This window comes from Nonomuraea sp. MTCD27 (genome assembly GCF_041950495.1).
Classification (GTDB): domain Bacteria; phylum Actinomycetota; class Actinomycetes; order Streptosporangiales; family Streptosporangiaceae; genus Nonomuraea.
Genome location: NZ_JBGNUW010000017.1, coordinates 222706 through 279213 on the forward strand (window position 1 = coordinate 222706; position 56508 = coordinate 279213).

The 56508-nt window shown below is 71.0% G+C and carries 50 protein-coding genes (1 of these 50 only partly in view); 24 read left to right on the forward strand and 26 right to left on the reverse strand.

Annotation, left to right across the window (positions count from 1 at the left end; genetic code table 11):
• On the reverse strand, positions 1-118 hold the beginning of the coding sequence (gene hemG / locus ACBJ59_RS41400) for a protoporphyrinogen oxidase (RefSeq protein WP_375115579.1). 1286 nt of this gene lie to the left of the window's left edge; the window shows 118 of its 1404 coding nt (coding positions 1-118); it begins with the start codon at positions 116-118; its stop codon lies beyond the left edge, outside the window.
• A 107-nt stretch (positions 119-225) separates the two neighbouring features.
• Here hemG and ACBJ59_RS41405 point away from each other — a divergent pair, with 107 nt between their 5' ends.
• Entirely contained in the window at positions 226-1206 is a 981-nt protein-coding gene (locus ACBJ59_RS41405) for a DUF4349 domain-containing protein (protein WP_375115580.1), read from the forward strand.
• A gap of 12 nt (positions 1207-1218) precedes the next feature.
• Here ACBJ59_RS41405 and hemE read toward each other — a convergent pair whose 3' ends face one another.
• Positions 1219-2280 carry a uroporphyrinogen decarboxylase gene (gene hemE, locus ACBJ59_RS41410; protein ID WP_375115581.1) on the reverse strand — a complete coding sequence of 354 codons (1062 nt, stop codon included), beginning with the start codon at positions 2278-2280 and terminating at the stop codon, positions 1219-1221.
• A gap of 565 nt (positions 2281-2845) precedes the next feature.
• Between hemE and ACBJ59_RS41415 the strand changes: the two genes are divergently transcribed.
• The 5 genes from ACBJ59_RS41415 to ACBJ59_RS41435 all read left to right on the forward strand — a co-directional run bounded on the left by ACBJ59_RS41415 (position 2846) and on the right by ACBJ59_RS41435 (position 8051).
• The gene (locus ACBJ59_RS41415) at positions 2846-3442 is read left to right on the forward strand and encodes a DUF3000 domain-containing protein (RefSeq protein WP_375115582.1); all 597 of its coding nucleotides are present in this window, start codon (positions 2846-2848) and stop codon (positions 3440-3442) included.
• 45 nt (positions 3443-3487) lie between these two features.
• A complete protein-coding gene (locus tag ACBJ59_RS41420) occupies positions 3488-4714 on the forward strand; it encodes an HRDC domain-containing protein (protein WP_375115583.1) in 1227 nt (408 codons plus the stop codon).
• 126 nt (positions 4715-4840) lie between these two features.
• Positions 4841-5986: a Gfo/Idh/MocA family oxidoreductase gene (locus ACBJ59_RS41425; protein WP_364114954.1), complete on the forward strand. Its 1146-nt coding sequence runs from the start codon at positions 4841-4843 to the stop codon at positions 5984-5986.
• The gene (locus ACBJ59_RS41430; protein WP_375115584.1) at positions 5983-7149 is read left to right on the forward strand and encodes a dihydrodipicolinate synthase family protein; all 1167 of its coding nucleotides are present in this window, start codon (positions 5983-5985) and stop codon (positions 7147-7149) included. Before ACBJ59_RS41425 ends, ACBJ59_RS41430 begins: the two co-directional genes overlap by 4 nt.
• The gene (locus ACBJ59_RS41435; protein ID WP_375115585.1) at positions 7146-8051 is read left to right on the forward strand and encodes a sugar phosphate isomerase/epimerase family protein; all 906 of its coding nucleotides are present in this window, start codon (positions 7146-7148) and stop codon (positions 8049-8051) included. The genes ACBJ59_RS41430 and ACBJ59_RS41435 overlap by 4 nt, the downstream gene beginning before the upstream one ends.
• A 73-nt stretch (positions 8052-8124) precedes the next feature.
• On the opposite strand, the gene ACBJ59_RS41440 is transcribed toward ACBJ59_RS41435, so the two are convergent.
• The 7 genes from ACBJ59_RS41440 to ACBJ59_RS41470 all read right to left on the reverse strand — a co-directional run bounded on the left by ACBJ59_RS41440 (position 8125) and on the right by ACBJ59_RS41470 (position 16285).
• On the reverse strand, positions 8125-8742 hold the full coding sequence (locus ACBJ59_RS41440) for a class I SAM-dependent methyltransferase (protein ID WP_375115586.1): 618 nt from the start codon (positions 8740-8742) through the stop codon (positions 8125-8127).
• A 29-nt stretch (positions 8743-8771) separates the two neighbouring features.
• Entirely contained in the window at positions 8772-11345 is a 2574-nt protein-coding gene (locus ACBJ59_RS41445; protein ID WP_375115587.1) for a PEP/pyruvate-binding domain-containing protein, read from the reverse strand.
• Between the two features lie 74 nt (positions 11346-11419).
• Complete coding sequence (locus tag ACBJ59_RS41450; protein ID WP_375115588.1) at positions 11420-12340, reverse strand: alkaline phosphatase family protein; 921 nt, start codon at positions 12338-12340, stop codon at positions 11420-11422.
• 16 nt (positions 12341-12356) lie between these two features.
• Positions 12357-13130 carry a sugar phosphate isomerase/epimerase family protein gene (locus tag ACBJ59_RS41455; RefSeq protein ID WP_375115589.1) on the reverse strand — a complete coding sequence of 258 codons (774 nt, stop codon included), beginning with the start codon at positions 13128-13130 and terminating at the stop codon, positions 12357-12359.
• Complete coding sequence (locus ACBJ59_RS41460) at positions 13127-14119, reverse strand: LacI family DNA-binding transcriptional regulator (protein WP_364114940.1); 993 nt, start codon at positions 14117-14119, stop codon at positions 13127-13129. Before ACBJ59_RS41460 ends, ACBJ59_RS41455 begins: the two co-directional genes overlap by 4 nt.
• 272 nt (positions 14120-14391) lie before the next feature.
• Positions 14392-15462, reverse strand: coding sequence for a hypothetical protein (locus ACBJ59_RS41465; RefSeq protein WP_375115590.1), 1071 nt, complete (start codon positions 15460-15462; stop codon positions 14392-14394).
• Positions 15463-15670: 208 nt separating this feature from the next.
• Positions 15671-16285, reverse strand: coding sequence for a TetR/AcrR family transcriptional regulator (locus ACBJ59_RS41470; RefSeq protein WP_375115591.1), 615 nt, complete (start codon positions 16283-16285; stop codon positions 15671-15673).
• A gap of 84 nt (positions 16286-16369) precedes the next feature.
• Between ACBJ59_RS41470 and ACBJ59_RS41475 the strand changes: the two genes are divergently transcribed.
• Positions 16370-17101, forward strand: a complete 732-nt coding sequence (locus ACBJ59_RS41475; RefSeq protein ID WP_375115592.1) for an SDR family NAD(P)-dependent oxidoreductase — start codon at positions 16370-16372, stop codon at positions 17099-17101.
• A gap of 6 nt (positions 17102-17107) precedes the next feature.
• Here ACBJ59_RS41475 and ACBJ59_RS41480 read toward each other — a convergent pair whose 3' ends face one another.
• Complete coding sequence (locus tag ACBJ59_RS41480) at positions 17108-18628, reverse strand: LCP family protein (RefSeq protein WP_375115593.1); 1521 nt, start codon at positions 18626-18628, stop codon at positions 17108-17110.
• Between the two features lie 68 nt (positions 18629-18696).
• Positions 18697-18837: a hypothetical protein gene (locus tag ACBJ59_RS41485; RefSeq protein ID WP_375115594.1), complete on the reverse strand. Its 141-nt coding sequence runs from the start codon at positions 18835-18837 to the stop codon at positions 18697-18699.
• Here ACBJ59_RS41485 and ACBJ59_RS41490 point away from each other — a divergent pair.
• The 4 genes from ACBJ59_RS41490 (at position 18836) to ACBJ59_RS41505 (ending at position 23354) form a co-directional block, all read left to right on the forward strand.
• Positions 18836-19564, forward strand: a complete 729-nt coding sequence (locus ACBJ59_RS41490; protein ID WP_375115595.1) for a hypothetical protein — start codon at positions 18836-18838, stop codon at positions 19562-19564. The two genes, ACBJ59_RS41485 and ACBJ59_RS41490, sit on opposite strands and share 2 nt — an antisense overlap.
• Positions 19565-19625: 61 nt before the next feature.
• The gene (locus ACBJ59_RS41495) at positions 19626-20789 is read left to right on the forward strand and encodes an acetyl-CoA C-acyltransferase (protein ID WP_364115158.1); all 1164 of its coding nucleotides are present in this window, start codon (positions 19626-19628) and stop codon (positions 20787-20789) included.
• Positions 20786-22876, forward strand: a complete 2091-nt coding sequence (locus ACBJ59_RS41500) for a 3-hydroxyacyl-CoA dehydrogenase NAD-binding domain-containing protein (protein WP_375115596.1) — start codon at positions 20786-20788, stop codon at positions 22874-22876. Before ACBJ59_RS41495 ends, ACBJ59_RS41500 begins: the two co-directional genes overlap by 4 nt.
• A gap of 88 nt (positions 22877-22964) precedes the next feature.
• The gene (locus tag ACBJ59_RS41505) at positions 22965-23354 is read left to right on the forward strand and encodes an SSI family serine proteinase inhibitor (protein ID WP_375115597.1); all 390 of its coding nucleotides are present in this window, start codon (positions 22965-22967) and stop codon (positions 23352-23354) included.
• Positions 23355-23384: 30 nt separating this feature from the next.
• Here ACBJ59_RS41505 and ACBJ59_RS41510 read toward each other — a convergent pair whose 3' ends face one another.
• Positions 23385-24872, reverse strand: a complete 1488-nt coding sequence (locus tag ACBJ59_RS41510; RefSeq protein WP_375115598.1) for an amino acid permease — start codon at positions 24870-24872, stop codon at positions 23385-23387.
• Positions 24873-24974: 102 nt separating this feature from the next.
• Here ACBJ59_RS41510 and ACBJ59_RS41515 point away from each other — a divergent pair, with 102 nt between their 5' ends.
• Entirely contained in the window at positions 24975-25610 is a 636-nt protein-coding gene (locus tag ACBJ59_RS41515; protein WP_375115599.1) for a DedA family protein, read from the forward strand.
• Here ACBJ59_RS41515 and dxs read toward each other — a convergent pair.
• On the reverse strand, positions 25558-27450 hold the full coding sequence (gene dxs / locus ACBJ59_RS41520; protein ID WP_375115671.1) for a 1-deoxy-D-xylulose-5-phosphate synthase: 1893 nt from the start codon (positions 27448-27450) through the stop codon (positions 25558-25560). The genes ACBJ59_RS41515 and dxs overlap by 53 nt on opposite strands.
• Before the next feature lie 132 nt (positions 27451-27582).
• On the opposite strand from dxs, the gene ACBJ59_RS41525 reads away from it, so the two are divergent.
• Genes ACBJ59_RS41525 through ACBJ59_RS41535 form a run of 3 tightly spaced genes read left to right on the forward strand, consistent with a single transcriptional unit; the run spans position 27583 to position 30117 of the window.
• Positions 27583-28470, forward strand: coding sequence for a neutral zinc metallopeptidase (locus ACBJ59_RS41525; protein ID WP_375115600.1), 888 nt, complete (start codon positions 27583-27585; stop codon positions 28468-28470).
• Positions 28471-28524: 54 nt separating this feature from the next.
• The gene (locus ACBJ59_RS41530) at positions 28525-29337 is read left to right on the forward strand and encodes a neutral zinc metallopeptidase (protein WP_364114918.1); all 813 of its coding nucleotides are present in this window, start codon (positions 28525-28527) and stop codon (positions 29335-29337) included.
• Between the two features lie 30 nt (positions 29338-29367).
• On the forward strand, positions 29368-30117 hold the full coding sequence (locus tag ACBJ59_RS41535) for a neutral zinc metallopeptidase (RefSeq protein ID WP_375115601.1): 750 nt from the start codon (positions 29368-29370) through the stop codon (positions 30115-30117).
• A gap of 5 nt (positions 30118-30122) precedes the next feature.
• On the opposite strand, the gene ACBJ59_RS41540 is transcribed toward ACBJ59_RS41535, so the two are convergent.
• The 4 genes from ACBJ59_RS41540 to ACBJ59_RS41555 are packed head-to-tail and all read right to left on the reverse strand — an operon-like array spanning position 30123 to position 34557.
• Positions 30123-31328: an ROK family protein gene (locus tag ACBJ59_RS41540; RefSeq protein ID WP_375115602.1), complete on the reverse strand. Its 1206-nt coding sequence runs from the start codon at positions 31326-31328 to the stop codon at positions 30123-30125.
• 35 nt (positions 31329-31363) lie between these two features.
• Positions 31364-32626: a sugar ABC transporter permease gene (locus tag ACBJ59_RS41545; RefSeq protein ID WP_375115603.1), complete on the reverse strand. Its 1263-nt coding sequence runs from the start codon at positions 32624-32626 to the stop codon at positions 31364-31366.
• Complete coding sequence (locus tag ACBJ59_RS41550; protein ID WP_375115604.1) at positions 32623-33387, reverse strand: ATP-binding cassette domain-containing protein; 765 nt, start codon at positions 33385-33387, stop codon at positions 32623-32625. Before ACBJ59_RS41550 ends, ACBJ59_RS41545 begins: the two co-directional genes overlap by 4 nt.
• A gap of 57 nt (positions 33388-33444) precedes the next feature.
• Positions 33445-34557 (reverse strand): sugar ABC transporter substrate-binding protein, encoded by a 1113-nt coding sequence (locus ACBJ59_RS41555; RefSeq protein WP_375115605.1) that lies wholly within the window; start codon positions 34555-34557, stop codon positions 33445-33447.
• Positions 34558-34966: 409 nt separating this feature from the next.
• Between ACBJ59_RS41555 and ACBJ59_RS41560 the strand changes: the two genes are divergently transcribed.
• The 3 genes from ACBJ59_RS41560 (at position 34967) to ACBJ59_RS41570 (ending at position 40035) form a co-directional block, all read left to right on the forward strand.
• Complete coding sequence (locus ACBJ59_RS41560; RefSeq protein ID WP_375115606.1) at positions 34967-36016, forward strand: hypothetical protein; 1050 nt, start codon at positions 34967-34969, stop codon at positions 36014-36016.
• Positions 36013-36927: an aldo/keto reductase gene (locus ACBJ59_RS41565; RefSeq protein ID WP_375115607.1), complete on the forward strand. Its 915-nt coding sequence runs from the start codon at positions 36013-36015 to the stop codon at positions 36925-36927. Before ACBJ59_RS41560 ends, ACBJ59_RS41565 begins: the two co-directional genes overlap by 4 nt.
• A gap of 237 nt (positions 36928-37164) precedes the next feature.
• The gene (locus tag ACBJ59_RS41570) at positions 37165-40035 is read left to right on the forward strand and encodes a LamG-like jellyroll fold domain-containing protein (protein ID WP_375115608.1); all 2871 of its coding nucleotides are present in this window, start codon (positions 37165-37167) and stop codon (positions 40033-40035) included.
• Between the two features lie 47 nt (positions 40036-40082).
• Here the strand turns inward: ACBJ59_RS41570 and ACBJ59_RS41575 are convergent, their stop codons facing one another.
• Positions 40083-40784 (reverse strand): sulfite exporter TauE/SafE family protein, encoded by a 702-nt coding sequence (locus ACBJ59_RS41575; protein ID WP_375115609.1) that lies wholly within the window; start codon positions 40782-40784, stop codon positions 40083-40085.
• Between the two features lie 137 nt (positions 40785-40921).
• Between ACBJ59_RS41575 and ACBJ59_RS41580 the strand changes: the two genes are divergently transcribed.
• From ACBJ59_RS41580 to ACBJ59_RS41590, 3 genes are all read left to right on the forward strand, one after another.
• A complete protein-coding gene (locus tag ACBJ59_RS41580; protein WP_375115610.1) occupies positions 40922-41257 on the forward strand; it encodes a hypothetical protein in 336 nt (111 codons plus the stop codon).
• Positions 41223-41552, forward strand: coding sequence for a type II toxin-antitoxin system PemK/MazF family toxin (locus ACBJ59_RS41585; RefSeq protein WP_375115611.1), 330 nt, complete (start codon positions 41223-41225; stop codon positions 41550-41552). The genes ACBJ59_RS41580 and ACBJ59_RS41585 overlap by 35 nt, the downstream gene beginning before the upstream one ends.
• A gap of 85 nt (positions 41553-41637) precedes the next feature.
• Entirely contained in the window at positions 41638-42399 is a 762-nt protein-coding gene (locus tag ACBJ59_RS41590; RefSeq protein ID WP_375115612.1) for a neutral zinc metallopeptidase, read from the forward strand.
• Positions 42400-42560: 161 nt separating this feature from the next.
• On the opposite strand, the gene acnA is transcribed toward ACBJ59_RS41590, so the two are convergent.
• Together acnA and ACBJ59_RS41600 are read right to left on the reverse strand one after the other, a co-directional pair.
• Positions 42561-45290: an aconitate hydratase AcnA gene (gene acnA / locus ACBJ59_RS41595; protein WP_375115613.1), complete on the reverse strand. Its 2730-nt coding sequence runs from the start codon at positions 45288-45290 to the stop codon at positions 42561-42563.
• Positions 45291-45433: 143 nt separating this feature from the next.
• The gene (locus ACBJ59_RS41600) at positions 45434-46162 is read right to left on the reverse strand and encodes a metal-dependent hydrolase (protein WP_375115614.1); all 729 of its coding nucleotides are present in this window, start codon (positions 46160-46162) and stop codon (positions 45434-45436) included.
• Positions 46163-46470: 308 nt separating this feature from the next.
• On the opposite strand from ACBJ59_RS41600, the gene ACBJ59_RS41605 reads away from it, so the two are divergent.
• The 3 genes from ACBJ59_RS41605 to ACBJ59_RS41615 all read left to right on the forward strand — a co-directional run bounded on the left by ACBJ59_RS41605 (position 46471) and on the right by ACBJ59_RS41615 (position 48501).
• Entirely contained in the window at positions 46471-47217 is a 747-nt protein-coding gene (locus ACBJ59_RS41605; protein WP_375115615.1) for a PadR family transcriptional regulator, read from the forward strand.
• A 26-nt stretch (positions 47218-47243) separates the two neighbouring features.
• A complete protein-coding gene (locus ACBJ59_RS41610) occupies positions 47244-47732 on the forward strand; it encodes a DUF1707 domain-containing protein (RefSeq protein ID WP_375115616.1) in 489 nt (162 codons plus the stop codon).
• Between the two features lie 88 nt (positions 47733-47820).
• Positions 47821-48501 (forward strand): DUF6879 family protein, encoded by a 681-nt coding sequence (locus ACBJ59_RS41615; RefSeq protein ID WP_375115617.1) that lies wholly within the window; start codon positions 47821-47823, stop codon positions 48499-48501.
• Here the strand turns inward: ACBJ59_RS41615 and ACBJ59_RS41620 are convergent.
• From ACBJ59_RS41620 to ACBJ59_RS41645, 6 genes are all read right to left on the reverse strand, one after another.
• Complete coding sequence (locus ACBJ59_RS41620) at positions 48491-50845, reverse strand: glycoside hydrolase family 2 protein (protein ID WP_375115618.1); 2355 nt, start codon at positions 50843-50845, stop codon at positions 48491-48493. The genes ACBJ59_RS41615 and ACBJ59_RS41620 overlap by 11 nt on opposite strands.
• 10 nt (positions 50846-50855) lie before the next feature.
• On the reverse strand, positions 50856-51731 hold the full coding sequence (locus tag ACBJ59_RS41625) for an ATP-binding cassette domain-containing protein (RefSeq protein ID WP_375115619.1): 876 nt from the start codon (positions 51729-51731) through the stop codon (positions 50856-50858).
• Positions 51731-52672 carry an ABC transporter ATP-binding protein gene (locus tag ACBJ59_RS41630; protein ID WP_375115620.1) on the reverse strand — a complete coding sequence of 314 codons (942 nt, stop codon included), beginning with the start codon at positions 52670-52672 and terminating at the stop codon, positions 51731-51733. The genes ACBJ59_RS41625 and ACBJ59_RS41630 overlap by 1 nt, the downstream gene beginning before the upstream one ends.
• Positions 52669-53553 (reverse strand): ABC transporter permease, encoded by an 885-nt coding sequence (locus tag ACBJ59_RS41635; RefSeq protein WP_375115621.1) that lies wholly within the window; start codon positions 53551-53553, stop codon positions 52669-52671. The genes ACBJ59_RS41630 and ACBJ59_RS41635 overlap by 4 nt, the downstream gene beginning before the upstream one ends.
• Before the next feature lie 64 nt (positions 53554-53617).
• Positions 53618-54613 (reverse strand): ABC transporter permease, encoded by a 996-nt coding sequence (locus tag ACBJ59_RS41640; protein WP_375115622.1) that lies wholly within the window; start codon positions 54611-54613, stop codon positions 53618-53620.
• A gap of 78 nt (positions 54614-54691) precedes the next feature.
• Positions 54692-56449 (reverse strand): ABC transporter substrate-binding protein, encoded by a 1758-nt coding sequence (locus tag ACBJ59_RS41645; protein ID WP_375115623.1) that lies wholly within the window; start codon positions 56447-56449, stop codon positions 54692-54694.
• Positions 56450-56508 lie beyond the last annotated feature (59 nt).

Genomic DNA, 56508 nt, shown 5'->3' on the forward strand with positions numbered 1-56508 from the left:
AGCCCTCGAGGACCGTCACCTTGACCCGCTCGCCCGCGCCCTGGCGGAGATACCACGCGGCGGCGAGGCCGGAGATCCCCGCGCCGACGACGACCACGTGCGCCCGTTTCCCTTCCACGCCTCCTGACGCTACCGCCTCAGCGGGTCGGGCAGCAGTTCGGGGCATGTGACCGGACCGTGATTCATCCCATCAAACCGGCACGATCCTGAGGCCGTCATATGGACATGACCAGATTCCGGTACGGCATCGCGCTCTCGGGGGCCTGCGCGGCCTTGTTACTCACCGGCTGCGGCGGGGGCGGGTCCCTCAACTCCAGCACCTCCGATTCGGCCGGCGCACCGGCCGCCGAGTCCGGCGGCGCCGCCCGTGAGGAGAGCGTCCAGAGGGAGCAGTTGTCGCGGGGCAAGGACGGCATCGTCGCGAACGTCAAGGTCACCCAGCAGGAGCGGCAGGTCATCTACACCGGGACCATGACCGTACGCGCCAAGCAGGTGAGCACGGCCGTGCAGCAGGCCAAGCAGATCGTCACCGCGGCCGGCGGCTACCTGTCGCGGGAGGAGACCAACTCGGCCAGCGACACCCGGGACACCGCCACGCTGGTCTTCAAGATCCCGCCCCCGAAATACTCGGAGATGCTGGGGCGGCTCGGCAAGGATCTGGGCAAGCAGCTGTCGATGAACCAGGGCACCCAGGACGTCACCCTGAAGGTGGCCGACGTGGAGAGCCGGCTGAGGTCGGCGCAGCAGTCCCTGGAGTCGCTGCGCGCGCTGCTGAAGAAGGCCGACACGATCGGGCAGGTGCTGGAGGTCGAGCGGGAGATCTCGGCCCGGGAGTCCGATCTGGAGTCGTTGCAGGCGCAGCAGAAGGAGCTGGCCACGCAGGTCGCCATGGCCACGCTGACGCTGCGGCTGGTGGGGCCCGTCGCCGTGGTCGAGGACCCGGCCGAGGAGCCGGCCGGTTTCTTCGGCGGCCTGAAGTCCGGCTGGCAGGCTTTGGTCACGTTCACGAAGGTGGCGCTCACCGTGATCGGGGCGCTGCTGCCGTGGCTGGTCTTCTCCTCGCCGCTGATCGTGCTGTTCGTCTGGCTCGTACGGCGGAACCGCCGCAGGCGCCCGCCCCGTCCGACGCCGCCCCCTCCGCCCGGTCCGACGCCGCACGGTCCGCCTCCGGCGCAGCCCGGCACGCAACCGGCCACGACCGCCTAGTCGCGCGGCCGCTCAGCTCGCGCGGCCGTGCTCGTGGACCAGGTCGGTCAGGCGCTTGAGCTGGTCGGGGTCCGTCGAGGGGAGCACGCCGTGCCCCAGGTTGAACACGTGACCCTCGGCCGCCTCGCCCCGGCGCAGCACCTCGCGGGCCTTGCGCTCGACGACCTCCCACGGCGCCAGCAGGATCGCCGGGTCCAGGTTGCCCTGCAGCGCCCTGCCCGGGCCGACCCGGCGGGCCGCCTCGTCGAGCGGGACCCGCCAGTCCACGCCCACCACGTCGGCGCCGGCCTCGCCGAGCACCCCGAGCAGCTCGCCGGTGCCCACGCCGAAGTGGATGCGGGGCACGCCCGCGACGGCCTCGAAGATGCGGCGGGTGTGGGGCAGGATGAACTCGCGGTAGTCGTCCGGCGCCACCGCCCCCACCCACGAGTCGAAGAGCTGCACCGCCGAGGCCCCGGCCGCGATCTGGATGCGCAGGTGCTCAAGGACGATGTCCGACAGCCGCTCCATCAGCGAGTGCCACAGCTCGGGGGCGCCGTACATCATGGCCTTGGTGCGGTCGTGGTTCTTCGACGGCCCGCCCTCGATCAGATAGGAGCCGAGCGTGAACGGCGCCCCGGCGAAGCCGATCAACGGGATGCCGCCGAGCTCGCCGGTCAGCGCCCTGATGGCCTCGGTGACGTAGGGCACGTCGCCGGGCTCCAGCGGGCGCAGCGCGTCGAGGCCCTTGGCGTCGCGGATGGGGTCGGCCACGACCGGGCCGACGCCCGGCTTGATGTCGAGGTCGATGCCGATGGCCTTGAGCGGGACCACGATGTCACTGAAGAAGACGGCCGCGTCGACGCCGTAGCGGCGGACCGGCTGCATGGTGATCTCGACGATCAGGTCGGGCGTCGCGCACGCGGTGAGCATCGGCACACCCTCGCGGACCTTCAGGTATTCCGGCAGTGACCGCCCGGCCTGTCGCATGTACCAGACAGGGGTGTGCGGGACGGGCTGGCGGCGGCAGGCACGCAGGAACGCTGAGTCGGCGAGGTTCACCACACCAGGGTGCCATGCAGGGGGGCCGGTCATGACACCGGTGCGAGGTGTCGGAAAAAGATGCATTGGATACCCCAAATCATGATCAGATAGCCAGATGAAGGTTTACCGGTCTGCTCGGCATCGGCAGCGCACACGGGTCGAACACACCCCATGCCCGCCCAGAGAGCCGGTCTCGACTGGGCCAAATGTTCCCCAAGCCACCGCGCGGCATCGATTCAGCGACCACTTTCGGGACACGCCGAGCGCGTTGCGGGGAATTGTCAGCGGCTCGTGCCAACGTCGGAGCCACGACCCGAAGAAAGGCCCCGGTTCGATGACTCGTGCGATGACCGCGTTGTGGAGTTCCCCAGAGCGCCGCAGTGAGCACTGCCCTTCCTGCGCCGGTGAGCGGCCGTTCGAGCAGCCGCCGTGCCTCGACGGTCACGAACCGGGCGAGTGCCCCGAGTGGGCCTGCGCCGACTGCGGCCACGCGATCCTGCTCGGCGCCGCGGAGTCCACCCGCCCGGTTCGCCAGCTGGTTACGGCAGCGGCTTGATCACGAAGGATGAGCACCCCCGTGGTCCCCTTCCGCCCGTCTTCGACCTACGCTTCGGCTATGACACTCGGTGACCAGCCACCGCCGCCCGCCGCGTTCACCCGCGCGGCGGAGAGCCTGCGGCGGACCGAGGTCAGGCCGGAGATCGAGCTCGAGGACCTGCCCGCGCCGCAGCGGCTGGCCCCCTACGCGGCCGCCATCGGCGCGTCGGTCTACCGCGACGACGACGAGCTCGCGGTCGGCCGGCTGATCCTGCTCTACGACCCCGAGGGCCAGCGGGGCTGGGAGGGCCCGTTCCGGCTGGTGGCCTACGTCCGGGCCGACATGGAGCCGGAGATCACCTCCGACCCGCTGCTCGGGCCCGTCGCCTGGAGCTGGCTGACCGAGGCTCTGGAGGCGCATCAGGCCGACTACTCCGCCGCTGGCGGTACGGTGACAAGAGCCGTGTCCGAGGGCTTCGGCAACAAGGCCGACGACCCGGTCACGACCGAGCTCGAACTGCGGGCCTCATGGTCACCCGCGCAGGAGGATCTCTCCGGCCATGTCGCCGCCTGGTGCGACCTGATGTGCCTGGCGGCGGGCATGCCGCCGCTCCCGCCCGACGTGGCCGCCCTGCCCCGCAGACGTGATGATCCGGAGAGTGACCGAACGAAGTGAGGGCACCAGTCAAGACAGCACCAGCGTCATGAGGTCGGTGAACTCATGACAGAAGAACGCACTGTGGAGCCGCTGCTCGAGCCACGCGAGGGCATCCCTCCGGTCGTCGCCGACGCCGCAGGTCTGGCCGAGGTGGTGGACAGGTTCGCCGCGGGCAGCGGCCCCGTCGCGGTGGACGCCGAGCGCGCGTCCGGCTACCGCTATGGCAACCGCGCCTACCTCGTGCAGCTGCGCCGGGCGGGGGCGGGCACCGCGCTGATCGACCCGATCGGGTGCCCCGACCTGTCCGGGCTCGACCGGGCCGTGTCCGGGGCGGAGATCGTGCTGCACGCGGCCTCCCAGGATCTGCCGTGCCTGATGGAGGTCGGGTTCAAGCCGCGCGAGATGTTCGACACCGAGCTGGCCGGCCGGCTGCTCGGCTACGAGCGGGTGGGGCTCGGCACGATGGTCGAGACCGTGCTCGGGCTGCGGCTGGAGAAGGGCCACTCGGCGGCCGACTGGTCCACCAGGCCGCTGCCGGAAGACTGGCTGCGCTACGCCGCGCTCGACGTGGAGGTCCTGGTCGAGCTGCGTGACGTGCTCCACCAGGAGCTGACCGACAGCGGGAAGCTGGAGTGGGCGCGCGAGGAGTTCGCGGCCGTGCTCAACACGCCGCCGCCCGCGCCCAGGTCCGACCCCTGGCGGCGCACCTCGGGCATCCACAAAGTACGCAACGTGCGCGCCCTGGCCATCGTGCGCGAGCTGTGGACCATGCGCGACCGGATCGCCCGCGAGGCCGACCTCGCGCCCGGCCGGGTGCTGCCCGACGCGGCGATCGTCACCGCCGCGCTGGAGGGACCCCGCACCAAGAAGGCATTGACCGAAATTTCGGCATTCACTGGCAGAAGTGCGCGCAGGCACATGAGCGACTGGCTCGCCGCGGTGGCCAAGGCCCGTGGCCTGCCCGACGGCCAGCTGCCCCAGCCCAGCACGCCCGGCGACGGCCCGCCGCCGCCCAACCGCTGGGCCGACCGCGATCCGGCCGCCGCCAAGCGCCTGGCCGCGGCCCGCGCCGTGGTGGCCGCGCTGGCCGACGAGCACCACATGCCGACGGAGAACCTGCTGCAGCCCGACGCCGTACGCAGGCTCACCTGGGAGCCGCCCGCGGAGATCACCGACGAGAGCGTGACCGCCCGGCTGCGCGAGCTCGGGGCCCGCGAGTGGCAGCTCTCCCTGGCCGCCCATCCCATCGCCAAGGCCCTGGCCAGGCTGGAGATGCGCGGCGAGCTCTAGGCTCGCACCGGGTGCACTCACCCGCGGTCGAGGCCCACCTGAGGTTCGCGCTACTTGACGCCCTCGGTGGCCCGGCCGTACGGTTCGGGAAAGCGCTTTCCCCATGTTTTGCCTGAAGGGATCCTCATGAGCGTGCGCACCATCGGCGTCGTGATGAACGGCGTCACCGGACGGATGGGCTACCGCCAGCATCTGGTCCGTTCCGTCCTGGCCATCAACGAGCAGGGCGGTGTGACGCTCTCGGACGGCTCCAGGATCAACCTCAAGCCAGTGCTGGTCGGACGCAATGCCGACAAACTTGCAGATATCGCCGCTAAGCATGGAATTTCGGATTTCACCACGGACCTCGACGCGGCCCTCGCCGACGACGACAACCTGATCTACTTCGACGCCCAGGTCACCAGCGCCCGGGTGAAGGCCGTGCTGAAGGCCATCGAGGCCGGCAAGCACATCTACGCCGAGAAGCCGACGGCCGAGTCGACGCAGGAGGCCATCGCGCTGGCCGAGGCCGCCACGGCCAAGGGCGTCAAGAACGGCGTCGTGCAGGACAAGCTCTTCCTCCCCGGCCTGCTCAAGCTGAAGCGGCTGATCGACGGCGGCTTCTTCGGCCGAATCCTGTCGGTGCGCGGCGAGTTCGGCTACTGGGTGTTCGAGGGCGACTGGCAGGAGGCGCAGCGCCCGTCCTGGAACTACCGGGCCGAGGACGGCGGCGGCATCGTGCTCGACATGTTCCCGCACTGGCACTACGTGATGGAGAACCTGTTCGGCCGGGTCCAGTCCGTCTACGCCCAGGCTGTGACGCACATCCCGGCACGCGTCGACGAGCAGGGGAACACGTACCAGGCCACCGCCGACGACGCCGCGTACGGGATCTTCGAGCTGGAGGGCGGCATCGTCGCCCAGATCAACTCCTCCTGGACCGTCCGCGTGAACCGGGACGAGCTGGTGGAGTTCCAGGTGGACGGCACCCACGGCAGCGCCGTGGCGGGCCTGCGCAACTGCCGCGTCCAGCACCGCTCGGCCACCCCCAAGCCCGTCTGGAACCCGGACCTGCCCGCCACGGCGCGCTTCCGCGACGGCTGGCAGGAGGTGCCGGACAACGCGGAGTTCGACAACGGGTTCAAGATCCAGTGGGAGGCGTTCATCCGGCACGTGGTGGAGGACGCACCCTTCCCGAACGACTTCGCCTCGGGCGCGCGCGGCGTCCAGCTCGCCGAGCTGGGGCTGCGCTCGAACGCCGAGGGCCGCAGGATCGAGGTGCCCGGGCTGTGAGGATCGACCTTCCCGGCATCGGCGCCTACACCCTGAGCGAGCCGACGACCTGGCCGGTCGTCGGGACCCCGGCGTCGAGCCGCATCGTGTACGCCGCCGCCCACGTCGTGGCCGACCCGCTGGGCGACAACACGCCCGGCTCCCCCGCCGCCGTCGACTGGGACGCCACGCTGCGCTTCCGCCGCCACCTGTGGTCGCACGGCCTGCGCGTCGCCGACGCCATGGACACCGCCCAGCGCAACATGGGCCTGGACTGGGCGGCCACCAAGGAGCTCATCCGGCGCAGCGCCGCGGAGGCCCGCTCGTACGGCGACCCGGCGACGCTGGTGGCCTGCGGCGCGGGCACCGACCACGCGCCCGGGGCCGGCGACCTGAACACGATCACCGCCGCGTACGCCGAGCAGATCGAGACCGTGCAGTCCGCCGGCGCCGGCGTGATCGTCATGGCCTCCCGCCAGCTCGCCCGGGTGGCCACGGGCCCCGCCGACTACCACCAGGTGTACGGCAAACTGTTCGGCCTGGCCGACCGCCCGGTCATCCTGCACTGGCTGGGCGAGATGTTCGACCCGAACCTGGCCGGCTACTGGGGCTCGCGCGACGTGGCGGCGGCCACGGAGTCGTTCCTGGAGCTGATCCACGCCCACGCCGCGATGGTGGACGGCGTGAAGGTGTCGCTGCTGGACGAGGAGCACGAGATCGGGCTGCGCGCGGCGCTGCCCGAGGGCGTCAGGCTGTACACGGGCGACGACTTCAACTACCCGTCGCTGATCAGGTCGGGCTCGCACGCGCTGCTGGGCATCTTCGACGCCATCGCCCCGGCGGCCGCGGCGGCGCTCCAGGTGCTGGACGCGGCCGAGGCGGCACGTGACGAGGCGGACCGGGAACGGCTGCTGGCCTCGTACGACGAGATCCTCGCCCCGACCGTGCCGCTGTCGCGCAAGATCTTCGAGACGCCCACGTACAACTACAAGACCGGCATCGTCTTCCTGGCCTGGCTGAACGGTCACCAGGACGCGTTCGCCATGGTGAACGGCGCCCAGTCGGCCCGCTCGCTGCTCCACCTGTCGGAGGTGTTCCGCCTGACCGACCGGGCCGGGCTGCTGGCCGACCAGGAGCTGGCCGTGCGCCGCATGAAGTCCCTGCTGGCGGTGAACGGGCTGTGAGCGAGGGAACCACGGGACGCGGCAGCCTCTCGCTGAACCAGTGGACGACCCGGCGCTGGTCGCTGGCCGAGGCCGTGGACGGGTGCGTGCGGCACGGCCTGGAGTCGATCGGGCTGTGGCGGGAGAAGGTCGCCGAGCAGGGGCTCGCCGAGAGCGTCAAGCTGGTGCGGTCGGCCGGGCTGCGGGTGTCGTCGCTGTGCCGGGGCGGCTTCCTGACGGCGGGCGGGCTGCCCGGCGAGGAGGGCCGTACGGCCTTCGCCAGGGCGCTGGAGGACAACCGGCGGGCCATCGACGAGGCGGCCGAGCTGGCGGCGGCCTGCCTGGTGATGGTGGTGGGCGGCCTGCCCGGCGTGCGGCCGGGAGAGGCGCTGCCCGCCGCGGGGCCGGCCGGCGGCTTCACGCGCGACCTGGCCGGGGCCCGGGAGCGGGTGGCCGAGGCGCTGGCGGAGCTGGCGCCCTATGCCGGTGAGCGGGGGGTGAAGCTGGCCCTGGAGCCGCTGCACCCGATCTACTGCCCGGACCGCGCGGTGCTGTCCACGCTGGCGCAGGCGCTGGAGCTGAGCCTGGCCCACCCGGAGGAGCAGGTCGGCGTGGTGGTCGACACGTTCCACGTGTGGTGGGACCCGCGGTTGTTCGAGGACATCGCGCGGGCCGGGAGCCGGATCGCCGGCTACCAGGTGTGCGACTACCTGCACCCGCTGCCGGAGGACGTGCTGCTGGGGCGGGGCATGATGGGCGACGGCGTGATCGACTTCCGGCCGATCACGCGGGCCGTCCAGGCGGCCGGGTACACCGGTGACGTCGAGGTGGAGATCTTCAACGCCGACGTCTGGGCCGCCGACCCCGACGAGGTCGTGGCCACGATGAAAGCCCGCTACGAGGACGTGGTGCTGCCGGCGTGACCCCGGACGGAGCGGCGTGCGGTCGCGCCGCCGCTCCCTCCCGCACGCGAGCCGCCGCTCCCTTCCCTCACTCTCACTGGTCCGGCCGGTCCCAGACCAGCAGGTAGCGGCGCAGCAGCAGGCGGCGGTAGCGGCAGCCGGGCAGCTCCTCGCGGGCCAGCCGCCCGGTCTCGGCCCACGACAGGACGGGCGGCGTGCCGGGCACGGCCTGGCCCGGCCCGCTCTTGGGGCCGTGCCGCAGTTGCAGCAGGCGGGAGACGACCTGGGCGGTGCCGCTGATGACCCAGTCGCTGGGCGAGCGGTTCAACGCCAGGCCGACGACCACCAGCCGCCCGCCCGGCGCCAGCAGCCGGGCCAGGGCCCGCGCGGACTGCCGGAACTCGGCGTGGTGGGTGACGGCGACGGCGCTGATGAAGTCGTACTTGCCCTCGGGGAGCAGGCCGTGCGGGTCGTCGAGGTAGTCCGCCGTCACGAAGGAGACGTTGTCCAGGTGACCGTGGCGCTCGCAGGCCAGGGCGACCGCCTCCGGTGACCGGTCGGCGGCGGTCACGTCCGGTACGCGGGCGGCCAGCTTGCTCGCCAGCAGCCCGTCGCCGCAGCCGATGTCGAGCGCCCGCCCGCAGCCCCGGGGCACGAGCTTCATGACCAGGCTCTGGTAGTGAACGTTGTGGTTCCAGTAGGGCTCGGACATTTGATCACCATAGCGCCGGCGGCGTTGCGCTATGACGGGATCGTCACCGTTCCGGCCGCGCCGTTCACCGTGATCTCCTGGCCCGAGGAGATGCGGTCGACGGCGTGGGGCACGCCGACGACTGCCGGGATGCCGTACTCCCTGGCCACCACCGCGCCGTGCGACATCGCGCCGCCCATCTCCATCACCAGCCCGCCGGCGGTCAGGAACAGCGGCGTCCAGCCGGGGTCGGTCGAGGGGCAGACGAGGATCTCGCCCGGTTCCAGGTGCGCGCCGACGGGGTCGAGCACGACCCGGGCGATGCCCGTGACCGTGCCGGCCGAGGCCGCCGTGCCCGTCAGGGCGCCGTCCGCGGCCGGCTGCGCGAGGGCCTCGGGCTCGGTGCCGTCGGAGAGCAGCACCCGGGGCACGTGCCTGCGGCGCCGCTCCTGCTCGTACGCCGCCCGCCGCCCGGCCACCAGCTCCCGCAGGTCTCCCCCGCCCAGCGCGGCCCGGGTCTCCCGCAGGTCCAGGAAGAACACGTCCCCGGCCGAGTCCAGCACGCCGAGGCCCACCAGGTGCTCGCCGACCGCGAGCAGGCTGCGCCGGACCGCCGCGATCGTCTTGACCAGGTAGAACTTGGGCAGCTCGCGCAGCCCGGCGTACCGGCGCGTACGCCCGAGCCCGAAGCGCACGACGGCGGCCCGCCACCGTCCCCTCCCCCGCGCCCTCGACGCCACGCGGGCGATCGCGGTGCGCGCCTCCCGCGCGCCCCTGGCGAACAGCGCGTCGGGCGCGAGGTCGGCCGCGCCGTCCATGCGCAGGTAGTTGGCCAGCACGCCGAGGATGTGCGCGGGCTCCTCGGACCACCTCGGCACGCCGACGTCGATCTCGGCGACGCCACGGTGGCCGTACTTGTCCAGGAACGCGGTGATCTCGCGCTGGGCGACCGGCGGGAGCCCGCCCTCCTGGTAGAGGCGCACCAGCTCGGCCACCGTCCGCTCCTTGAACGGCGCCGGCTCGACGCGGGTGGCCAGCTCCCACAGCTCCAGGTCCATCTCCGTGGTCGGGTTGTGCGGCACGCTGCGCAGGACGTCGCTCATCTCGTTCACCGGCACGCCGGAGAGCTTCGACGCCAGCGCGAACAGCGCGTAGCCGGTGACCGCGGTCGGCATGATCGAGATGATCAGCGGGAAGGTGCCGGCGAGCACGCGCTCGGCGTGGTCGAGGCGCTGTGCCGGGGTGGCGGTGGCGGGCACCCGCAGCCGCCGGTCGAGCTCCTCGCCGAGCCGGACGGTGTCCGCGACCGCCTTGGCCGGCCTGGTCAGGGCCGTCAGGACGCGGGCGGGAACGCGGACGCGGCGGGCGAAGCGCCCGAGGCCGCGCAGGAAGGGGCGCAGGGAGGTGTGCGCCAGCGTGAGGCGCGGGTCCTCGAACAGCCCCTCCATGATGGTCACGGCACGCGCCTCGCCGAGCGTCAGCATGCGCGGGAGGATGGCGCGGCCGGGACGGCTGCGTACGACGGTCGTGAGGTCGAGCCAGATTCGCTCCCCCGAGGCGGTGAGGAAGGGCGCGCCGTCGAGGGGGTCGGCGGGGGCATGCCCGGCCAGGCCCGCCCCGCCCGCGCTGATCACCCGGAACACCGACTGCCCCATCGGTGTGAGCGGCCCCATGACGCCCTGCACGACGTTGACCGAGAAGTACACCCGCAGCCCCGGCCTGGGCCGCTCGGGCAGCGGGTAGAGCGTGGTGATCGGCCTGGACTGGGTGAGCCAGAGGGTGCCGTCGCGGTCGACGGCCCACTCGGTGTCCTGCGGGGCGCCGTAATGGTCCTCGACGCGGGCGCCCAGCGCGGCCAGCCGGCGCACCTCGTCGTCGGTCAGGCAGAGACCGTCGTGGGAGGTCTCTACGCGTTCGGTGCCGCCGCCGGGCAGGGAGCGGATGGCCAGCAGCTTGTCGCCGGCGTGCCGTTCGAGGATCTCCCCGTCGAAGACGCGGAAGCGGTCGGGGTTCACGGCGCCGGAGACGACGGCCTCGCCGAGCCCGGGGCTGGCGTCGATCACGGCCTCGCGCCGCCGCCCGGTCACCGGGTTGGCGGTGAACATCACGCCCGCCACCTGCGCCTCCACCATCTCCTGGACGACCACCGCCAGCCGCACCGAGGCGTGGTCGATGCCGTTGGACTCGCGGTAGGCCACGGCCCGGTCGGTCCAGAGCGAGGCCCAGCAGCGGCGTACGGCCTCCACCACCGCCTGCGCGCCCACCACGTTGAGGAAGGTGTCCTGCTGGCCGGCGAAGCTGGCGAACGGCAGGTCCTCCGCCGTGGCGGAGGACCTGACCGCGACGGGCACGTCGTCGCCGAGCGCGGCGTACGACTTCACGATCTCCTCCCGGACGGCCTCCGGCACCGGAGCCTGCAGTAAGTGCCGCCTGGCCCGCTCGGCCAGCCCCTCGCCGCCGGTCTCCAGGCCCTGCGCGACCTGGCGGTACGCCTCCGTGGTGAGCACCCAGCCGGGCGGCACGGGCAGCCCGGCCCGGGTCAGCTCGCCGAGGTTGGCGGCCTTGCCACCCACCTCGGCCAGCATGCCCGCGTCGATCTCGGTGAAGTCCAGGGCCGTCTTCATCGAATGCTCTCCTGCCGTTCAGCGTCCTGTCACCAGTTTCACGCTTCCCGGGCAGAAATTCAACACTTGATGAATCAAGGTTCCAGGGGAACGCCGTCCAGGTCCCACGCGGGGTCGAGGGCGACGCCCAGCACGGCCAGGGCCGTCGGTCCCACGTCCACCAGCCGGGGGGCGCCGAGCGAGCGGCCGCCCAGGTCCTCGCCGAGCCGGTTCACGATCACGAACACCGTGCGCTCCTCGTCCGTGGTGCCGCCGTGCCCGCCCTCGTCCACGTGGCCGTGGTCGGTCGTGACCAGCACGGTCCAGCGCTCCCCGGGGTACGCGGGCCGGGCGCGGATCGCGTCGAGCAGGCGGCCCAGGTAGGCGTCCTGGGCCTTGAGGGCGGCGGCGTACTCGGGGCAGTGGGGGCCGAGGTCGTGGGCCACCTCGTCGGTGTCGCCCAGGTAGACGAACACGGCGTCCGGGTCGTCCTCGGACAGGTGGCGCTCGGCGGCGTCGGCGACCTGGGCGTCGGCCTCGGCCCAGCCGACGGCGTACCCGTCGAGGACGAACCTGCGGTCGATCGACGGGCCGAAGGCGCCGTGCTCGGCGAGGGCCGCCCACGAGAAGAACGCCGAGGTGGTCAGGTGGGGGCGAGCGGTCTTGGCCCGAGTCAAGAAGTCCGGAAATTTCGCGAACTGGGCGCTCGCGAAGCCGTTGTCGACGACGCCGTGCTTGTCGGGCCAGGCGCCGGTGGCGATGGAGGACCAGCCGGGGCCCGAGTCGGTACGCGACCTGATCACCCGGCCGCCGTCGCCGGGCTCGGGGGTCTTGGGGACGACCTCTCCAGGGGATTCCGTGCGCGGGGTGCCGGCCTCGCCGTAGGGGAGCTTGCTGGTGCCGTACGCACCGGAGGACATCAACCCGGCCAGCACGGGGGCGTCCAGGGCGATCAACCGGTCGAACCGCAGGCCGTCCATGCCGACGACGAGCACCTTGCTGCTAAATGCGGACATCCCCCCATCTAAGCGGTTAAGGGGCGAAACGCCGCACCCACTCCCCCGCACCCGGCAGGATCTCCTCGACCGGTGCCACCTGCGGATACCACGTACGCTCCCACTCCAGCGACACCCAGCCGTCGTAACCCGCGCCGCGCAGCAGCTCCCCCGCCTCGTCCAGCGGCACCGACCCCGTCCACATGGGCACCGGCGTGGTGTCCTGAGCCGAGACGGCGTCCTTGATCTGCACGTAGGACAGGTGAGGGCCCAGCGCGGCCAGCGAGCGCGCCGGCGGCTCGCCGTGGCGCCACGGGTGCAGCAGGTCCCAGATCGCGCCGGTGGTCTCGGGGCAGCCCGCCGCGTCGAGCAGCGCGGCCACGGCGGCGCAGGTCGCCATGCTGTCGTGCGTCTCGACGAGCACGCGGCGGCCGAGGTCGCCGGCCGTACCGGAGACCGCCTTGAGCCTGCGGGCGCCCACGGTCACGTCGTCGCCGCGCGGGAACACCCGCACGCCGGGCGCGCCGAGGTCGGCGGCGAGCCGCAGGTCGGCGAGGAGCGCCTCGACGACCGGCCCGTCCGGCCCCGGCTCGCAGATGCCGACATATCCGGCGAGAGCCGCGATCTCCAGCCCCGCGCTCTCGACCCGCTCCCGCACGGCCCGCCGCTCTGCCGCGCCGAGCCCGGCGTGCACGCTGGTGTCCGGATGCAGGCGCAGCTCCAGCCCCTGGCAGCCCTGCTCCACCGCGATCTCGATCGTCCTGTCCAGGCCCTCGCCGGGCATCCCCAGCGTGCTGACCGCCAGCTTCACGCCATCCTCCGCACGCTCTCCCGCAGGACGACCTCGCCGGCGACCTGCTCGACCACCACGGGCTCGTCCTCGTTCAGCGCCAGCTCCAGCGCCCGCGCCCCCATGTCCTTCAACGGCAGCCGCACGGTCGTCAGCGCGGGCACGTGATCACGCAGAGTGACGATGTCGTCGAACCCGGCCACCGACACGTCCTCGGGCACCCTGATCCCGCGCTCGCGGCAGGCCGCCAGCGCCCCCACCGCCATCACGTCGTTGACCGCGAACACGCACGTCGCGTCCCCGACCTGCTGGGCCGCGGCATAACCACCGTCGCGGTCGAACGGCCCGTGGATCACCTGCGGGGCCGGCAGCCCCAGCTCGTCGAGCGCGCCGGCGAAACCGGCGCACCGGTCGGCCGCCGTCACCAGGTGCGGCGGCCCGGCCAGCACCGCGAAGCGCGTGTGCCCCAGCCCGGCCAGCGCCCGGGCCAGCTCCGCCGCCCCTTCCCTGTTGGCCGGCGCGACGGTGTCCACGCCGAGGAGATCCTGCCCCACGCAGGCCGCCCGGCCGCCGCCCGCCTGGTATCGGGCCAGCTCGTCGCGCAGGCGGCCGGTGACGGCCGGGTCGGCGACCCGCGAGCCGACCAGCAGCACGGCCCGGACGCGCTGGGCGTTCAGGGTGGCGACGTAGGCGATCTCCTGCTCGGGGTCGCGATGCGTGGTGCCCACCATGACCAGCAGCCCCTCGGTCGCCGCCGCCCGCATCGCCCCGTCGGCCAGGGCCGCGAAGTAGGGGTCGGTCAGGTCGTGCACGACGATGCCGATGACGTTGCTCGCCCCGCGGGCCAGCGTCTGGGCGGCGATGTTGGCACGGTAGCCGAGCTCGTCCGCGGCCTGCTCGACGCGTGCCCGCAGGGCCGCGCCCACCTGGCGGGTGCTGCCGTTGAGCACCCGCGAGGCGGTCGCGAGCGAGACGCCCGCCTGCTTGGCGACGTCTTCCAGCGTGACCACGTTGACCTCCCCGGAAAGCGGTTTCCCAGTCTGCCAGACCGGCACCTGGATCCGCATCCTGCCACGCCCGGCCTCAGGCCGCACGCTCACCGGGCCCGGCCCCGGGGAAGGCCGGACGACGCCCCCGCCACCCCGCCCGGGCCGGAAGCCTCCCCTGGACGGGGACGCCTCCCGCCGGGAGCCGGGGTGCGGGGGCCGGGCGGTCAGGCCCAGGGGTGGGTCAGACCCGGGAGCGGGTCAGGCCCAGGGCGGGCAAGGCCCGGGGCCGGAGGTCAGGACCAGGGGAACAGGATGTCGAGCAGGCCCTTGCGCTGCTCCTGCGTCGGCGTCGGGGCGGGCGCCTGGGTCGTGGCCGGCGGCTGCGTGGTGGGGCTCTGGTTGTTCGACTCCGGCTGCTTGGTCGCCGGCGCGTCGTCGTTGTCCTGCCCCGTGGTGTCCGCGGTGTCGTCCATCGTGTCGTTCTGCGGCGCCCGGGTCGGCCTGCTGGTGGTCTTCGAGGTCGGCTCCCCGGCGCGGGTGGGCGTCGGGCGGGCCGAGGGCTCGCGCGTCGGCCGGGCCCGCTGCTGCGTGGGCGTCGGCATTACGGTCTCGGACTCGGTCGGCTCGCCGGTGGCCGAATCGGTGGGTTCGGGGCTGACCTCCTCCTCGACCGGCGTCTCCTCTGGCACGGCGGAGTCGGAGGGCGAGGTCACCTCACCCGCGCTGGCGCACCGGGCGCCCGCGCAGGGGTCGTCGGAGGACGTACCGGTGAGCATCCAGCCGGCGCCCACGCCGACGAGCACCACCGCGACGGCCGCCACCAGCAGCACCCTGGTACGGCGGCGCACCTCGCCCTCGCCCCCCGAGCCCCCCGAGCCCCCGTCATGGGAGTCGTCGGTCCACCCCGAGCCGAGGAACCCGCGCCTGGGCGGGTCGTCGTCGCGGTCGTCGTCCCGCGCCGGGTCGTAGCCGCGGTCCAGCGGGAGGTAGGGGCTGTCGTCCTCCACGGGGTGCGGCCCGCTGGCGCCGCCGAAGTCGTGCGGCCCGCTGGCGCCCCCGAAGTCGTGCGGCCCGCTCAGACCGCCCAGGTCGTGGGGTCCGCTGGGACCGCCCAGGTCATGCGACCCGGCCGCCCCGCCCAGCACGTCGTGCGGGCCCCCGAGCACGTCGTGCGAATCGGCGGCCAGGAGACCGCGTGGGGCGGGGTCCAGCACGTCATGCACGCCCTCGCCGAGCGGCGGCTCACCGGCAGGCGTGCCCTTGTCGAGCGGGAGGATGTAGGTCTCGTTGCCGACGACCTGGATGGCGGGTTGCTCGTCGGTGTCCTCGGTGCTCCACCGCGGGGACAGCACATCACCCGTCAACTCCGGGTTTAACGACCTACCCTGCCCATCCTCGTATGGCCTGTCGTTCTCGTCGCGCGCCACGATGGAACCTCTCTAGTACGAATTCGGACCGCGCCCCTTCCTACCATCTCTTGTCGGAAAATTTCACATGTTTCGCTAAAACTACTCTCTGTAACATATGCCCCAATGCTATCGTCTCGTCACACCCCGGGTACAGTCCTGAAGATCAATCGCCGGTGATCCCGGAGAGCAGTTCGTCGAGCGCCGCCTTCACCCGCTCGACCCCCACCCCGCCGTCCCTGAGCCGGTGGACGAGCAGTGGCGCGGCGAGCGGCGCCAGGAGGGCGTCGGCCAGGCAGAAGGCGTCGGCCTCCGGGCGCAACCGGCCGATCAGCATGGCGAGGTGCCCGTGATAGGCCTCGTACGCGCCGCCGAAGCGGGCCAGCGGCCCCGCCGTCTCCGCCATGAGCAGAAGATCGAGCTGCTCGACCGTCCGGTCCGTGAGCGCCCGCAGGAACGCCCTGGCCCGCTCCCCCGGCTGCGCGCCGGGCCCCAGCGGCGGCGGGCCCTCGATGAACGCCGCCTGGAACTCCCGCTCCCGCGCGTCGATCAGCGCGTACGCCAGCCCCGAGCGGTCCCCGAAACGCCGGTAGAGCGTGCCGACGCCGACCCCCGCCGCCGCGGCCACGTCCGCCATGGACAGGCCCTGCACCCCTTGCGTGGCGACGATGCCCTCGGCCGCGGCGAGGATCTTGGCCCGGTTGCGGGCGGCGTCGGTGCGCTCCCGCCGCCCCGCCCCCTTGGTCGTCGCGGTCTCCGGCTCGGTGGGCTCGCGTCTCACGAGTCCCATCCTCGCACCGCTTGCATCCGGAATGGGTTCCGCTTACAGTCGAAAGCGGAATTAATTCCGGATAAGGAGGCGCTCATGGCACGGAGAGTCGCCCTGGTGACAGGGGGCAGCAGGGGGATCGGAGCGGCCGTCGCGCGGCGGCTGGCGGGTGACGGGTTCGACGTGGCGATCACGTACCGGAGCGCGGGCGGGCGGGCCGCCACCGTGGTCAAGGAGATCGAGGCGGCCGGCGGGCGCGCGCTCGGCCTGCGCACCGAGGCCGCCGACCCGCGGGCGCTGGTGGAGGCGGTGGAGCGGACGGCCGGCGAGCTGGGCCGCCTTGACGTGCTGGTGAGCAATGCGGGCATCGCGCCGTACGGGGCGCTGGAGGAGGTGACCGTCGATCAGGTGGACGAGCTGCTCGCCGTGCACGCGCGGGCGTCGTTCGTGCTGGCGCAGGCGGCGGCGCGGCACATGAGCGCGGGCGCCGCCATCGTGCTCATCGGCAGCAGCCTGGCCGAGCGGGTGCCGTACGAGGGCTGGACGGCGTACGCGATGAGCAAGTCCGCGCTGATCGGCCTGACCAAGGGCCTGGCCAGGGACCTGGGCCCGCGCGGCATCACCGCGAACCTGGTCAGCCCCGGCTCCACCGACACCGAGATGAACCCGGCCGACAGCCCGGAGGCCGACGAGGAGCGGCGCCACACCGCGCTGGGCCGCTACTGCTCGCCCGAGGACATCGCCGCCGCCGTGGCCTATCTCGCCGGGGAGGGCGGGCGCGCCGTCACGGGCGCGACGATCCCCGTGGACGCCGGCGTGACGGCCTGACCTGAGCTACAGGCACGGGTCGGTGCTGCTGTCGACGACCTTGTCCTTGAGCGAGTCCGGGATCGCCGAGGCGACCCGCACGCCGGGCCAGTCCTTCCCGATGACGAGCTGGATGACCGGCCCGTCGGGGGCCTTGGCGGGCTTCCCGGCGCTCTTCGACTCGTACGGCTGGGAGACCAGAGCCTTGACCTTGCCTTCCACGGGCGTGCGCTTGTCCTTCGACAGCCGCGCGGCCAGCGCGTCACCGTAGGCGGGGCCGTCCTGGGCGTCCTTCCTGGCGTACCGGATCGTCGTGGTGTCCGCCGGGGCGGCGTTGCCGACCTGCGTGACCACGAAGCCCTGGGCGGCCAGCGCGTCGGCCACCTGGATGGCCTTGCCGTCCTGGCCGCTGGCGTTGAGCACCTGCAGGCGCACCTGGCCGTGCTCGATCTTGGGGGCGGCGGACTTGCCCGGCGTGGGAGAGGTGGTGACCTCGACGTCGTTGCGCACGCTCTCGAAGAAGTCGCGCGCGGCCGGCTCGGCGAACTGCACCCGGTCCGTGTCCGCCGGGTACGGCTCGATGGGCACCGTGATGCCCTTGAGCTCCTTGGCGGTCAGGCCCCTGACGCTGTTGCCGATCTCCACCATCCGATCGAGGGAGAGCTTGTCGTCCACGGTGACGGCCTGGACGGCCGCCTGCAGGAAGCCGTTCAGCTTGATGGGGTCGGTGAGCAGGCCGCCGTCGGTGACCTTCTCCAGCACCGCGGTGAGGAAGACCTGCTGGCGCTGGATCCGGCTGAGGTCGCTGCCGTCGCCCAGGGCGTACCTGGTGCGGACGTAGCCGAGCGCCTGCTCGCCGTTCACCACGTGCTTGCCCGCGCCCAGCACGAGCTTGGCCTGGGGGTCGTTGACCGGCTTGGGCAGGCAGATCTCGATGCCGCCGATGGCGTCGATGATGGCCTTGAATCCGGTGAAGTCGACCTTCACGAAGTGGTTGATCTTGATGTTGGTGAGGGACTCGAGGGTCCTGATCGTGCAGTTGATGCCGCCGTCGTTGAAGGCGGAGTTGATCTGGCGGAGCCCGGCGGGCAGCACGGCGCCGTTCCTGCCCTTGCACTGCGGGATCATGACCATGGAGTCGCGCGGAAAGCTGATCATGGTGGCGTTGTCCCGGTTCGGGGCGATGTGCAGGAGCATGATGGTGTCCGTGCGCTCCCCCGTGCCCTGGGACTTGGCGCCGTACTTCTTGTTGTCGCCGTCGCGGGAGTCGGAGCCGACGAGCAGCACGTTGAGCGCGCCGGTGTCCGGCGGGCGGCTCGGGCCCACATCGATGGGCGCGGTCACCAGGCCGCCGAAGAGGTAGCGGTAGTAGGCGTAGCCGCCGAGGGAGCCGGCCACCAGCAGGATCGTCAGCGCCACGCTCACCCAGCCGAGCGGCGTCAGCGGGTTGCGCCGCGGCTCGGAACGGCGCTTCCGCCGGCCCGGCTGCGGAGGTGGTGGCGGGGCGACGCGACGCCCCAGAACCGCTTCTTCCTGCCGATTTCCCACGCGGTTCACCCCTTGCGCCATGATCGCGAAGCTTAGTCACAAACAGGAACTCAGGAGGACATGTCCGTTCATCTCGGCTTGTTCGCCTCCCCATCATCGGTCAGACGGTGGCCCTGCGGATACTCCTCAATCACCGCGATCGAGGGCTCCATCCAAAGCATGCGAAAACGCGGCGTCACGACGCACGGTGACGCCATCATGACGGTCATGCTGTTGACCGAGATGGCCCCACCCCCCGGCGCGCAGGAGGTGGCCGGACTGCGCGCCAGGGCCAGAACCGCCCGGCGCGGCGCGCTCGTGGCGCTCTCCGCCTCGATCGCGCTGCTGGCCACCGCGCAGTTGCTCGCCGACCGGGCCGCGACCAGGGAACACGCGCTCCCGCTGGCCGTCCTGTCCCTGGCCGTCTTCGCCGCCGCCCTCCCCGCCCTCGCGATCACCCAGTACGCCTGGGGCGCGCGGGCCCGCCTGGTCCGGCAGAGGGAGCGGGAGCTGTACGCCGCCGCCCGCTCCGGCCGGGCCCGCCCCCTGACCCGGCTGGCCGTCGCCTGCGGCTGGGCGGTGACCCTCCTGCTCGGCTGGACCGCGCCGCGCTTCTTCCGCGAGGCCGCCATGTACGCCTTCGCCGACGCGCTGACCTGGGCCGTAGAGGCGCTGTCGGTGATCAGCGTGGCCGCCGGGGTGTTGTTCCTGCTCTGGTGGGCACGGGACGCGTTGGGGATACTGGCGCGCGCCCTGCGATCGGGCGGATCACCTGGCGATCCATGGGACCCCGGCCACGGCGCGCGTCCGCGAGAGGGCGCGGCGCTCTGGACGGGCGCGGCCGTTGCGGTCGCGGCCCTGCTCGGGGCCCGCGCCCACCTCTGGGAGCCGGCCACCGGCGTGATCTACGCGCTGCTCACCGCCGCCCTCGTCTGCGGGGTTGTTACCGACGAGTAGCATAGGCACGGAACCCCATCCACAAGCGAGGAGCGAATCCGTGCCTTCCTCTCGTGACGTCGTGTTCGTCGACGGCGTGCGCACGCCCTTCGGCAGGTCAGGGCCGAAGGGGCTGTACGCGGAGACCCGCGCCGACGACCTGGTCGTCCGCGTCATCCGCGAGCTCATCAGGCGTAACCCCAACCTGCCACCCGAGCGTGTGGACGAGGTCGCCATCGCCGCGACCACGCAGATCGGCGACCAGGGCCTGACCATCGGGCGCTCGGCGGCGGTGCTGGCCGGCCTGCCGAAGACCGTGCCCGGCTACGCCATCGACCGCATGTGCGCGGGCGCGATGACGGCGGTCACCACGGTCGCGGGCGGCATCGCGTTCGGCGCGTACGACGTCGCCATCGCCGGCGGCGTCGAGCACATGGGCCGCCACCCCATGGGCGAGGGCGTCGACCCGAACCCGCGCTTCCTGTCGGAGAAGCTGGTCGACCCCAGCGCGCTGGTCATGGGCATGACGGCGGAGAACCTGCACGACCGCTACCCGGCGATCACCAAGGAGCGCGCGGACGCGTACGCGGTGCTGTCGCAGGAGAAGGCGGCCAAGGCGTACGCCGACGGCAAGATCCAGCCCGACCTGGTGCCGACCGCGATCAGGACGGCGGAGAAGGGCTGGGGCCTGGCCGTCGAGGACGAGGCGCCGCGGCCGGGCACGACGATGGAGGGGCTGGGCGGGCTCAAGACGCCGTTCCGGCCGCACGGCCACGTCACGGCGGGCAACTCCTCCGGCATCAACGACGGCGCCACCGGCTGCGTGGTGGCCGCCGCGGACGTCGCGGCCGAGCTGGGGCTGACGCCGAAGATGCGGCTGGTGTCGTACGCGTTCGCGGGTGTGGATCCCGAGGTCATGGGCGTGGGGCCGATCCCGTCCACGGAGCGGGCGCTTCGCCTGGCGAATCTCGATATTTCGGATATCGGGCTGTTCGAGATCAACGAGGCGTTCGCCGTACAGGTGCTGGCCTTCCTCGACCACTTCGGGATCGCCGACGACGACCCCCGCGTCAACGCCTACGGCGGCGCGATCGCCTACGGCCACCCGCTCGCCTCCTCGGGCGTGCGGCTGATGACGCAGCTCGCCCGGCAGTTCGGCGAGCGTCCCGACGTGCGTTACGGCATCACCACGATGTGCGTCGGCATGGGCATGGGCGGCACCGTGATCTGGGAGAACCTGGCATGACCAACATCGACACCTGGCGGGCGCTGCTGAGCGAGCGCAACACCGACGAAGTCGTCACCAAGGCGCTCGTGCGCGACGTGCAGCTGCCCTACGGCGCCGGCACGATGGCGCTGATCACCCTGGACAACGGCTTCGACCACACCAAGCCCAACACGTTCGGCCCGCACGGCCTGTTCGCGCTGAACGGGGCGCTGTCGGAGATCGCCCAGCGCACCGACCTGGCCGCGGTGGGCGTGACGGGCAAGCCGTTCATCTTCGCCGTCGGCGCCGACCTCAAGGGCGCGGCCTCCGTGGCCTCTCGTGAGGAGGCGCTGGCCATCGGCGCGCTCGGCCACCACGTCTTCCGCCGGCTGGGCGAGCTGGCGATCCCGTCGTTCGCGTTCGTGAACGGCGCGGCCATGGGCGGCGGCCTGGAGATCGCGCTGCACTGCACGTACCGGACGATCTCGGCGGGCGTGCCCGCGGTGGCGCTGCCGGAGTGCTTCCTCGGCCTGGTGCCGGGCTGGGGCGGCACCCAGCTGCTGCCCCGCCTCGTCGGCCCGGCGAACGCGATCAAGCTGATCATCGAGAACCCGCTGGCGAACAACCGCATGATCAAGGGTACGGACGCGTTCGGGCTGGGTGTGGCCGACGCGATGTTCGAGCCCGCGGACTTCCTGGAGGAGTCGCTGCGCTGGGCCGCCAAGGTGGTCAACGGCGACGTGGCGGTGGAGCGGCCGGCTCACGGGGAGGGCTGGGAGAAGGCCGTCAACGACGCCCGGTTCCTGGTGGACATGAAGCTGCGGGGCGCCTCGCCGGCGCCGTACCGGGCGCTCGACCTGATCGCGCGGGCCGAGACCGCGGGCCGGGACGAGGGCTTCGCCGCCGAGGACGACGCGCTGGCCGACCTGCTCATGAGCGACGAGCTGCGGGCCGGGCTCTACTCCTTCGATCTCGTGCAGCGCCGCGCCAAGCGGCCGGCGGGCGCGCCGGACGCGTCGCAGGCCCGCAAGGTGACCAAGGTCGGCGTGGTGGGCGCGGGCCTGATGGCCTCGCAGATGGCGCTGCTGTTCGCCCGCCGCCTGGAGGTGCCCGTCGTGCTGACCGACCTCGACCAGGCCCGGCTGGACAAGGGCGTCGGGTACGTGCACGCCGAGGTGGACAAGCTGCTGTCCAAGGGCCGCGTGTCGCCGGACCAGGCCAACCGGCTCAAGGCCCTGGTGACCGGCTCGCTGACCAAGGACGCCTTCGCCGACGCCGACTTCGTGATCGAGGCCGTGTTCGAGGACATGGCGGTCAAGAAGCAGGTGTTCGCCGAGGTCGAGGCCGTGGTCTCGGCGGAGTGCGTGCTGGCCACGAACACCTCCTCGCTGTCGCTCACCGAGATGGGCGCCGGGCTGGCGCACCCGGAGCGGCTGGTCGGGTTCCACTTCTTCAACCCGGTCGCGGTCATGCCGCTGCTGGAGATCATCAGGGGCGCCGCGACGGACGACGCCACGCTGGCCACGGCGTTCGCGGTGGGCAGGTCGCTGAGGAAGTCGTCGGTGCTGGTCAAGGACGCCCCGGCGTTCGTGGTCAACCGGTTGCTGACCTGCTTCATGGGCGAGGTCGTCGCCGCCGTGGACGAGGGCACGCCGCTGGAGACGGCCGAGCACGCGCTCGACGGGCTCGGGCTGCCGATGACGCCGTTCGCGCTGCTGCAGCTCGTCGGCCCGGCGGTCGGCCTGCACGTGGCCGAGACGCTGCACGAGGCGTTCCCCGACCGCTTCGGCGTCTCGGAGAACATGGCCAAGCTGGTCGCCTCGGGCAAGCCGGGCGTCTACCGGCCGGACTTCACGCTCGACCCGGAGGCGGTGGCCCTGTTCGCGGGCGGCTCCGCACCGTCCACGGCCGAGCAGGTGCGCGAGCGCGTGCTGCGGGCCCTGGCCAAGGAGATCCGCATCATGCTGGACGAGGGCGTCGTGGCCGCCGCGCAGGACATCGACCTGTGCATGATCCTCGGCGCCGGCTGGCCGTTCCATCTGGGCGGGATCACCCCGTACCTGGACAGGAGCGGCATCGCCCGGCCGCGGTTCCTCGAACCCGGGGTGGCCTCGCTGCCCGCCTGATTTTGGGGAGGCCCGTACGGCGGGCCTCCTTAACTCCCTCCGGCCTCCGTCGTAGCGTTTGGTGCCGTCCTACGAACGGAGAGTAACCATGATGAGAGCAGCCGCCGCCATCGCGCTCTGCGGGACCTTCCTGATCGGCGGGTCGTCGCCCGCGACGGCCGCGCCCGATCCGAAGCCCGGGGTGCAGCTCAAGATCGTCAACGCGGTCAAGGGCGGGCAGACGAAGACCGTCTGGCTCCACTGCGCGCCCGTCGGGGGCACCCATCCCAACCCGCGGGCCGCCTGCCGCCTGCTGGAGCAGGTGAACGGCAAGCCGGCCCAGCTCGCCGTGGCGCCCAACACGGCGTGCACCCGGGAGTTCGAGCCGCACGCCGTCGTGGTCGTGGGCCGCTGGCACCGCCAGGTGGTCAAGTGGGCCAAGGTCTTCCCGAACTCCTGCGAGGTGCGGGCCGCGACGGGGGCCGTCGCGTCACTCTGACACGTACGCGGCGGGGGATGGGCGACGCGCTCATCCCCCCTCGCGCTCGGCGGCCCTCTTCTGCCACGGGGTCGCGGTGCGGCTGTGCCAGTAGCCGTAGCCGAAGTAGAGCACCACGCCGATGGCCATCCAGACCAGGAACCTCAGCCACGTCTGCACCGGCAGGTTGAGCATCAGGTAGAGGCAGGCCAGCACGGACAAGATCGGCAGCACCGGCACGAACGGCGCCCGGAACACCCGGGGCAGGTCCGGCCGCGTCCTCCTGAGGATGATCACGCCGATCGACACGACCACGAACGCGAACAGCGTGCCGATGTTCACCAGCTCGGCCAGCTCCCCGAACGACACGAACCCGGCCAGCGCCATCGTGACCAGCCCGATGATCACCGTCAGCCGGGCCGGGGTGCCGTAGCGCGGGTGGACCGTGGCCAGCGAGCGCGGCAGCAGCCCGTCGCGGCACATCGCGAACAACACCCGGGTCTGGCCCAGCATCAGCACGAGCACCACGGTCGTCAGGCCGGCGATCGCGCCCACGCTGATGATGGTGGCCAGCCAGGCATGGCCGACCGCGGTGAAGGCGTCCGACAGCGGCGCGGCCGTGCTCAGCTCGCTGTAGTGCTGCATGCCGACGACGACGAGCGAGACGGCGACGTACAGGACCGTGCAGATGGCCAGGGAGCCGAGGATGCCGCGTGGCACGTCGTGCTGCGGCCTGATGGTCTCCTCGGCGGCGGTGGCCACGATGTCGAAGCCGATGAAGGCGAAGAACACGATCGCCGCGGCGGAGAAGATGCCGATCACGCCGAACGCGACCGGCGTGATGCCGAACAGCACCTGGATGAGCGGCGCCTGGAGCCCTTCCACGCGCGCCGTGGACACCGCCTCGGGGATGAACGGCGTGTAGTTGGCGGCCTTGACGAAGAACAGCCCCGCCACGATCACCAGCAGCACGACCGCGATCTTGGTGATCACCAGGATCAGGTTGACCCGCGAGGACAGCTTGATCCCGGCCACCAGGATCGCGGTGAGGAGCAGCACGATGAGGATGGCCGGCACGTTGACCACCGGATCCTCGCCGGCGATGGCGGCGGGCAGCTCGAGGCCGACGGAGGCCAGCATCGAGGCGAAATAGCCCGACCAGCCGACCGCCACCACGGCGGCGGCCAGCGCCAGCTCCAGGATCAGGTCCCAGCCGATCACCCAGGCGGGGAACTCGCCCAGGGTGGCGAAGGAGAAGGTGTAGGCCGACCCGGCGACCGGGATCGTGGAGGCGAACTCGGCGTAGCACAGAGCCGCCAGCCCGCAGACGATCGCGGCGACGACGAACGACAGCGCCACCGCGGGACCCGCCAGCTCCTTGGCGACCTGCCCGGTGAGCACGAAGATCCCGGTGCCGACGATCACGCCGATGCCGAAGACGGTGAGGTCGGTGGCCGTCAGGCGCTTGCGCAGCTGATGCTCCGGGTCCTCGGTGTCGCGGATCGACTGCTCGACAGTCTTCGTCCGAAAGATGTCCACGATCAGCCATCCTTCCCATACCCCCGGTGATCATTCCGATGTCAGGGTCGGATCGGGGAGGATCCCGATGGAATCTCACGATCCGGGTAGCAGGCTGTGACTATGGTCAACGATCTGCTCGATGCCCTGGCCGGGCAGGACCTCGGCGTGGTGCTGCCACTGCTGCTGGTCTTCCTGACCCTGGACGCCTCGGTGGGGGTCGGCCTGATCACTCCTGGCGACGGGCTGCTGCTGGTCGCGGGCGCCACCGCCGACAGCGCGGGCGAGGCGCTGGCGCTGATCGTGGCGGGTGTGCTGGCGTGCTTCGCGGGCGCCTCCGGGGGCCACTTCCTCGGCCGGCGCTACGGCTCCCGGCTGCGGCACGGCAGGCTGGGGCGGCGCATCGGGGAGCCGCGGTGGGTCCGCGCGGAGCGGCTGTTCGAGCGGAGCGGGTGGGCGCTGGCGCTGGCGTATTTCCTGCCGGTGCTGCACGCGCTGACCCCGGCCGTGGCGGGCACGGTGGGCATGTCGTACCGCAGGTTCATGCCGTGGGCGATGCTGGGCAGCACCGCCTGGGTGAGCACGTACGTGACGCTCGGCGCGGTGGCCGGCGGCGTGGTGCGGCAGCACGCGCAGTGGCTGCTGCCGGTGGCGGCCGCGGCGGTGGTCGTGGTGCTGGGGATCACCGCCGCGGTCCGCAGGATGCTCAGCGGCGGGCCGGCTCCACGTGGGAGGTCCGCTTCGCGACCGCCTCGGTGATCTGCCGGGCGAGGTCCTGCCCGGTCAGGCCGATCTGGCCGAGGATCGCGGCCCGCTTGGCGTGGTCGAGGAAGCGCTGCGGGATGCCGAAGGTGCGTACGGGCACGTCGACGTCGGCGTCGCGCAGCAGGCGGGCCACGGCGTCGCCCACGCCGCCCACGCGCCCGTTGTCCTCGACGACCGCCACCAGCTTGTGCGCGCCGGCGGCCAGCACGAGCGCCTCGTCCAGCGGCTTGACCCAGCGCGGGTCGACCACGGTGGCCGAGATGCCCTGGGCGTCGAGCAGGACCGCGGCGTCCATGCAGGCCTGGGCCATCGGGCCCACACCCACGAGCAGCACGTCGGGCTCGCCCGCGCCGTCTCCTTCCGGTGCCCGGAGGAGGTCCATCTCGCCCAGCTTGCCCACCGGATCGAGCGCCTCGGCGACCGGGCCCTTGGGGAAGCGCAGCACGGTGGGGCCGTCGGTGACCTCGACGGCCTCGCGCAGCAGCTCGGTCAGGCGGTCGCCGTCGCGCGGCACGGCGATCCGGAGCCCGGGCACGACCTGGAGGATCGACAGGTCCCACATGCCGTTGTGGCTGGCGCCGTCGTCGCCGGTCACGCCCGCCCGGTCGAGCACCACCGTGACCGGCAGCCGGTGCAGGGCGACGTCCATGAGGAGCTGGTCGAAGGCCCGGTTGAGGAACGTGGCGTAGACGGCCACCACCGGGTGCATGCCGCCCAGCGCGAGCCCGGCGGCGCTGGTCAGCGCGTGCTGCTCGGCGATGCCGACGTCGTAGATGCGGTCGGGGTAGGCCTCGGCGAAGGCGTTGAGGCCCGTCGGGTGGAGCATGGCGGCGGTGATCGCCACCAGGTCCTCGCGCTCCTTGCCGAGCCTGACGAGCTCCTCGCTGAAGACGTTGGTCCAGATGCGGCCCTTGGGCTTCTCCGCGCCGGTGGCCCGGTCGAAGGCGCCGGGCGAGTGGAACTGGTCCTCGTCGTGGTTCTCGGCCGGGGTGTAGCCGCGGCCCTTCTGGGTGAGGGCATGGACGATGACGGGGCCGCGGAAGTCGCGAGCCTTGCGCAGGGCCGCCTCCATGGCCTGCTCGTCGTGGCCGTCGATGGGGCCGACGTATTTGAGGCCGAGGTCCTCGAACATCACCTGCGGCGCCAGGACGTCCTTGACGCCCTTCTTGAAGCCGTGCAGGGCGTCGTAGAGGACGGGAACGTTCCCCAGCTTGTCCTTGAAGTATTCGAGCATGTCCTCGTAGCGGCGGTTGACCCGCAGGGAGGACAGGTGTGAGGCCAGGCCGCCGATCGTGGGCGAGTAGGAGCGCCCGTTGTCGTTGACCACGATCACGACGGGCAGGTCCTTGACGGCGGCGATGTTGTTGAGCGCCTCCCAGGCCATGCCGCCGGTCAGGGCGCCGTCGCCGATCACCGCGACGACCGTGCGGTCGGCCTGGCGGCGCAGCTTGAACGCCTTGGCCAGGCCGTCGGCGTAGGACAGCGCGGTGGAGGCGTGGGAGTTCTCCACGAAGTCGTGCTCGGACTCGGCCTGGCTGGGATAGCCCGACAGGCCGCCCTCCTGCTTGAGCGCCTCGAAGCCGGCGGCCCGGCCGGTGAGCACCTTGTGCACGTATGCCTGGTGACCGGTGTCCCAGACGATGGGGTCGTTCGGCGAGTCGAAGACACGGTGGAGCGCGATGGTGAGCTCCACCACACCGAGGTTGGGGCCGAGGTGACCGCCGAACCTCGCGCAGGAGTCGACGAGAACGTCACGAATCTCCCCCGCGAGCCGCGGCAACTCCTCGGCAGCGAGCCGTTTGACGTCCTGCGGTCCCTTGATCGAGCCCAGCAACCCGCTCACGGATGCGACTCCCCTCTGCTCTTGTACGCCGATCCCCAGAGTCTAGTTCGCGGACGCCTCACTGACTCCATCGAGTCAAATCCACCCACATATGTCCGATCTTGACCTACTCTTTCGGTACCTATGAACTCCGTCCCCAAAAGCAGACTCGCGACACTTGTGGCGGCCGCGCTGGCACTTGCCCTGGCAGCGGCCGCTTTGGTGCTCGTGCTGGCGGATGTGGCCACCACGTCGACGGACCCCGTCAACGAGGGCCAGCAGCTGTCGTCCCCGCCGGCGAAGGTGTCCAGCGAGAAGCAAGGGGCCGGGGCCCCCGGCAGGACGCTGGCGACCGCGAACCCCCTCTACAGGACCGGGCGGCTCACGGATGTGAACTGCTCGCCCGGCACCCTCCCGGCCGGGAGCATGGTGGCGTACCGGCGCTTCCTGACCCGCGTGACGGCCTGCCTGAACAGGGCGTGGGCCGCGCAGTTCCGCAAGGCGGAGATGCCCTTCGCCAAACCGCGGCTGCGCATCATCACCAGCAAGGTCAAGACGCCCTGCGGCGCGTGGAACACCGGCGCCGACGGCGTCTACTGCTCCACCGACCGCACGATGTACCTGATGATCAGCAGGGACCAGCTGCGCAACCCGTTCCCGCTCGGGATCACCCGGCTGATCGCCCACGAATACGGCCACCACGTGCAGCAGGTCTCCGGCATCTGGAATTACTACTGGTCCGCCAGGGCGACCGCCGGCAAGGCCAAGCGGCTGCAGTTGTCGCGCAATTCCGAGTTGCAGGCGGAGTGTTTCTCCTCGGTCTTCATGAGCACCATGAAGGGCACGCCACTGGTCACCGACGCCGACTGGGCGTACACGGTGGGCTGGTTCAGGAAGAACGGCGCCAGGGGCTGGCCCCAGAACGACCACGGCAAGGGGCCGACGCAGGCGGCGTGGATGACCCGCGGTTTCAATCGCGGCACCCCGGGCTCGTGCAACACCTGGGCGGCAAATCCCCGTAACACCACCTGAACACCCTTTAACGCTGCTTTACCTGGGACTCCCTCTTTAATAGGGTGCCTTCTCATGCGTATCCCCCGATTGGCGCTCATGGCGGGCGTCCTGGCGAGCATGCTGTTCGCCGGCACCGCCCATGCGGCCACCGCGTCCGCGCCGGCGTACAAGCCGGTCTTAGTGAAGAGCCCGATCTACAAGACGGGCAAGCTCGGCTACGAGACCTGCGAGGAGCCGCGCGTCCAGGGCGGGAGTCTGGACGAGGTGAAGGGCTATCTCGACGCCGTGCTCGACTGTCTCAACGAGGCCTGGGAGCCCAAGGTCAAGCAGGCCGGCTTCAAGTTCAGCAAGCCCGGCATGCAGGTGATCACCAAGCTCGGCGCCAAGACCGGCTGCGGCGGGTTCCCAGCCGGCGCCCAGGCGCTCTACTGCTCGCTGAACAACAAGATCACGTTCCTGGTCAGCCCGAACCTGGTCGAAGAGCCGAACGACCTCATGCTGATGCTGGTCCTGGCCCACGAGTACGGCCACCACATCCAGCAGCTCACCGGCATGTTCAAGGCCCTGCAGTCCTACGACGGCAAGAGCGAGGCCGTGCTGCTCGACGTGATCCGCCGCTTCGAGCTCCAGGCCGAGTGCCTGTCGGGGACGTTCATCGGCAGCGTGTGGCACTCGCTCGGCCGCCCGGAGACCGACTTCACCTACATCGTGAAGCACGGCGGCAGCGGCCTCGACCTGTCCGCCATCGGCGTGAAGCAGAAGAGCTGGGGCGAGCAGACGCACGGCAGCGCCAAGAACGCCGGGCTCTGGCTCAAGCGGGGCTTCGACACCGAGTCGGCCGGCGGCTGCAACACCTGGAAGGCGCCGAAGTCTCAGGTGTCCTAAATCACGCCTTTATCACTAAGATCCGCGATCGTGCGCATAACCCTCATAGCGCTGGCCACGTGCATGGTCGCGGGTCTCCTCGCCCCGGCCCCGGCCCGGGCGGCGCCCGGGGTCGCGCGGCCCGGGCTGCTGGACGAGATGGGCGGCGACGTCGTCCCGCTGTCGTGCTCGATCCCCCGGATCCGGCTGGGGAGCGTGGCCTCCCTCAGGTCCTTCCACCGGGCGATGGCCGGGTGCGCCGACCGCTTCTGGTCCGCCAGGTTCGCCGCCGCCGGCCTCCCCTACAGCCCGCCCGAGGTCACGATCACCACGGGCGACGACTCGGTCTGCGGGTCGATCACCGGGAGCGGCGCGCAGTACTGTCCCGACCACCGCACGATCGTCATCCGCATCATGGAGCACGACCTGCGGGACCCGTTCCGGATGAACATCGCGCACTCCGTCGCCCACGAGTGGGGGCACCACGTGCAGCAGCTCATCGGGGTGCTGGACGCGCAGGCCGCGCTGTACGAGCCCGCCTCGGACGGCGCGCGCCGGCTGCTGAGCCACCGGCTGGAGATGCAGGCCGAGTGCTTCGCCGGGGTCTTCTACAGCGCCACGCTGAAGTCGATCAAGCCCGGGATCTCCTGGGAGGACTGGATCTCGGCGGTGCGGATGGCGGACGAGAGCGACATCCACGGCAAGCCCCGCAACCTGGCGCTGTGGCAGGACCGGGGGTACAAGGGTGGGGCCACGGGGTTCTGCAACACGTGGACGGCCGCCAAGGGCAAGGTCACCTGAGGCTCTCAGGCGTTGGCGCGGGCCAGCACCTCCAGGGGGTCGGCCAGGACGTGGGCGAAGGCCAGCTCGGCCGCGCCCACCAGGGTGGCCGCGTCGCCCAGCGCCGACGTGCGCAGCCGCAGCCGCTCCCGCTGCGGCGCCATGGCGTGCAGGGTGAGCTGCGAACGCACCTGCGCCGCCGAGCCCAGGTAGATCTCCCGCAGCATCCCCCCGAAGATCACCATTTCCGGGTTGAAGATGTTCACCAGGTTCGCCACGCCCAGCCCGAGCCAGTCGCCCACCCGGCTGAGCGCCTCCTGGGCCACGATGTCGCCCCGGTCGGCCGCGTCCACCACGGCCCGCACCGCGTCCCGGCCCTGCCGCCCCGACGAGACCCGGCCCGCCGACTCCAGCAGCGCCCGCTCCCCCACCTCCGCCTCCAGGCAGCCGTGCGAGCCGCAGCCGCAGGCGCGGCCGCCCGGGTTGACGACCATGTGGCCGACCTCGCCCCCGTAGCCGTCGTGGCCGCCGAGCAGGTGGCCGCCGGCGATGATGCCGCCGCCGATGCCGACGTCGCCGTGCAGGTAGATGAGGTCCCGGACGGCGGCTCCGACGCCGCGGCTGTGCTCGGCGAGCGCGCCCAGGTTGGCGTCGTTGCCGACGCTGACCGGCAGCCCCAGGCCGAGCCGGCGGCCCAGCTCCTCGCCGAACGGCACCTCCTCGGCCTTCAGGTTGGGCCCGAACCGCACCACGCCGTCGCCCTTGCGCACGCCGCCCGACACGGCCGCCGCCGCGCCCACGCAGACGGTGTCGGCCCTGGTCTTGCGGCGCATCTGGCGGGCGAACCCGGCCAGCACGCCCACCACCTCGTCCAGCTCGAACGTGCCGCGGTCGCGTACGGCCTCCCGGCGGTCGAGGATCACCCCGCCCAGCCCGACGCGGGCGACGGCCAGCCGGTCGGGGCCGACGTCGAAGGCGAACACGTAGACCCGCGCCGACTCCGGGCGCACCACGAGCGAGGGCCGGCCCGCGCGCCCGGTCTCGCGCGGCAGCTCCTCGCGGACGAGCCCGGCCGCCGTGAGATCGGAGGTCAGGGCCATGATCGTGCTGCGGTTGAGCCCCATCTTCGAGGTCAGCTCGGCGCGCGAGATCGGCCCGCCCAGGTGGACATGGCGGAGCAGCGCGCCGAGATTGTGGCGCCTGATGTCCTCTTGGGAGGGACCGGCACGCATGGTCTGGGGTTCCTTCAGGGGCTGAGAGTCGCTGATCACCTTAGACCAGCGGCAGCCGCCCGCTTGCGCGCCAGGGCGTCCACACCTGCGGCGAGCAGCAGGACAGACCCTGTGACCAGGTACTTCACGCTCGCGCCGTACCCCATCAGGCCCATGCCGTTCTCGATCACGGCCACCACGGCGCCGCCGAGCACGGCGTCGAGCACCCGGCCCTTGCCGCCGAACAGGCTCGTGCCGCCGATGACCGCCGCGCCGACCGCGTACAGCAGGACGGAGCTGCCGCCCGTGTTCGGGTCCACGGAGCTGGCCCGCGACGCGGCCACGATGCCGCCGATGGCGGCCATCGAGGAGCAGATCACGAACGCGCTGATCTTGATCCGGTCGACCGGGATGCCCGCCCGGCGGGCGGCCTCGGTGTTGCCGCCGACGGCGTAGAGGTGCCGCCCGAACGCGGTACGGCGCAGCACCAGCGTCCACACGACCAGCAGCGCCAGGATGACCGGCACCACGATCGGCACGCCGGTGAGCGAGACCAGCGCGGGGTTGCGGCTGCGCTCCAGGTTGAGCGCGAAGACCGCGAGACCGGCGAAGAGCGCCAGCATGCCGATGCGGAAGGCGATCAGGGTGAGCGGGTCGGCCACCAGGCCGCGCTTGGACCGGCTCCTGGCCCGCCTGAGCTGCACCCCGGCGAAGATCGCCACGCACGCCGCGTACAGGGCCCAGCCGAGCCAGGGCGGCAGGTTCCGGTTGGCGATGGCGACGACCACGCTGTCGCGGATGGAGATGTTCGTGCCCTCGTCGACCAGCACCAGGACCAGGCCCTGGAAGGCGAGGAAGGCAGCCAGCGTGACCACGAACGACGGTATGCCCACCTTCGCGACCAGCGTGCCCAGCACGGTGCCGATGATCACGCCGGTGAGGACGGCGGCCAGCATGGCCACGTACCAGGGCAGGCCGGCGCTGGTGAGCGTGACGGCCAGGACCGCCGCGCAGACGCCGCTGGCGAAGCCGGCCGACAGGTCGATCTCGCCGAGCAGCAGCACGAACACCAGGCCCATGGCGATGAGCGTGATGGCCGCGCCCTGCGTGAACAGGTTGGCGAAGTTGATCGCGGTGATGAAGGAGGGGCGGGCGACGGCGAAGACCGCGCAGAGCACGACCAGGCCCAGCACGGCGGGCAGCGCGCCCATGTCGCCGCCGCGCACCCGCTGCGCGTACGCGAGGAAGCTGTTTTTGATCGACGGGGCCTGCGCAGCCGCGACGATGGCCTCCCCCGGGAGTTCCTTGACCTTGTTCATGGGGTGACCCCGTTCTTGAGGCCCAGATCGCCGCTGCGGCCTGAAGTGATCAGTTCGACGACCTGTGCGTGCGTCACGTCGGCGGTCTTGACCTGGGCGGCCATCCTGCCGAGATAGAGCGCCGCGATCCGGTCGGAGACGGCGAACACGTCGTTCATGTTGTGCGAGATGAGCACCACGGCCAGGCCGGTGTCGGCCAGCCGGCGCACCAGCTCCAGCACCTGCGCGGTCTGGGCCACGCCCAGCGCCGCGGTGGGCTCGTCGAGGATGACGACCTTGCTGTTCCACAGCACGGCCTTGGCGATGGCCACGGTCTGCCGCTGCCCGCCGGACAGGCTGGAGACCTGCTGCCTGATGGACTTCACCGTGCGCACGGAAAGGCCGCTGAGGGTCTTCTCGGCCAGTTCCTCCATGCTGTCCTCGTCGAGCAGGAGGCCGTTCTTGCGCTCCCGGCCGAGGAACATGTTCTGGACGATGTCGAGGTTGTCGCACAGGGCGAGGTCCTGGTAGACGATCTCGATGCCCAGCTCGCCCGCGTCGCGGGGGCTGTGCACGGTGACCTCGCGGCCGTCGAAGAGGACCTGGCCCGCGTCGATCGGGTAGATGCCGCCGATGCACTTGACCAGCGTGGACTTGCCCGCGCCGTTGTCGCCGACGAGCGCGGTGACCTCGCCGGGGAACGCGGAGAGCTCGACATTGTGCAGGACCTTCACCGGGCCGAAGCTCTTGTCGATCCCGCGCACTTCAAGGAGGGGGGTCATGTGGCTCCCTAAACAGGGGTACGGCCGCGCTGGTGGCGCGGACCGTACCCCGCGGTGTTATTGAATTCCTGCCTCGGTGCACTTCTCGGCGAAGTCACCCGTGCACAGTTCCTCCTTGGTGACGTAACCGTCGGCCACCACGTCCTTGACGTTCTCCGCGTAGATGGCCTGCGGGTCCATCAGCTCGGCGGGGACGTCCTGACCCGTCTCGGGGTCCTTGACGCTGCCGCTCGCCGTGGGCTTCTCGCCCTTGGCCAGCGCGACCGCGAGCTTGGCGGCGGCGTCCGCCTCCTTCTTGACCGCCTTGTAGACGGTCATGCACTGGTCGCCGGCCAGGATGTTCTGCAGGCCCTGGACAGTGGCGTCCTGGCCCGTGACCGGCACCTTGCCGTTGAGGTTGTTCTTCTTCAGCACGGTGATGGCCGCGTTGCCGAGGCCGTCGTTGGCGGCCAGCACGCCGGCGATCTTCGGCTGCTCGGTCAGCATCTGCTCGAAGATCGTGCCGGCCTGGGTGTTGTCCCAGTCGGGCACGGCCTGGTCGGGGCCCTTGACGTACTCACCGGCGTCGAACTTGGGCTTGAGCACCCCGTCGTAGCCACTCTTGAACAGCGTGGCGTTGTTGTCCGTCGGCGAGCCGTTCAGGTAGGCCACGATGGGCTCCTCGGCCTTCTTGTCGGTCAGGCACTTGCTCAGGCCCTCGCCCTGAAGCGTGCCGACCTTGGTGTTGTCGAAGCTGACGTAGTAGGCGGCACCGCCGCCGAGCGTCAGCCGGTCATAGTCGATGGTGGCCACGCCCTGGGACTTGGCCTTCTCGATGACCGTCTTGCCGGTGCCGCTGTCCAGATTCACGATCATCAGAACGGTGGCGCCGTTGGTGATCATCTGGTCGGCAATGGTTTGGAACGCCGTCTTGTCGTTCTGGGCGTTCTGGATGTCGTACTGGACGCCGGCGGCCTTGAACGCCTCTTCCAGGTACTTGCGGTCCGCCGTCTCCCACCTTGCCGAGGACTTGCTGTCCGGCAGGATGACGCCGATCTTGCCTGCCTTGGCCGCGGAGGCGGTGGCGGACGAGGTCGACGTGGTGGTCTGACCGCTATCGCCCCCGCAGGCGGTGAGACCGAGGGCGAGCGCTGCTGCCGCGGCGGTCAGGCTGAGGATCCCCTTGCGCATGGTGCAGGGTCCTTTCTTCCGGAGGGGCCCGGATGAATGTTGTTTGCGGCAACGTATTCCGGGACGGACCGGTTTGGAAGGGGGTGGCGGCGGCTAGTTTGTTGTTTCGGGTAACAATCCAGAAACGTCGCCTCAACCTTCCCGACTCCTGCCGTTGCCGTACGGGACCGATCCAGGGCGTTCCCACGCGGGGATCCGGCAGCTCCGCCCCCTCACGCCGGCCGGATCGATCAGGACCGCGAGGCCGGCGATCCGGCCCCGGTCGAGCGGACGGAGAATTGCGCAGCGCGCACTATGTGCGTGACACGCAAGTAGCCAGTAGAGTGCGACGGGGACGCCTGGGACTCTCTCCGGTCACGGGCCCGCCCCAGCCCGCATGTCCACTCGCACGACCACACGGAGCCCTCTGATGCGTGCCTACGGTGTCACCTATGACACCGGCTTCCTGTCTGCCGGAACCACCACCCACGAGCCCTTCGAGCCTGACACGGTGCGCCGCGAGATGCGGATCATCCGCGAGGAGCTCCACTGCGACGCGGTCCGCGTCACCGGAGGAGACCCGGACCGCCTGGAGATCGCGGCACGCCACGCCGCCCGCGCGGGCCTGGAGGTCTGGTACTCGCCGTTCACCAACGACCTCACTCAGGAGGAGCTGATGGCGTTCATCGTCGACAGCGCCGAGCGGGCCGAGCGTCTACGCCGGGAAGGCGCTCGCGTCGTCTTCCTCACCGGCTCCGAGATCAGCCTGTTCACGAGGGGGTTCCTGCCCGGTGACAGTCTGCGGGAGCGGCTCGGCCTGATGGCCGAGCCCGCTCGGCTGCGCGCCACGCTCCCCGAGCTGCACATCCGCGTCAACACCTTCCTGGCCCGGGCCACCGCCGCGGTCCGCGACCGATTCGGCGGCCCGATCAGCTACGCCTCCGTGCCCGTGGAAGGCGTCGACTGGGCTCCGTTCGACATCGTCGCCACCGACGCCGGATACCGCGACGCGACCACCGCGCCCGGCTTCCGCGAGGCGGTCCGCGCGCAGGTCGGGCAGAGCAAGCCGTTCGCGGTGACCGAGTTCGGCTGCACCACCCACCGCGGGGCCGCCGCGCTGGGCGCGCGCGGCGACTCCATCGTCGAATGGGACGAGCGCGCCCGCCCCCGCCTGACCGGGGCCGTCACCCGGGACGAGGAAGAACAGGCCGCCTACCTGCGCGAGTTGCTCGCCGTCTACGACGCCGAGGGCGTGGACGCGGCGTTCGTCTGCACCTTCGCCTCCCGTCACCTGCCGACGTCCGCCGAGCCCGAGCGGGACTTCGACACCGCGAGCTTCGGCGTGGTCAAGGTCCTGGAGCACGGCCGCACGGGGACGACCTATCCGGGCCTGCCGTGGGAGCCCAAGAGCGCCTTCCGCGCCCTGGCCGAATACGGCCGCGCCAGGGCGGCCGTGACCGGGGAGAGGACGACAGCGTGACACCGCCCGCAACGCGGCTCGGCAGGACCGGGCTGCAGGTGAGCCGCCTCGGCTACGGAGCGATGGAGCTACGCGGCCCGCGCGCGTGGGGCGAGCCGATCAGCGACGATCGGGCCCGCGCGGTGCTGAACACGGTCCTCGACTCGGGGGTGAACCTCATCGACACCTCGCCCGACTACGGCGACGCCGAGGAGCACATCGGCCGCTGGATCTCCCACAGGCGCGACGAGTTCATCCTCTCCAGCAAGTGCGGCTGCCCGCCCGCCGTGAACGGTGACCCGCGGACGTTCCCGCCCCACACCTACACGAGGGCGAACGTCCGGGCGTGCGTCGAGCAGAGCCTGCGCCGGATGCGTACCAACCACCTCGACATCCTGATGGTCCACATGAGCCCGAGCGTCGCCGTGCTGCGAGCCGAGGACACCGTCGCCGAGATGCTGGCGCTCCGGGACGAGGGCAAGATCCGCTACACCGGCATGTCGGGCGAGCTGCCTCACCTCCCGGAGCACATCGCGCTCGGCGCGTTCGACGTCTTCCTCCTGCCGTACTCTGCGCTCGACCGCTCCCATGAGAAGCTGATCGGCGCCGCCGCGGCAGCCGGCGCGGGCACGATCGCCCGCGGCTCGGTCGCTCGCCCGCTCACCGCTCCGCCCGAGGCCATACCCGAGCCGATGCGCCGGCCGCTCGCCGACCGCCACGCGCGGCTCGCCGCCGCGCGCCTCGACGACCTCGCGGACGGTGCCTCGCCCATGGAGCTCCTGCTCCGCTTCATCCTCACTCACCGAGACCTGCACTCGGTGATCGTCGGCTCGACCCGGATCGCGCACGTGCAGGCCAATGTCGCGGCCGCCGGCAAGGGCCCGCTCCCGCCGGACGTGTACGACGCGCTGCGCGACCGCCTCAGCGCCTGACAGGCGGCTCGTCTCCGTTCGCGGGGGCATGGCCCTGCCCGTACGCGGGACTCGGCAGGTCCGGCCGCACACCGGATCCGGGAGGTCCGTCCTCGCGCGTCCCGGTGCCCCCGGTGTCAAAGAACGGACACGCGCCGTCCGATTGTGGACACGACCCGTGACAGACCGCCCGCCCATTTGCGATACCTCGATCAGGCCATCCTGCGGTGCGGGCTGGTGAGTTCACTGGGGGTATCCGTGAAGCGGCTCTGCAGCGCCCTGACCACGATCCTGATCGTCACCACCGGGCTGGTCGCCGGTCTGGCACCGCCCGCCGGGGCGTTACCGGCGTCGTTCCAGAGACAGACCGTCTTCAGCGGCCTGAACCACCCTTCCAACCTCGAGTTCTCACCCGACGGCCGGGTCTTCGTGGCCGAGAAGAGCGGGCTGATCAAGGTCTTCGACTCGCTCACCGACACCACCCCGAGCGTGTACGCCGACCTGCGTACCCAGGTGCACAACTTCTGGGACCGCGGCCTGCTCGGCCTGGCGCTGCACCCGGACTTCCCGGCCGACCCCCGCCTGTACGTCCTGTACGCCCACGACGCCGTCCCCGGCGGCACCGCGCCACGCTGGGGCACCCCCGGCGGCACGGACGACCCCTGCCCCACCCCGCCCGGCGCCACCGGTGACGGCTGCCTCGTCACCGGCCGCCTGTCGGTCATCTCCCCCTCCGGCGCGGAGACGCCGCTGATCACCGACTGGTGCCAGCAGCACCCCAGCCACTCCGTCGGCGACCTCCAGTTCGGCCCCGACGGCGCCCTGTACGCCTCCGGCGGCGACGGCGCCAGCTTCAACTTCGCCGACTACGGCCAGGACAACCTGCCCGCCTCGGACGTCACCCCGGACAACCCCTGCGGCGACCCGCCCTCGCCGGTCGGCACCGCGCTCACCCCGCCGGCCGCGGAGGGCGGCGCGCTGCGCTCCCAGGACGTACGCACCGGCGGCGACCCGGCCGGCCTGGCCGGTACGGTCATCCGGGTCGACCCCGGCACCGGGGCGGCCGCCGCCGGCAACCCCAACGGGAGCAGCTCCGACCCCAACGTGGCCAGGATCGTCGCCCACGGCCTGCGCAACCCGTTCCGGATCACCAACCGGCCCGGCACGTCCGAGATCTGGTCCGGCGAGGTGGGCTGGAGCACGTACGAGGAGGTCAACCGGATCGCCTCGCCCACCACCGCGGTGCCCAACTTCGGCTGGCCCTGCTACGAGGGCACGACCCGCCAGGCCGGCTACGACAACCTCGACCTGACCCTCTGCGAGAGCCTGTACACCGCCGGCGCCGCCGCGCACGCCGCCCCCTACTTCGCCTGGCACCACAACTCCAGGCCCGCCACGAACGACCCCTGCCCGACCGGCGGCTCCTCCTCCAGCGGCGTGGCCTTCTACGAGGGCGGCGACTACCCGGCCGCCTACGACGGCGCGCTGTTCTTCTCCGACTACAGCCGCTCGTGCGTCTGGGTGATGACCAGGGGCGCGAACGGCCTGCCCGACCCGGCCACGGTGGCGAACTTCGACTCCGGCATCCCCGCCGTGGAGCTGGAGACCGGCCCGGGCGGCGACCTGTTCGCGGTCGACTACACCGGCGGCCGGATCGTCCGCTACCTCTACGACAACGCCCCGCCCACCGCCGTCATCGACGCCACGCCCGCCTCCGGCGAGGCCCCGCTCACCGTGAGCTTCTCCGCCACCCGCTCCGGCGACGCCGACGGCGACCCCCTCACTTACGCCTGGGACCTGGACGGCGACGGCGAACTCGACGACTCCACCTCCGCCACCCCGTCCTTCACCTACACCCAGCCCGGCTCCCCGGTGGTGCGGCTGCGGGTGATCGACGACCGCGGCGGTCAGGGGGACGCCACCGTGACGATCAACGTGGCCAACACCGCGCCCACCGCCGCCGTCAACGCGCCGACGGCGGCCACCACCTGGGCGGTCGGGCAGTCGATCGCGTTCTCCGGGAGCGGGAGCGACGCCCAGGACGGCGCCGTCCCCGGCGTACGCATGCGCTGGGCGCTCGTGCTGCACCACTGCCCCAGCACCTGCCACGAGCACGAGATCACCACGTTCACCGGCGCGAGCGGCTCCTTCCAGGCGCCCGACCACGACTATCCCGCGCACCTGGAGCTGCGCCTGACCGTCACCGACGCGCACGGGCTGACCGACACCGAGAGCGTGCTGCTGCAGCCCAGGACCGTGAACCTGACCTTCGCCTCGTCGCCGTCCGGCCTGCGGCTCGGCTTCAACAGCGAGCAGGTGGCCACGCCGTTCACCCGCACGGTGATCGTCGGGTCGGGCAACTCGGTGTCGGCGCCCTCGCCGCAGAGCTCCGGGGGTCAGAGCTACGCCTTCGCGTCGTGGTCCGACGGCGGTGCCGCCTCGCACCAGGTGGTCGCGCCCGCGACGGGGACGACGTACACGGCCGCGTACACGCTGGTGCCGCCCCCCAGCGGCCTGGTCGCCGCGTACGGCATGAACGAGGGCTCGGGCGGCACGGTCGCCGACTCCTCCGGCAACGGCAACACCGGCGCCACCAGCGGCACGAGCTGGACGGCGAGCGGCAGGTACGGCCCGGCGCTGTCGTTCAACGGCCTCTACAGCTGGGTCAACGTGCCCGACTCAGCCGGGCTGCGGCTGACCGGGGGCATGACGCTGGAGGCCTGGGTACGCCCGTCGAGCGTCAGCGGCTGGCGCACGGTCGTCATGAAACGGCACTCGGGCGGCCTGGCCTACGCCCTGTCCGCCGGCGCCGCCGACCAGCGCCCGCACGTCCGCGTGCACACCACCGCCGCCACCGACCTGCCCGGCGCGGCCGCGCTCCCGCTCAACACCTGGTCGCATCTCGCGGCGACGTACGACGGGGCGGTGCTGCGGTTGTACGTCAACGGCACGCAGGTCGCCCAGCGGGCGATCACCGGAGCGGTCAGAACGGACGGCGGCTCGCTCAGGATCGGCGGCAACGGCCTGCTCAACCAGGTCTTCAGCGGCCGGATAGACGAGGTGCGCATCTACTCCCGAGCCCTCACGGCAGCCCAGATCCAGACCGACATGAACAGCCCGGTGAGCTGATTCCCCGGTGAGCCGACCCCGGTGCGGGCCGCACACCGCACCGGGCCTCACGCCCCCATCGAGGTGAGGATGTTCTGCACGATCAGCCCCACGGCCGAGGCCGCCGCCACCGCCAGCACCGCGATCCGCACCTTGCCCCCGTCGAGATAGCGCCGCAGCGGCCCCGACACCAGGAACCCGAGCACCATCGGCACGATCAGCACCGCCCCGACCAGCAGCGCCTGGGAGGGCAGCTCGTCCACGAACGCCAGGATGGCCAGCGACTGGGCCGCGCTGAGGAAGAAGAACATCGCCAGCGTGGCCCTGATCTGCGGCCCCTTGGCGTTCTGGTAGACGAGCGCGACCGGCGGCCCGCCGATGCCCGTGGCGGTGCCGGTGATCCCGGACACGAACCCGGCCGTGGTGATCGTGTACCCGTTGCGCGGCACGCTGATCGCCCTGGCCGTCAGCGCCACGGCGACCAGCACCATGACCGCCACGAAGATGCCTCTGGCGTATATGGAAACGTAGACAACGATGACTGCACCGATGGCGCTCCCGGGCAGCCTCCCGAGGACCGCGAACCCGAGCCCGCGCCAGTCCACCTTCCGCCATTCGACAGCCAGCGTGAACAGCGGCAGGGTCATGTTGACGACCTGGATCGCGCCGGGCATGAGGTCAGGGCCCAGCATGGTGAGCACGGGAGCCGCGACCAGCCCGAGCCCGAACCCCACGCCACCCTGAACGATCGCGCCCACGAAGACCGCCAAACCGCCAACAATCAGCACCAATGCCGTACTCGTCATGCAGGAGAGTCAACCACCCTTACTCAGCGTTGCCGATTGGCCTGCGAGAGTGACCGCGGCTAGGTAGTGTTTCCCGCAGACGCCTGCGTAATCTCTGGAGTATGGCCATGAAGCCAAAGGCAACGACGATACGCGTCAGCGTCAAAACCCGTGATCGGATCGCAGCACTGGCGAAGAAGGCAGGTGAACCCATGACCGCGATCATCGACCAGGCCATCAGGGAGATGGAGAGGAAGCAACGCTGGCAGCGCGTCGCGGAGCAGATGGAGCAGACGCAGAGAGAGGATCCGCGAGCCTGGGCCGACTACCTCGCCGAATCCGAGCTGGTCCAGGGCCCGTCGACACGTTCCACCCGCATCGCACCGGAGTGGGAGGGACTCATCACGTTTCCCGAGGAGAGAGATGAGGGTGATCCAGGGGGAGATCTGGTTCGCTGACCTGGGCGAACCGACCGGACGCGAGCAGGGCTACTGGCGCCCCGTCCTCGTTGTCAGCAACGAGGAGTTCAACTCCGGAACTCCGGTCAAGATCATCGTCCCGCTGACCACGACCGACCGGGGGTGGGACAACCACATCCCCGTTCCCACCCAGGACACTGGCTTGGAGAAGCCCAGCTTCGCCATGGTCGAGCACGTCCGCAGCGTGTCTTCCCAGCGCTTCACGAAGCGGATCGGGATCGCTCCCCACGAGGTCGTCCGCGAGGTCGCGGAGTGGATCGCTGACATGACGTAGGAGTGTTCGCCGCCCGGCGAAATAACGGTTCGCCGGGTGGCACCTCTCATCGTGTCACAGTCCCCGCGGCCCTAAGCTGCCGATCGTGCCATCCTTGCCCCTCGCCCTCGCCGCGATCCTCGCGACCACCTGCCTCACCCCCCAGACGGCCCACGCCGCGGCACCGGTCAAGAGCCCTTTTCCCGAGGCGGCCGGGAAGCCGGCCGTCACCTCGTGTCCCGAGACGCCGCTGAGCTCGGGTGGGATTCCGCGTCATCGCGAGTACCTCGAGACAGTCGTGAAATGTCTGGATAAGTCGTGGAGGGCCTATTTCGCCCGCACCGGGGTCCGGTTCAAGGAGCCCGCGGTCCACTTCCACGAGGAGCCCCAGGGCACCGTCTGCGGGATGCGGCTCGCCGACGTCGACGCCTTCTACTGCCACGGCGGCCGGTCGCTGGAGTTCACGCTCACCGGCCGCTGGATCGACAACCGCACCGACCTCTACCCGTTCAAGGTCGCCGCCCACGAGTACGCCCACCACCTGCAGACCCTCACCGGCCTCCGCCGCGCCTACGAGGCCCGCTACCGCGCCGCCGCCCCCAGCCGCCGCACGCAGTTGCAGCGCCGCTTCGAGCTGCAGGCCGACTGCCTGGCCGGGGTGTTCATGGGCAGCGTGCGCTCCTCCCTCGCCCGGACCGAGCGCGACTGGTCGGCCCTGTACGAGGCGATCCGCGCCAACGGCGACGCCGACGGGCGGCGCAGCCACGGCACGGGCGCCGGCCGGGCCTACTGGTTCAGGCGCGGCATGACGACCGGGTCCCCGGCGGCCTGCGACACCTGGTCGGCACCCGCTTCCAGGGTCTCGTGAGAGACGAAGGCCGCCCCGCGGGGGTTTCCCGCGGGGCGGCCCTCTGGGTGTCGGGTGGTTCCCCCGATGCGGGCGCGTGAGGATCGCGCCCAACCCCCGGCTCGACGGCCAAGGGTTCCCCCGCCCCCGCCCGGCTCATGACCGGGCGCGGGCACGGGAAGTCACTTCGCGAGCAGCGAGCGCAGCACGTACTGCATGATGCCACCGTGCCGGTAGTAGTCGGCCTCGCCCGGCGTGTCGATGCGGACGACCGCGTCGAACTCCACGTCGCCGGCCTTGACGTGCACCGTGCTCGGGATGCCGCCCTGGTTGAGCTCCTCGACGCCCGTGATGTCGAACGTCTCCTCGCCCGTCAGGCCCAGCGTCAGCGCCGTGGCGCCCTCGGGGAACTGCAGCGGCAGCACGCCCATGCCGATCAGGTTGGAGCGGTGGATGCGCTCGTAGGACTCCGCGATCACGGCGCGGACGCCCAGCAGCGCCGTGCCCTTGGCCGCCCAGTCGCGCGAGGAGCCGGAGCCGTATTCCTTGCCCGCCAGCACCACCAGCGGCGTGCCGGCCGCGGCGTAGTTGACGGAGGCGTCGTAGATGAACGACACCGGCCCGTCCGGCTGGGTGAAGTCGCGGGTGTAGCCGCCCTCGGTGCCCGGCGCGATCTGGTTGCGCAGGCGGATGTTGGCGAACGTGCCCCTGATCATCACCTCGTGGTTGCCGCGCCGCGAGCCGTAGGAGTTGAAGTCCTTGACCTCGACCCCGTTGGCCCGCAGGTATTGCGCCGCCGGGGTGCCGGTCTTGATGGAGCCGGCCGGCGAGATGTGGTCGGTGGTGACCGAGTCGCCGACCTTGACCAGCACGCGGGCGCCGGAGATGTCGGTCACGGGCTCGGGCTTCGACGGCATGCCGTCGAAGTAGGGGGCCTTGCGCACGTAGGTCGAGGACGGGTCCCACTCGAACGTGTCGCCCGTGGGGATCGGCAGCGTGCGCCAGTGGTCGTCGCCCTTGAACACGTCGGCGTAGTCGCGCTCGAACATGTCGCGGCCGATCGAGGAGTTGACCACCGACGAGATCTCCTCCGGCGACGGCCAGATGTCGCGCAGGTAGACCGGCTTGCCGTCGTTGCCGAGGCCGAGCGGCTCGGTGTCGAGGTCGAGGTCCATGGTCCCGGCCAGCGCGTACGCGACCACGAGCGGCGGCGAGGCCAGGTAGTTCATCTTGACGTCGGGGTTGATGCGGCCCTCGAAGTTGCGGTTGCCGGACAGCACGGCGGTGACCGCGAGGTCGTTGGCCTGGATGGCGTCGGAGATCTCGGGCAGCAGCGGGCCCGAGTTGCCGATGCAGGTGGTGCACCCGTAGCCGACGAGGTTGAAGCCGATCTTGTCGAGGTAGGGCTGCAGGCCCGAGCGCTCGAAGTAGCCGGTGACCACCTGCGAGCCCGGCGCCAGCGAGGTCTTGACCCACGGCTTGCGGGTCAGGCCCTTCTCGACGGCGTTGCGGGCCAGCAGGGCCGCGCCGATCATGACGTACGGGTTGGAGGTGTTGGTGCACGAGGTGATGGCGGCGATGGAGACGATGCCGTGGTCGATCTCGAACGAGGTGCCGTCGGCCAGCGTGACGGGCACCGGCTTGTGCGGCCGGCCGCCGTTGGCGCTGGCGTTGGAGGCGGGCGCGTCGGAGGCCGGGAAGGTCTCCTCGCCCGCCTCGTCCACGTCGTCGGCCACGTAGTTCTGCACGTCGTGGCGCCAGGTGACCTTGGCCGCCGACAGGGCGATGCGGTCCTGCGGACGCTTGGGGCCGGCGATCGACGGGACGACGGTGGCCAGGTCGAGCTCGATGTACTCGGAGAACACCGGCTCGGGCGCGGACGGGTCGAGCCAGAGGCCCTGGGTCTTGGCGTACGCCTCGACGAGGGCGATCTGCTCCTCGGAGCGGCCGGTCAGGCGCAGGTAGTCGACGGTCTGGCCGTCGATCGGGAAGATCGCGCAGGTGGAGCCGAACTCGGGGCTCATGTTGCCGATCGTGGCCCGGTCGGCCAGCGGCACGGAGGAGACGCCCTCGCCGTAGAACTCCACGAACTTGCCGACCACGCCGTGCTTGCGCAGGATCTCGGTGATCGTCAGGACCAGGTCGGTGGCGGTGGCCCCGGCGGGCAGCTTGCCGTTGAGCTTGAAGCCGACCACCCGCGGGATGAGCATGGAGATCGGCTGGCCGAGCATCGCGGCCTCGGCCTCGATGCCGCCGACGCCCCAGCCCAGGACGCCGATGCCGTTCTCCATGGTGGTGTGGGAGTCGGTGCCGACGCAGGTGTCGGGGTAGGCCTTGCCGTCGCGGATCATCACCACGCGGGCCAGGTGCTCGATGTTGACCTGGTGGACGATGCCGGTGCCGGGCGGGACGACCTTGAACTCGTCGAAGGCCGTCTGGCCCCAGCGCAGGAACTGGTAGCGCTCGCGGTTGCGCTCGTATTCGCGCTCGACGTTGCGCCGGAAGGCGTCGGGGTGGCCGAAGTAGTCGACGATGACCGAGTGGTCGATGACCATCTCGGCCGGCGCGAGCGGGTTGATCCGGGAGGCGTCGCCGCCGAGGTCGCGTACGGCCTCGCGCATGGTGGCCAGGTCGACCACGCACGGCACGCCGGTGAAGTCCTGCATGATGACGCGGGCGGGCGTGAACTGGATCTCCACGCTCGGCGCCGCGTTCGGGTCCCAGCCGCCCAGCGCACGGATGTGGTCGGCGGTGATGTTGGCGCCGTCCTCGGTGCGAAGGAGGTTTTCCAGCAGGATCTTCAGGCTGTACGGGAGGCGTGCGGCGCCCTCGACGGCATCCAGCCGGAAGATCTCGTATGACGCGTCGCCGACGCGTAGCGTGTCACGGCTGCCGAAGCTGTTCGCGGACACGGTGATTCGCCTCCTCCATAGACAGGTGTTCAGACAGAATCCTGCCGCACTGCGGGAACGCACAGCACGTTAGGTGACCCTAACTCGCAGGCCGCGGCGGATGTCTCGACGTCAAGATATCCCTAGGATATCTCGACATCAAGTTAAACCGGAGCCAGCCGCCAGAACAGCAGGCCGACGATCGCCACGGAGAGGATCGGGGCCAGGATCTTCTGCTCGAACTTCCGGCCCGTCTTGATGCCGATCTTCCACGGCAGCACGAACTTGGCCCCCAGCGGCCACAACACGGGGCATCCCCGCTCGGTCATGCAGTCGCCGACCACGTGCATGAGGCAGCCGATCCCCACCGCCAGCCCCAGCCAGGCGTAGCCCACGCCGAGGGAGAGGAAGACGGCGTACAGGCCGGCGGTCAGCCCGATGTTGACCATGGCGGAACCCATCTTGTTCCCCGGGATCCCGACGCCGATGGCCCGCAGGGCGAGCCCGATGAGCAGCACGACCATGATGTCGCGCCCGATCGGATAGGCGCTGGCCAGCCAGTGCGCCCCGAACCCGAGCGCCACCGCGAACACCAGTGAATGCGTCGCCCCGCGGTGCCCGCCGCTGATCCAGGCGACGGCCTTGCTGAGCGCCCAGGTGACGGGCCCGAACGTCTGCGCGATCGTGGCGCTCGGATGGTCGAGGTCGGGCAGCATCGCGGCCCCCGCGCAGATGACGGCCCCGGCGACCAACTCGGCGGGACTGAGCGCGGTGGCCATGATCCCGGTGTCGACGAACCGGGAGGACTCGTTCATCAACGGCAGTGCGGCCAGGGGCGGAGCCAGCCCCAGCCAGGCGATGGCCCCTGTCATCGCGTGCGTGTGCCCCATCATGATCGGGACTGTACGGCAAAGAAGCCCTTTACGCGGCGAGCCATGCCGGGCGGAGACGTCACGCCGGGCGAGGTGCCCGCGAACTGCCCGCAAACGCAGACGAGGTCGTCTCCGCGGCGACAGCACCCCCCAGCCCTGCCGACGCGGAACGACCTCGTCTGCTGTGAATAACGACGCCCTCCCCAATCCTGTTCCCGGATTCCGCAACTTTTTCGTGATCTGGCTCACTCTCGCACCGGTCTTGCTAACGACACACTATCGATATATCTTTGACGCATCGAGAACAGATCACGATATAGGAGTAGAAGATGACTCACCACATGGCAGCGAGCGGGCCCTGGCCCGGCGCACACGACTACCGGCGCGCGGCCCGCGAGGCGTTCCACGCCATGGCCGACGCGTTCGAGCACCTGGGAGGCCACCGAGGTCGCGGTGGCGGGCCCGGCGGGGGCGGCGGCGGCCCGGACGAGCGGCGGATGCGCGGCAGGAGGGGCGGGCCCGGCCCGTTCCCGTTCGACTTCGGGCGCGGCGGCCCGTTCGGCGGCCCGGGCGGGCCGTGGGGCGGCGGCCACCGCGGCTGGGGCGGCCGTCCCCGCAAGGCCAAGCGGGGCGACGTACGCGCCGCGATCCTGGCCCTCCTCGCCGAGGAGCCGCGCAACGGCTACCAGGTCATCCAGGAGATCGCCGAGCGCAGCGAGGGCGGCTGGAAGCCCAGCCCGGGCGCCGTCTACCCGGCGCTGCAGCAGCTCACCGACGAGGGCCTCGTGGTCGCGGAGGAGAACGAGGGGCGCAAGACCTTCCGTCTCACCGAGGAAGGCCGCAACTACATCGAGGCCCACGCGGACGAGGTCCGCGCCCCGTGGGACGAGATGCGCCCGGACATCGATGACAACACCGCCGATCTCTGGCATATCGCCCGACAGTCGGCATTCGCCATGATGCAGGTTCTTCAGACCGGAAACGACGCACAAATCCGCGAAGCGCGTAAGACTCTGGTGGAGACCCGGCGCAAGCTCTACCAGATCCTGGCCGACGGCGACCCGGGCGAGGAGTGACGAGTTCGGGGAGAGCGAGGACCGGCATGGACCGTAACGACCTCCGCATCGGCGACGCCGAGCGGGAGCAGACGATGGCCGACCTGCGCGAGCACTTCGCGCAGGGCCGCCTGACCCACGAGGAGCTCGACGAGCGACTCGACCGGACGCTGGCCGCCAAGACGGCCGGCGACCTCGCCCAGGTCACCGTCGACCTGCCCGGGCAGCAACCCGCCTACCGCGAGCCCGCCTCCCCTTACGAGGTGGGCGACTGGCGGGCGGCGATGCACGCCCAGCGGCACCAGATCCAGGCCATGCGGCACTCCCAGCGGGAGATGCACCGCGCGGCCTGGGCGGGCCGGCGGGGGCAGATGGGGCACCGGCACCGGGGGCCGCACCCGTTCCTGCCGGTGCTGTTCGTGTTCATGATCCTCGCCCTGATCTTCGGCTTCGGCATCTTCAAGGTGCTGTTCGTGGTGTGGGTGGGGGCCATGATCTTCAGCCTGGTGCACCGGCGCTTCCACTACCGCGGCTGACGGCCCGGCCAGATCGTTTTGGGCCTTGACCCGGTCAAGGGCTCAATTGATGATCTGGGCGGGTCTTCAGAGCGAAGGGGAACGGCGCATGACCGAGCAGGGCACTCCGGTCCGTCTCACGAACCCGTTCGCCGCCGTCGCGGGCGCTGACGGCGTCGTCCTGGACGTGCCGGAGTACCAGGCCGGTTTCGAGCGCGACCACGCCGGCTGCGCGGAGCCGATGTGGAAGCTGGAGCGGGCGCAGAGCTTCTACGAGCCCGACGTGGCCAGCTGGCGGGCCATGATGGACGGCGACTGGGCGGGCTCGCTGGCCCTGACCCGGCGCATGTCGGCGCCCCTGGCCGACTACTTCCGCCGCCGCCACCCGGTCAGGCGGGTACGGGTGGTCGAGTTCCCGATCACCGCGTACCTGCAGTGGGAGATGCACATCCTGGCGCTGCGCGCGGCGGCGGGCTCACCCTGCCGGGTGGTGCCCGCCGCGCGCGTGGCGGCCTTCGAGCCCGTGCCGGAGCTGGTGATCTTCTCGCCCTCCCTGATGTACGAGGTCCTGTACGACCGGTACGGCGGGGGCCGGGGCGGCAAGCGGATCACCGACCCCGGCGTCGTCGGCCCGTGCCTGGGCGCGGTCCGCGAGCTGTTCGACGAGGGCGAGCCCGTGCACGACTTCCACGAGCGGGAGATCGTCCCGCTGCCCCCGCCGGTGATCACCGACGAGATGCGGGCCGCGCTGCCCGCCTACGCGCACCGCACCGAGGAGTTCAGGATCTGACCACCTCGTTCACGCAGCGCAGCACGGGGAAGGCGGTCAGGGCCCGGGTGTCCAGCTCGCGCCCGGTCGTCACCTCGAAGACCGCGCTCTCGCCCGGCAGCAGCGTGACGAGCTGCTCGTCCACGCTCGCGCCAGGGTCGAGCCGGTCGGGGAAGAGCGCCAGCTCGCGCAGCACGGTCGCGGCGGTGACCGTCACCCGGTAGCCGCCGGGGGTCCGCTCCGCGTGCGCGTCGTAGGCGGCCTCGGGGTAGGCCACGGCGGTGTCCTCGGCGTAGCCGCTGACCACGCGCTCGCCGCCCAGCCGGGCCACGAGCAGCTCGCGCGCCGGATCGTCGGGCCCGGCCACGGACGGCGGCAGCGCCACCCTGAGCACCGACCTGGGCGCGGCGTGCACCGCGACGACCTCCTTGGCCAGCGGCCGGCCGTCGAGGCCCTGCCGCACCAGGTGCAGCTCGCCCGACCAGGGCTCGGCGGCATCGTTGACCAGCACCGCCGCGCCGTCCTGCACGGTGAGCAGCCGGTCGGCGTAGACGCGGCGCAGCGCGTACCACAGCGGTTTGCGCCGCCCGTCGCCGTCGATCGCCGACCACGAGGTGACCGGCCAGCAGTCGTTGAGCTGCCAGACGATCGTGCCCATGCAGTACGGCATCAGCGAGCGGAACCGCTCGATCCCGAACGCCATCGCGCGGGCCTGGTTGAGCTGGGTCAGGTAGTGCCAGTCGTCGAACGTCCCCGGCTGCGGCAGGTGGTCGCCCAGGCCGCGCAGCAGCTTGGCCTGCCCGTCCACCGCCTTCTGGTGGGAGGAGTCCGGCGTGAGCGGCTCGTCGGAGGAGCCCCGGCGCAGCGTGGCGTACGCGGGCGGCCCCTGGAAGCCGAACTCGGCCACGAACCTCGGCCGGTAGGCGGCGTAGTGGCGGTAGTCCTCGCGGTTCCAGACGTCCCAGATGTGGATCGTGCCACTGGCGGGGTCGTTCGGGGGCAGGAGGGGCTCGCCGGAGTAGGGGCTGCCCGGCCAGTAGGGACGCGTGGGGTCCAGCTCGGCCACGATCGACGGGAGTAGATCGTGGTAGAAGCCCGCGCCCCAGCTGCGCCCTCCGAGCCGATCCTGCCAGCCCCAGTCGGCGTGGCCCTCCAGGTTCTCGTTGTTGCCGCACCACAGGACCAGGCTCGGGTGCGGGGCCAGCCTGGCGACGTTCTGCCTGGCCTCGGCCTCGACCTCGGAGCGGAACGGCTCCTCCTCCGGGTAGGCGGCGCAGGCGAACGGGAAGTCCTGCCACACCAGCAGGCCGAGCTCGTCGGCCAGGTCGTAGAAGTCCTCGCTCTCGTACCGGCCGCCGCCCCAGACCCGCAGCAGGTTCACCCCGGCGGCGGTGGCCTGCCCGAACCGCTCGGCCAGCCGCTCCCGGGTGATCCGCGAGGGGAAGCAGTCGTCGGGGATCCAGTTGACGCCCCTGACGAACACCGGCACGCCGTTGACCTTGAGCTTGAACGCCTCCCGGTCCAGCTCGACGTCCCTGAACCCGATCCGGCCGCGCCACTCCTGCGCGCCGAGCCGCACGGTCAGGTCGTAGAGCGGCTGGTCGCCGTAGCCACGCGGCCACCACAGGCCGGCGCCGGGCACCTGGAGCGCGAGCACGGCGGCCCGGCCCTCGACGCGCTGTTCCGCGGTGACGCCCGCGACCTCGGCGGTCAGGTCGAGCGGCTCCTCCGTCGTCCGCTCCACGCGGACGCTCACCTCCACCGTGCCGTCGGCGCGCGCGATCGGGCGCACCTCCGCCAGGCGGGCGCGGCTCCAGCTGTCCAGCCCGATCGGCCGCCAGATGCCGGCCGTCACCACGTTCGGGCCCCAGTCCCAGCCGAAGTTGCAGGCCATCTTGCGGATGAAGGGGTAGGGCTCGTCGTAGGCGCCGGGCCGCTCCCCCAGCGCCGCCCGCCGCTCCTCGGCGTAGGCGTAGGCCGAGCCGAAGCGCACCACGAGCTCGTTGTCGCCCTCGCGCAGCAGGTGACGGACGGGGAAGCGGTAGGAGCGGTGCTGGTTGGCGGTGTCGCCGAGCCGGGTTCCGTTGAGGGTGAGGGTGGCGACCGTGTCCAGCCCCTCGCACACCAGGTCGGTGCGCTCGTGCTCGTCGGGCGACCAGGTGAAGGTGGTGCGGTAGGTCCAGTCCGTACGGCCGATCCAGGACAGGCGGTGCTCGTTGCCGTCCAGGTAGGGGTCGTCGATGAGCCCGGCGGCGAGCAGGTCGGTGTGCACGCAGCCGGGCACCGTCGCCGGGACGCCGTCGAGCTCGTGGGAGGACCCGTCGGAGGACAGGCTCCAGCCGGCGTGCAACGGGTGGTACGTCAAGAAGATCTCCTCAGCAGGTCGCGAGCCGGGCGCAGGCCACGAAATGGCCGGGGTCGGCCTCCACCAGGCCGCCGGACGCCCCTCGCTCGTGGTACAGGCAGGTCTCCACCGGCAGGGCATCGTCCCACGCCTCGTGCAGGCGCGGCACGGCCGACAGCAGCTCGCGCGTGTACGGGTGCAGCGGATCCCCGAAGACCCGATCGGTCAGCCCCATCTCCACCACGCTCCCCTTGCGCAGCACCACCGTGCGCTCGGCGAGGTAGTTGCCCAGGGACAGGTCGTGCGTGATGTAGAGGACGCTCAGCCCCCTGGCCTTCAGCTCGGCCAGCAGGTTGAGCACGTCGATGCGGGTGGAGGCGTCGAGCATGCTGGTGATCTCGTCGGCCACCAGCAGCTTGAGGTCCAGCAGCAGCGCGCGGGCGATGAGCAGCCGCTGGAGCTGCCCGCCGCTGAGCTGGTGGGGGTACTTGCCGAGCACCTGGTCGGGGCTGAGCCGCACGTCGCGCAGGGAGGTGGCGACCCGGTCGGCCCATTGGGCCTCGGGCACGGCCGGATAGTACGCCTCCTTGATCATGGTGAACACCCGGTCGGCCTTGAACACCGGGTTGAAGGAGCTGAACGGGTCCTGGAAGATGCCCTGGACGTGCCGGTAGTACGCCTTGCCCGCCCGTACCGGCAGGCCGTCGAAGGTGATCGAGCCGCTGGTGACCGGGTTCAGGCCGAGGATCATCCGGCCGATCGTGCTCTTGCCGCTGCCGCTCTCGCCGATCAGGGAGACGACCTCGCCGGGGACGACCTCGAAGCTCACCCCCCGCACGGCCGCGACGCTCTTGCCGCCGAAGGCGCCGACCCTGAATTCCTTGGTGACGTCGTCGAGTCTCAGCATCAGGCCTTCCAGCAGGCTACGTGGTGGCCGGGGGCGAGCTCGGCCACGGGCGGGTCCTCGGCGCACTCCTCGCCCGCGATCGGGCAGCGGTCGCGGAAGCGGCAGCCGGTGGGCGGGTTCAGCAGCGACGGCGGGCTGCCGGCGATGCCTTCGAGCCTGCGGTCGGCGTAGCGGACGCCGACCGCGGGCAGGGAGTCGAGCAGCAGCCGGGTGTACGGGTGCCGCGGCGCCTTGACGATCACGTCCGCGGGGGCCTTCTCGGCCAGCCGGCCGGCGTACATGACCATGATCGTGTCGGCGATGTGGTGGGTGAGGGCGAGGTCGTGCGTCACGAAGATCATGCTCTTGACGTAGCCGCTGTCGCGGAAGCCGAGCAGGGCGCGGGCGACGGCCTTCTGGGTGGAGACGTCGAGCGCGGAGGTGACCTCGTCGGCGATCAGCAGGGACGGGTTGAGCAGGGTGGAGATGACCATCACCATGCGCTGCTTCATGCCGCCCGACAGCTCGATCGGGTAGCGGTCGAGCACCTCGCGGGGCAGGCCGACCTGGTCCATCCGGCGTCCGAGCTCGGCGGCGTCGAGGGTCGCGCCCCTCGATCCGAGGAGCTCGGTGACCATTCTGCGGATCTTGCGAGTGGGGTTGAGCGCGCTCATGGCGTACTGGGGGATGAGGGAGACCTCGCGGAAGCGGAAGTCGTTCATCCTGCGGTCGTCGTCGATGGGCAGCTCGTGGCCGTCGAGCACGACCGTGCCGCCCACGCGGCGCATGCGGCTGTCCATGCGGATCAGGGCCTTGCCCAGGGTGCTCTTGCCGCAGCCCGACTCGCCGACCAGGCCGAGGATCTCGCCGTCGCGCATCTCGAAGGACATGCCGTCGAGCGCGCGCACGTCGCCCTTGAGCGTCCTGTAGTGCACCCGCAGCTCGCTGACCTGCAGACTCATGTCTCCCTCAGTTTCGGGTTGAAGACCTCGTCGAGCCCGACGTTGGCCACGTACAGGGCGCCCACGATGGCGGTGATGGCCGCCCCCGGCGGCACGAACCACCACCACATGCCGAGCTGGAGGGCGCTCCACTGGCTGGCGTTCTGCAACATCAGGCCGAGCGAGACCCCGTCGGTGGGACCGAGGCCGATGAAGTCCAGCGAGGAGGCGATGAGCACCGAGCCGCCGAACAGCAGGATGAACGTCATGAACAGGTAGGAGCTCATGTTCGGCGCGACCTCGCGGGCGATGATCTTGCCGGTGCCGGCGCCGCTCATCCTGGCCAGGTCCACGAACTCGCGCGTGCGCAGCGAGAACGTCTGCGCCCGGATCGCCCGCGCCGCCCACGGCCACTGCGTCAGCCCGATGAACAGGCCCTGCACCGCCACGCTGCGGATGCCCAGGTACGCGTTGATGATCAGCAGCACGGCCAGGGTGGGGATGACCAGGATGACGTTGGTCAGCATGTTGAGGATCTCGTCCACCACGCCGCCCCGGTAGCCGGCCACGAAGCCGACGACCATGCCGATGACGGCCGCGATGCCGCCGCCGATCACCCCCACCACGAACGTGCTGCGCAGGCCGTGCACGAACTGGAGGAAGACGTCCTGGCCGAACGTGGTGGTGCCGAACCAGTTCTCGGCCGAGGGCGGGCTCATGGGGCGGGGGCCGTACTCGTTGGGGGTGCCGCCGGTCAGCAGGGGCCCGACCAGGCCGAGGACCAGCAGCACGAGCACGATGCCGAACCCGGTCACCAGCTTGCCGTTGCGCACCGCGAAGTAGAGCGCCTCACGGCGCACCCCGGCCCGCTCGCGCGGCTCGACTTCCTGAAGCGCGGTCATGAGGCCTCCTTCGTCGGCCTCATGACCAAGGTGCTGTGTCTATTGATGACCTCGACAAGCTCGGTCATGTCTGCGCACCCGCCATTCCCGCCCTGGTCCGCGGATCGACCACGACGTAGACGATGTCGATGATGAAGTTGGCGATCAGCACGCCGAGCACGATGAACAGGAACGTGCCCTGGAGGAGGAAGAAGTCCTTGTTCTGGATGGCCTTGAGGATCAGGCTGCCCAGGCCCGGATAGGCGAAGACGATCTCGGTGACCAGCGCCCCGGCCACCAGGACGCCCAGTTGCAGGGCCAGGCCGGTGATCTGGGGCAGGACGGCGTTGCGGAAGGCGTACCTGCGGATGAGCCTGCTGGGCGCGCCGAGCGCGGCCAGGTAGTTGGAGTAGTCGGACTCCAGCTCATAGATGATCATGTTCCGCATGCCGATGGCCCAGCCGCCCAGCGCCACCAGGAAGAGCGACAGGAACGGCAGCGTCCAGTGGTGCAGCAGGTCGAGCAGGAACGTCCACGACCAGTTGGGCCGCATCGAGAAGCTGTAGCCGCCGGCCACCGGGAACCATCCGAGGATCACGCCGAACCCCCAGGCCAGGAGCACGGCCAGCCACATGTACGGCATCGCCGTCAGCACGTAGCCCACCGGGAGCACGGTGTTGTCGAGCAGCTTGCGGCGCGCGGCGTACGCGCCGAACTGGTTGCCCACCACCCAGCTCAGCAGCACCGACGGGACGATCAGCGCCAGCGTGTACGGCACCGCCCGCGTGATCACGTCGCTCACCGGGGTCGGGAACAGCCAGATGCTGATCCCGAAGTCCCCCCGGAACAGCGCGCCCCAGAAGTTGACGTACTGCTGCCACAGCGGCTGGTCGAGGCCGAACAGGTTGTTGTAGTAGGCCCGCATGGCCTCGACGGCCTGGGCGTTGGTGACGTTGGCCCGCGCGATCATGCTGGCCACCGGGTCGCCCGGCATGAAGCGCGGGATCATCCAGTTGACCGTGACGGCGACAAAGAAGGTCAATCCGTAGATAAGCAGTTTTCTGCCGAAATATCGACGCACGTGATTCTCTCCGGGAAGGACCCTCCGCCCCCGCGGCGTTCCGGGGGCGGAGGGACAGGGGTTCGTCCGGCCGGATCGTTACGAGCCCGAGGGCTGCAACTGGGTGAGCGTCTCGAAGCCGCCCAGTTCGAGCCAGTTGCGCCACATCACGGCGCCGGTCTTGGGCGCGCTGCCGGCCGCGGCCGGCCAGTTCTTCCACACCTGCGTGCTCGACTGCGCCCACAGGCCGTTGTACCAGAGCGGGATGATCGGCATGTCGTCCAGATGGATCTGCTGGAGCTGGGAGATGACCTTCTGCATGCCGGCGGTGTCGTCGGTCTTGACCTGGTCGAGCTGCTGGACGAGGTCCCAGGCCTTGTCGTTCTCGTAGCGGGCGAAGTTGACGGTGTTCTGCTGCTTCTGGACGGGCAGCTGGAACATGTACTCGTAGTAGGTGTAGGGGGAGTTCGACAACTGCCGCTCGTTGTTGATGAGCAGGTCGAAGTCGCCCTTGGCGCGCCTCTCGACCAGCGCGTTGAAGTCGGGGAAGTCGGGCGTGATCTGGATGCCCGCGGTCTTGGCGCTGGCGGCGATCGACCTGGCCGACTCCATCCAGTCGGTCCAGCCCGAGGGCACGATGAGGGAGAGGCTGATCTTCGAGCCGTCCTTGTTCTCCACGTACCCGTCGCCGTCGCCGTCCTTGTACCCGGCGTCGGCCAGCAGCTTCTTGGCCTTGGCCGCGTCGAACGTGAAGCCCGAGGCCGAGACCACGCTCTGGTCCACGAACTTGTCCCACTGCGGCAGCAGGCCGGTCGGACTGGCGGCCTTGACGAGGTTGCCGTACACGCCTTCGACGATCTTCTTGACGTCGACGGAGGCGGCCAGCGCCTTGCGGAAGGCCGGGTCGTCCATCGGCTTCTTCGTGGTGTTGGGCACCAGCCAGGCGGTGTTGGCCGACAGCATGTACGGAGGCTCGTTGTAGTAGGTCGTCAGGCCGAAGTTGCCCTTGACCAGGTTGGCGACGCCGGGCAGGAAGTTGTTGCTGAGGTCCAGCCCCTTCTGCAGCAGCAGGCCCATCGCGACCTCGTTGCTCGGGGTGGCGATGTCGACGATGTAGCGCGGCTTGGGCTCCATGTTCAGGGCCGTCTTGCCCCACCAGTCGTCACGGCGCTGCAGGACCACGCGGTCCTGGTCCTTGCTCATGAACTTGTACGCGCCCGTGCCCACCGGGTTCTCGTTGATCCCGTCGAGCACCTCCTTCTCGGAGCGGCCCTTCCAGACGTGCTCGGGGACGATCGAGCGGCTGTACAGGTTGAAGTCCCACTGCTGGTAGTTGGCCTTGGAGAAGGTGAACTTCACGGTCTGGTCGTCGACGGCCTCGACCGACTTCAGCCACTCCCACAGGTGGTGGTACGGGATGGTCTCCATCTTGCCGAGCTCGAAGGAGAAGACGACGTCCTTGGCGGTGAAGGGCTGGCCGTCCGACCACTTGATCCCCGGGCGGAGCTTGAGCTCGAAGGTGGTGTCGTCGGCCCACGCGCCGCTCTCGGCCAGCCACGGCTTGAGCTTGGCCGCGGTGGTGTCGTAGTGGAAGAGCGTCTCGTACACCAGGCCCTTGGTGCCGACGGCCGAGTCCCATTCCCTGATCGGGTTGTAGTTGGCCGGCGGGCCCCACTGGGTGCCGGTGGTGTAGATCGTCTCGTTGCGCGGCAGCTGGTCGGGGTTGGCGCTGGCCACCGCGCCCTGGCTCTGCGGCTGTGAGGCCGGCGGGGTCGGCGTGGACCCGCCGCCGGTGCAGGCCGAGGCGAGCAGGCCCGCCGCCACGAGCGGGATCAGGATCCGAGCCCGGTTACGCATCGCTTCTCTCCTTCCTCCGCGCCCCGCGGCGCGAAGGTACGCACGTATGTCAGACACCC

Coding starts and splice junctions, on each gene's coding strand:
- ACBJ59_RS41405 (WP_375115580.1), top strand. CDS start 226: ATGACCAGATTCCGGTACGGCATCGCGCTCTCGGGGGCCTGCGCGGCC.
- hemE (WP_375115581.1), bottom strand. CDS start 2,280: ATGACCGGCCCCCCTGCATGGCACCCTGGTGTGGTGAACCTCGCCGAC.
- ACBJ59_RS41415 (WP_375115582.1), top strand. CDS start 2,846: ATGACACTCGGTGACCAGCCACCGCCGCCCGCCGCGTTCACCCGCGCG.
- ACBJ59_RS41420 (WP_375115583.1), top strand. CDS start 3,488: ATGACAGAAGAACGCACTGTGGAGCCGCTGCTCGAGCCACGCGAGGGC.
- ACBJ59_RS41425 (WP_364114954.1), top strand. CDS start 4,841: ATGAGCGTGCGCACCATCGGCGTCGTGATGAACGGCGTCACCGGACGG.
- ACBJ59_RS41440 (WP_375115586.1), bottom strand. CDS start 8,742: ATGTCCGAGCCCTACTGGAACCACAACGTTCACTACCAGAGCCTGGTC.
- ACBJ59_RS41445 (WP_375115587.1), bottom strand. CDS start 11,345: ATGAAGACGGCCCTGGACTTCACCGAGATCGACGCGGGCATGCTGGCC.
- ACBJ59_RS41450 (WP_375115588.1), bottom strand. CDS start 12,340: ATGTCCGCATTTAGCAGCAAGGTGCTCGTCGTCGGCATGGACGGCCTG.
- ACBJ59_RS41475 (WP_375115592.1), top strand. CDS start 16,370: ATGGCACGGAGAGTCGCCCTGGTGACAGGGGGCAGCAGGGGGATCGGA.
- ACBJ59_RS41490 (WP_375115595.1), top strand. CDS start 18,836: ATGCTGTTGACCGAGATGGCCCCACCCCCCGGCGCGCAGGAGGTGGCC.
- ACBJ59_RS41485 (WP_375115594.1), bottom strand. CDS start 18,837: ATGACCGTCATGATGGCGTCACCGTGCGTCGTGACGCCGCGTTTTCGC.
- ACBJ59_RS41500 (WP_375115596.1), top strand. CDS start 20,786: ATGACCAACATCGACACCTGGCGGGCGCTGCTGAGCGAGCGCAACACC.
- ACBJ59_RS41505 (WP_375115597.1), top strand. CDS start 22,965: ATGATGAGAGCAGCCGCCGCCATCGCGCTCTGCGGGACCTTCCTGATC.
- ACBJ59_RS41515 (WP_375115599.1), top strand. CDS start 24,975: ATGGTCAACGATCTGCTCGATGCCCTGGCCGGGCAGGACCTCGGCGTG.
- ACBJ59_RS41525 (WP_375115600.1), top strand. CDS start 27,583: ATGAACTCCGTCCCCAAAAGCAGACTCGCGACACTTGTGGCGGCCGCG.
- ACBJ59_RS41530 (WP_364114918.1), top strand. CDS start 28,525: ATGCGTATCCCCCGATTGGCGCTCATGGCGGGCGTCCTGGCGAGCATG.
- ACBJ59_RS41540 (WP_375115602.1), bottom strand. CDS start 31,328: ATGCGTGCCGGTCCCTCCCAAGAGGACATCAGGCGCCACAATCTCGGC.
- ACBJ59_RS41545 (WP_375115603.1), bottom strand. CDS start 32,626: ATGAACAAGGTCAAGGAACTCCCGGGGGAGGCCATCGTCGCGGCTGCG.
- ACBJ59_RS41550 (WP_375115604.1), bottom strand. CDS start 33,387: ATGACCCCCCTCCTTGAAGTGCGCGGGATCGACAAGAGCTTCGGCCCG.
- ACBJ59_RS41555 (WP_375115605.1), bottom strand. CDS start 34,557: ATGCGCAAGGGGATCCTCAGCCTGACCGCCGCGGCAGCAGCGCTCGCC.
- ACBJ59_RS41560 (WP_375115606.1), top strand. CDS start 34,967: ATGCGTGCCTACGGTGTCACCTATGACACCGGCTTCCTGTCTGCCGGA.
- ACBJ59_RS41580 (WP_375115610.1), top strand. CDS start 40,922: ATGGCCATGAAGCCAAAGGCAACGACGATACGCGTCAGCGTCAAAACC.
- ACBJ59_RS41585 (WP_375115611.1), top strand. CDS start 41,223: ATGAGGGTGATCCAGGGGGAGATCTGGTTCGCTGACCTGGGCGAACCG.
- ACBJ59_RS41600 (WP_375115614.1), bottom strand. CDS start 46,162: ATGATGGGGCACACGCACGCGATGACAGGGGCCATCGCCTGGCTGGGG.
- ACBJ59_RS41605 (WP_375115615.1), top strand. CDS start 46,471: ATGACTCACCACATGGCAGCGAGCGGGCCCTGGCCCGGCGCACACGAC.
- ACBJ59_RS41610 (WP_375115616.1), top strand. CDS start 47,244: ATGGACCGTAACGACCTCCGCATCGGCGACGCCGAGCGGGAGCAGACG.
- ACBJ59_RS41615 (WP_375115617.1), top strand. CDS start 47,821: ATGACCGAGCAGGGCACTCCGGTCCGTCTCACGAACCCGTTCGCCGCC.
- ACBJ59_RS41625 (WP_375115619.1), bottom strand. CDS start 51,731: ATGCTGAGACTCGACGACGTCACCAAGGAATTCAGGGTCGGCGCCTTC.
- ACBJ59_RS41630 (WP_375115620.1), bottom strand. CDS start 52,672: ATGAGTCTGCAGGTCAGCGAGCTGCGGGTGCACTACAGGACGCTCAAG.
- ACBJ59_RS41635 (WP_375115621.1), bottom strand. CDS start 53,553: ATGACCGCGCTTCAGGAAGTCGAGCCGCGCGAGCGGGCCGGGGTGCGC.
- ACBJ59_RS41645 (WP_375115623.1), bottom strand. CDS start 56,449: ATGCGTAACCGGGCTCGGATCCTGATCCCGCTCGTGGCGGCGGGCCTG.